51 protein-coding genes and 1 other annotated feature (1 of these 52 running past the window's edge) are annotated in these 57,671 nt (G+C 48.0%); of the genes, 16 read left to right on the plus strand and 35 right to left on the minus strand.

Going from position 1 to position 57,671, the window contains the following annotated elements:
• Nucleotides 1-224 precede the first annotated feature (224 nt).
• Together GC097_RS18560 and GC097_RS18565 are read right to left on the minus strand one after the other, a co-directional pair.
• Nucleotides 225-1,031, minus strand: a complete 807-nt coding sequence (locus tag GC097_RS18560) for a pyruvate, water dikinase regulatory protein (protein WP_171684801.1) — start codon at nucleotides 1,029-1,031, stop codon at nucleotides 225-227.
• Between the two features lie 95 nt (nucleotides 1,032-1,126).
• Nucleotides 1,127-3,154, minus strand: coding sequence for a beta-galactosidase (locus GC097_RS18565; protein WP_171684802.1), 2,028 nt, complete (start codon nucleotides 3,152-3,154; stop codon nucleotides 1,127-1,129).
• Between the two features lie 125 nt (nucleotides 3,155-3,279).
• On the opposite strand from GC097_RS18565, the gene GC097_RS18570 reads away from it, so the two are divergent.
• The 3 genes from GC097_RS18570 to GC097_RS18580 all read left to right on the plus strand — a co-directional run bounded on the left by GC097_RS18570 (nucleotide 3,280) and on the right by GC097_RS18580 (nucleotide 6,727).
• A complete protein-coding gene (locus GC097_RS18570; RefSeq protein WP_171684803.1) occupies nucleotides 3,280-4,101 on the plus strand; it encodes an AraC family transcriptional regulator in 822 nt (273 codons plus the stop codon).
• Nucleotides 4,102-4,184: 83 nt separating this feature from the next.
• On the plus strand, nucleotides 4,185-6,284 hold the full coding sequence (locus GC097_RS18575; RefSeq protein ID WP_171684804.1) for an LTA synthase family protein: 2,100 nt from the start codon (nucleotides 4,185-4,187) through the stop codon (nucleotides 6,282-6,284).
• Between the two features lie 59 nt (nucleotides 6,285-6,343).
• Complete coding sequence (locus GC097_RS18580) at nucleotides 6,344-6,727, plus strand: YmaF family protein (RefSeq protein ID WP_171684805.1); 384 nt, start codon at nucleotides 6,344-6,346, stop codon at nucleotides 6,725-6,727.
• Between the two features lie 68 nt (nucleotides 6,728-6,795).
• On the opposite strand, the gene GC097_RS18585 is transcribed toward GC097_RS18580, so the two are convergent.
• Nucleotides 6,796-7,653, minus strand: a complete 858-nt coding sequence (locus tag GC097_RS18585; protein ID WP_312875701.1) for an aldose 1-epimerase — start codon at nucleotides 7,651-7,653, stop codon at nucleotides 6,796-6,798.
• A gap of 150 nt (nucleotides 7,654-7,803) precedes the next feature.
• Nucleotides 7,804-8,676 carry a CPBP family intramembrane glutamic endopeptidase gene (locus GC097_RS18590; RefSeq protein WP_171684807.1) on the minus strand — a complete coding sequence of 291 codons (873 nt, stop codon included), beginning with the start codon at nucleotides 8,674-8,676 and terminating at the stop codon, nucleotides 7,804-7,806.
• Between the two features lie 189 nt (nucleotides 8,677-8,865).
• On the opposite strand from GC097_RS18590, the gene GC097_RS18595 reads away from it, so the two are divergent.
• Nucleotides 8,866-10,224 carry a sensor histidine kinase gene (locus GC097_RS18595; RefSeq protein ID WP_171684808.1) on the plus strand — a complete coding sequence of 453 codons (1,359 nt, stop codon included), beginning with the start codon at nucleotides 8,866-8,868 and terminating at the stop codon, nucleotides 10,222-10,224.
• Nucleotides 10,225-10,236: 12 nt separating this feature from the next.
• Nucleotides 10,237-10,914, plus strand: coding sequence for a response regulator transcription factor (locus GC097_RS18600; protein WP_171684809.1), 678 nt, complete (start codon nucleotides 10,237-10,239; stop codon nucleotides 10,912-10,914).
• On the opposite strand, the gene GC097_RS18605 is transcribed toward GC097_RS18600, so the two are convergent.
• Nucleotides 10,908-11,753, minus strand: a complete 846-nt coding sequence (locus tag GC097_RS18605) for a YitT family protein (RefSeq protein ID WP_246294337.1) — start codon at nucleotides 11,751-11,753, stop codon at nucleotides 10,908-10,910. The two genes, GC097_RS18600 and GC097_RS18605, sit on opposite strands and share 7 nt — an antisense overlap.
• A 254-nt stretch (nucleotides 11,754-12,007) precedes the next feature.
• Between GC097_RS18605 and GC097_RS18610 the strand changes: the two genes are divergently transcribed.
• Complete coding sequence (locus tag GC097_RS18610) at nucleotides 12,008-14,110, plus strand: LTA synthase family protein (protein ID WP_171684811.1); 2,103 nt, start codon at nucleotides 12,008-12,010, stop codon at nucleotides 14,108-14,110.
• A gap of 79 nt (nucleotides 14,111-14,189) precedes the next feature.
• Here GC097_RS18610 and GC097_RS18615 read toward each other — a convergent pair whose 3' ends face one another.
• Nucleotides 14,190-15,209: a Gfo/Idh/MocA family protein gene (locus GC097_RS18615; RefSeq protein ID WP_171684812.1), complete on the minus strand. Its 1,020-nt coding sequence runs from the start codon at nucleotides 15,207-15,209 to the stop codon at nucleotides 14,190-14,192.
• A gap of 32 nt (nucleotides 15,210-15,241) precedes the next feature.
• Entirely contained in the window at nucleotides 15,242-16,012 is a 771-nt protein-coding gene (locus GC097_RS18620) for a sugar phosphate isomerase/epimerase family protein (protein ID WP_171684813.1), read from the minus strand.
• Nucleotides 16,013-16,147: 135 nt separating this feature from the next.
• On the opposite strand from GC097_RS18620, the gene GC097_RS18625 reads away from it, so the two are divergent.
• Both GC097_RS18625 and GC097_RS18630 read left to right on the plus strand, forming a co-directional pair.
• Nucleotides 16,148-16,948, plus strand: coding sequence for a helix-turn-helix domain-containing protein (locus GC097_RS18625; RefSeq protein ID WP_171684918.1), 801 nt, complete (start codon nucleotides 16,148-16,150; stop codon nucleotides 16,946-16,948).
• A gap of 250 nt (nucleotides 16,949-17,198) precedes the next feature.
• The gene (locus GC097_RS18630) at nucleotides 17,199-17,426 is read left to right on the plus strand and encodes a 3-dehydroquinate dehydratase (protein ID WP_090822679.1); all 228 of its coding nucleotides are present in this window, start codon (nucleotides 17,199-17,201) and stop codon (nucleotides 17,424-17,426) included.
• A 40-nt stretch (nucleotides 17,427-17,466) separates the two neighbouring features.
• Here the strand turns inward: GC097_RS18630 and GC097_RS18635 are convergent, their stop codons facing one another.
• The 8 genes from GC097_RS18635 to GC097_RS18670 form a co-directional block, all read right to left on the minus strand.
• On the minus strand, nucleotides 17,467-17,979 hold the full coding sequence (locus GC097_RS18635; RefSeq protein WP_171684814.1) for a DinB family protein: 513 nt from the start codon (nucleotides 17,977-17,979) through the stop codon (nucleotides 17,467-17,469).
• A gap of 104 nt (nucleotides 17,980-18,083) precedes the next feature.
• A complete protein-coding gene (locus GC097_RS18640) occupies nucleotides 18,084-18,371 on the minus strand; it encodes a ferredoxin family protein (RefSeq protein ID WP_205300901.1) in 288 nt (95 codons plus the stop codon).
• Entirely contained in the window at nucleotides 18,368-19,678 is a 1,311-nt protein-coding gene (locus GC097_RS18645) for an FAD-dependent oxidoreductase (protein ID WP_171684815.1), read from the minus strand. Before GC097_RS18645 ends, GC097_RS18640 begins: the two co-directional genes overlap by 4 nt.
• Nucleotides 19,675-20,787, minus strand: a complete 1,113-nt coding sequence (locus GC097_RS18650) for an electron transfer flavoprotein subunit alpha/FixB family protein (RefSeq protein WP_171684816.1) — start codon at nucleotides 20,785-20,787, stop codon at nucleotides 19,675-19,677. Before GC097_RS18650 ends, GC097_RS18645 begins: the two co-directional genes overlap by 4 nt.
• 82 nt (nucleotides 20,788-20,869) lie before the next feature.
• Nucleotides 20,870-21,703, minus strand: coding sequence for an electron transfer flavoprotein subunit beta/FixA family protein (locus GC097_RS18655; protein ID WP_171684817.1), 834 nt, complete (start codon nucleotides 21,701-21,703; stop codon nucleotides 20,870-20,872).
• Between the two features lie 719 nt (nucleotides 21,704-22,422).
• Nucleotides 22,423-23,535 (minus strand): PAS domain-containing sensor histidine kinase, encoded by a 1,113-nt coding sequence (locus tag GC097_RS18660; protein ID WP_171684818.1) that lies wholly within the window; start codon nucleotides 23,533-23,535, stop codon nucleotides 22,423-22,425.
• Nucleotides 23,528-24,178: a response regulator gene (locus GC097_RS18665; RefSeq protein ID WP_216625817.1), complete on the minus strand. Its 651-nt coding sequence runs from the start codon at nucleotides 24,176-24,178 to the stop codon at nucleotides 23,528-23,530. The genes GC097_RS18660 and GC097_RS18665 overlap by 8 nt, the downstream gene beginning before the upstream one ends.
• An 89-nt stretch (nucleotides 24,179-24,267) precedes the next feature.
• On the minus strand, nucleotides 24,268-24,720 hold the full coding sequence (locus GC097_RS18670) for a GAF domain-containing protein (protein WP_171684819.1): 453 nt from the start codon (nucleotides 24,718-24,720) through the stop codon (nucleotides 24,268-24,270).
• Between the two features lie 308 nt (nucleotides 24,721-25,028).
• On the opposite strand from GC097_RS18670, the gene GC097_RS18675 reads away from it, so the two are divergent.
• Nucleotides 25,029-25,733, plus strand: a complete 705-nt coding sequence (locus GC097_RS18675) for a Crp/Fnr family transcriptional regulator (protein ID WP_246294339.1) — start codon at nucleotides 25,029-25,031, stop codon at nucleotides 25,731-25,733.
• A 170-nt stretch (nucleotides 25,734-25,903) separates the two neighbouring features.
• On the plus strand, nucleotides 25,904-26,686 hold the full coding sequence (locus GC097_RS18680; protein ID WP_171684820.1) for an SDR family NAD(P)-dependent oxidoreductase: 783 nt from the start codon (nucleotides 25,904-25,906) through the stop codon (nucleotides 26,684-26,686).
• 456 nt (nucleotides 26,687-27,142) lie between these two features.
• Here GC097_RS18680 and GC097_RS18685 read toward each other — a convergent pair whose 3' ends face one another.
• The 13 genes from GC097_RS18685 to GC097_RS18745 form a co-directional block, all read right to left on the minus strand.
• Nucleotides 27,143-27,784 (minus strand): ThuA domain-containing protein, encoded by a 642-nt coding sequence (locus tag GC097_RS18685; RefSeq protein WP_171684821.1) that lies wholly within the window; start codon nucleotides 27,782-27,784, stop codon nucleotides 27,143-27,145.
• Between the two features lie 26 nt (nucleotides 27,785-27,810).
• Complete coding sequence (locus GC097_RS18690) at nucleotides 27,811-28,536, minus strand: SDR family NAD(P)-dependent oxidoreductase (protein WP_171684822.1); 726 nt, start codon at nucleotides 28,534-28,536, stop codon at nucleotides 27,811-27,813.
• A 26-nt stretch (nucleotides 28,537-28,562) separates the two neighbouring features.
• Nucleotides 28,563-30,191 carry a response regulator transcription factor gene (locus GC097_RS18695; protein WP_171684823.1) on the minus strand — a complete coding sequence of 543 codons (1,629 nt, stop codon included), beginning with the start codon at nucleotides 30,189-30,191 and terminating at the stop codon, nucleotides 28,563-28,565.
• Nucleotides 30,184-32,007 (minus strand): cache domain-containing sensor histidine kinase, encoded by a 1,824-nt coding sequence (locus tag GC097_RS18700; RefSeq protein WP_171684824.1) that lies wholly within the window; start codon nucleotides 32,005-32,007, stop codon nucleotides 30,184-30,186. The genes GC097_RS18695 and GC097_RS18700 overlap by 8 nt, the downstream gene beginning before the upstream one ends.
• 71 nt (nucleotides 32,008-32,078) lie before the next feature.
• Complete coding sequence (locus tag GC097_RS18705; RefSeq protein WP_171684825.1) at nucleotides 32,079-33,461, minus strand: ABC transporter substrate-binding protein; 1,383 nt, start codon at nucleotides 33,459-33,461, stop codon at nucleotides 32,079-32,081.
• Between the two features lie 146 nt (nucleotides 33,462-33,607).
• Nucleotides 33,608-34,396, minus strand: a complete 789-nt coding sequence (locus tag GC097_RS18710; protein WP_171684921.1) for a carbohydrate ABC transporter permease — start codon at nucleotides 34,394-34,396, stop codon at nucleotides 33,608-33,610.
• 60 nt (nucleotides 34,397-34,456) lie between these two features.
• Complete coding sequence (locus GC097_RS18715) at nucleotides 34,457-35,413, minus strand: carbohydrate ABC transporter permease (RefSeq protein ID WP_171684826.1); 957 nt, start codon at nucleotides 35,411-35,413, stop codon at nucleotides 34,457-34,459.
• A 5-nt stretch (nucleotides 35,414-35,418) separates the two neighbouring features.
• Nucleotides 35,419-36,642, minus strand: coding sequence for an MFS transporter (locus tag GC097_RS18720; protein ID WP_171684827.1), 1,224 nt, complete (start codon nucleotides 36,640-36,642; stop codon nucleotides 35,419-35,421).
• Between the two features lie 198 nt (nucleotides 36,643-36,840).
• Nucleotides 36,841-37,383, minus strand: a complete 543-nt coding sequence (locus GC097_RS18725; protein WP_171684828.1) for a hemerythrin domain-containing protein — start codon at nucleotides 37,381-37,383, stop codon at nucleotides 36,841-36,843.
• A gap of 21 nt (nucleotides 37,384-37,404) precedes the next feature.
• Complete coding sequence (pflA, locus tag GC097_RS18730) at nucleotides 37,405-38,124, minus strand: pyruvate formate-lyase-activating protein (RefSeq protein WP_171684829.1); 720 nt, start codon at nucleotides 38,122-38,124, stop codon at nucleotides 37,405-37,407.
• 20 nt (nucleotides 38,125-38,144) lie between these two features.
• Nucleotides 38,145-40,403 (minus strand): formate C-acetyltransferase, encoded by a 2,259-nt coding sequence (pflB, locus tag GC097_RS18735; RefSeq protein ID WP_171684830.1) that lies wholly within the window; start codon nucleotides 40,401-40,403, stop codon nucleotides 38,145-38,147.
• Nucleotides 40,404-40,429: 26 nt separating this feature from the next.
• Nucleotides 40,430-43,036, minus strand: coding sequence for a bifunctional acetaldehyde-CoA/alcohol dehydrogenase (gene adhE, locus GC097_RS18740; protein WP_171684831.1), 2,607 nt, complete (start codon nucleotides 43,034-43,036; stop codon nucleotides 40,430-40,432).
• Nucleotides 43,037-43,076: 40 nt separating this feature from the next.
• A complete protein-coding gene (locus GC097_RS18745; RefSeq protein WP_246294333.1) occupies nucleotides 43,077-43,601 on the minus strand; it encodes a DoxX family protein in 525 nt (174 codons plus the stop codon).
• A 140-nt stretch (nucleotides 43,602-43,741) separates the two neighbouring features.
• On the opposite strand from GC097_RS18745, the gene GC097_RS18750 reads away from it, so the two are divergent.
• Complete coding sequence (locus tag GC097_RS18750) at nucleotides 43,742-44,029, plus strand: hypothetical protein (RefSeq protein WP_171684832.1); 288 nt, start codon at nucleotides 43,742-43,744, stop codon at nucleotides 44,027-44,029.
• 464 nt (nucleotides 44,030-44,493) lie between these two features.
• Here GC097_RS18750 and GC097_RS18755 read toward each other — a convergent pair whose 3' ends face one another.
• Nucleotides 44,494-44,925 carry a GNAT family N-acetyltransferase gene (locus GC097_RS18755; protein WP_171684833.1) on the minus strand — a complete coding sequence of 144 codons (432 nt, stop codon included), beginning with the start codon at nucleotides 44,923-44,925 and terminating at the stop codon, nucleotides 44,494-44,496.
• Between the two features lie 34 nt (nucleotides 44,926-44,959).
• Nucleotides 44,960-45,655, minus strand: a complete 696-nt coding sequence (locus tag GC097_RS18760) for an HAD family hydrolase (RefSeq protein WP_171684834.1) — start codon at nucleotides 45,653-45,655, stop codon at nucleotides 44,960-44,962.
• Nucleotides 45,656-45,764: 109 nt separating this feature from the next.
• Between GC097_RS18760 and GC097_RS18765 the strand changes: the two genes are divergently transcribed.
• A complete protein-coding gene (locus GC097_RS18765) occupies nucleotides 45,765-46,880 on the plus strand; it encodes an MHYT domain-containing protein (protein WP_171684835.1) in 1,116 nt (371 codons plus the stop codon).
• Nucleotides 46,881-46,989: 109 nt separating this feature from the next.
• Here GC097_RS18765 and GC097_RS18770 read toward each other — a convergent pair whose 3' ends face one another.
• A complete protein-coding gene (locus GC097_RS18770; RefSeq protein WP_171684836.1) occupies nucleotides 46,990-48,321 on the minus strand; it encodes an MFS transporter in 1,332 nt (443 codons plus the stop codon).
• 201 nt (nucleotides 48,322-48,522) lie between these two features.
• On the opposite strand from GC097_RS18770, the gene GC097_RS18775 reads away from it, so the two are divergent.
• From GC097_RS18775 to GC097_RS18790, 4 genes are all read left to right on the plus strand, one after another.
• The gene (locus GC097_RS18775) at nucleotides 48,523-49,287 is read left to right on the plus strand and encodes a sulfite exporter TauE/SafE family protein (protein WP_171684837.1); all 765 of its coding nucleotides are present in this window, start codon (nucleotides 48,523-48,525) and stop codon (nucleotides 49,285-49,287) included.
• A 189-nt stretch (nucleotides 49,288-49,476) separates the two neighbouring features.
• Nucleotides 49,477-49,878 carry an aspartate 1-decarboxylase gene (panD, locus tag GC097_RS18780; RefSeq protein WP_171684838.1) on the plus strand — a complete coding sequence of 134 codons (402 nt, stop codon included), beginning with the start codon at nucleotides 49,477-49,479 and terminating at the stop codon, nucleotides 49,876-49,878.
• Nucleotides 49,871-50,608 (plus strand): YheC/YheD family protein, encoded by a 738-nt coding sequence (locus GC097_RS18785; RefSeq protein WP_171684839.1) that lies wholly within the window; start codon nucleotides 49,871-49,873, stop codon nucleotides 50,606-50,608. Before panD ends, GC097_RS18785 begins: the two co-directional genes overlap by 8 nt.
• A gap of 33 nt (nucleotides 50,609-50,641) precedes the next feature.
• Nucleotides 50,642-51,862: a threonine synthase gene (locus GC097_RS18790; protein WP_171684840.1), complete on the plus strand. Its 1,221-nt coding sequence runs from the start codon at nucleotides 50,642-50,644 to the stop codon at nucleotides 51,860-51,862.
• A gap of 70 nt (nucleotides 51,863-51,932) precedes the next feature.
• Here GC097_RS18790 and GC097_RS18795 read toward each other — a convergent pair whose 3' ends face one another.
• The 4 genes from GC097_RS18795 to GC097_RS18810 form a co-directional block, all read right to left on the minus strand.
• Nucleotides 51,933-52,565, minus strand: coding sequence for a hypothetical protein (locus tag GC097_RS18795; protein ID WP_171684841.1), 633 nt, complete (start codon nucleotides 52,563-52,565; stop codon nucleotides 51,933-51,935).
• A 97-nt stretch (nucleotides 52,566-52,662) separates the two neighbouring features.
• Nucleotides 52,663-54,549: an arginine--tRNA ligase gene (locus tag GC097_RS18800; RefSeq protein WP_171684842.1), complete on the minus strand. Its 1,887-nt coding sequence runs from the start codon at nucleotides 54,547-54,549 to the stop codon at nucleotides 52,663-52,665.
• A gap of 54 nt (nucleotides 54,550-54,603) precedes the next feature.
• Nucleotides 54,604-54,825: a binding site (T-box leader), on the minus strand.
• A gap of 48 nt (nucleotides 54,826-54,873) precedes the next feature.
• A complete protein-coding gene (locus tag GC097_RS18805) occupies nucleotides 54,874-55,740 on the minus strand; it encodes an EamA family transporter (protein WP_171684843.1) in 867 nt (288 codons plus the stop codon).
• A 59-nt stretch (nucleotides 55,741-55,799) separates the two neighbouring features.
• On the minus strand, nucleotides 55,800-57,671 hold the 3' portion of the coding sequence (locus GC097_RS18810) for a GDYXXLXY domain-containing protein (protein ID WP_171684844.1). Its footprint extends 360 nt past the window's final position; only the last 1,872 of its 2,232 coding nucleotides appear in the window; its start codon lies beyond the right edge, outside the window; it ends in the stop codon at nucleotides 55,800-55,802.

The following is a 57,671-nucleotide window of genomic DNA, read 5'->3' on the forward strand; positions in this document are numbered from 1 at the left end:
CGGGCGTCAGAAGTTAGGCGTCGAGGTGCGCGGCGAGGATTCGAGGGCTCGATACGGAATTGGAATATGGCAGCTGAGATCAGAGAAGAGTTTGTGATGATTAGGGGCGGATGGGAAATGTGTATATTGAGGGTCGTTAGATGGATAGGCGAGCAAAAAAAAACGTTGCCATGAACTTTTGCGTTCTGGGCAGCGTTTTTTTGATGGTAGTCATTCATTCTATTTTATCTAATAGCGATGAGATCAAGGATTAGTCCGGCTGTTTCTTCAATAGCTTTGTTGGTGACATTGATGATTGGACAGTCGAGCTGTTTCATGATGGAATTGGCGTAATCGAGTTCTTCCTGGATGCGGCGGAAGGTGGCATATTGGGAGCCATTCGGAAGGCCGGCGGCTTTGAGACGTTCAAGTCGTATTTGTAGGATTTGGTTGGCATCCATGGTAAGGCCGATAATGCGTTTGCTTGGGATTTTGAAAAGTTCATGTGGCAGTTGGATTTCTGGGATGATGGGAAGATTTGCGGATTTAATACCTTTGTGTGCAAGGTAAATGCTTAGTGGTGTCTTGGATGTGCGGGATACTCCGATGAGGACTACTTCAGCTTGAAGCATGCCGCGGTTGTCTTTGCCATCGTCATATTTGACGGCGAATTCAATTGCGTCTACTCTTCGGAAATAATCGGCGTCCATTTCGTGCAGCAAGCCCGGTTTGCGCTTCGGTATGTGTCCATATGTTTCCGAAAAAGCTTCCAGCATCGGACCCATGATATCGACGGTTCGCACGCCCAGGCGGTGGGCTTCTTTTTTCATTGTTTCACGCAGCTCGGGCTGCACTAGTGTATAGGCGACAAAACCGCCGGCTGCGGCCGCTTCCTGCAGCATTTGGACGATTTCATTTTGTTGGCTGATATGACCGTAACGCTTAATTTTCAACTGTTCGGAGTTGAATTGACGAATGGTTGCTCTGGCAACGGCATCCGCCGTTTCGCCAATTGAATCAGAGCAAAGAAACAATTGCTGTTGTTCGGTCACACTGCACCCTCCCTATGAACCTGCTATTCGTTAAATTATACCAAATATGCAAAGAAACCTCTATCCTTCATATGACAGAGGTTTTTGCTTGAGTATTAATTTATATGAAGAATAGTGACGCCTTTTGCTTGGAGTGTGACGGTATTTTCTATATTTTGCTCTGTGATTAAGTTTGCTGCCTTGAAATCACCTAATTCAACGGTGGCCTCCACCTCATTGTGATTTAGTAGGAATAAATAGTTCTCCGTATTTTTGCTTCTGACGGATATTTCAACACCTGGAACAGCGGCTATCGGAGCATGGATTCCTTTGTTTTGACACAAATCGCGGAGCAATTTTTGCAAGAATGATGGCTCCGGGCTAGTGGCTACATACCAGGCTTGGCCTGAACCATATGTGTTTACGGTAAGAGCAGGCATCCCTGAGTAGAAGTCACTGCCATAGACAGCTTTGATCTCTGCACCCTCCGAGTGGATTAAATCACACAGGATTTCGCATCGATATTCTCCCTCCAGCTCTCCCCAAGATTCCTTCATCACGATTTGATTGCTCTGATCAGGGAATAAGGCGTCGATTTCTTCAGCCCAGATTCCGAGCACTTTTCGTAATTCACCTGGATAACCGCCTAGGGTGACGATGTCGTTCTCATTAACGATGCCGCTGAAGAATGTGGCAAGGAATGTGCCGCCAGCATGTACAAAGTCTTCAACACGCTTTGCGTAGCCTTCTTTAATCATGTAAAGGACAGGCGCAATGACAATGTCATAGGAGGATAGATCGGCATCGACGCCAATCATATCTGCTTGGATGTTTTGTTGAAAGAGAGCGTCATAGTACTTGTGAACCTCATCTACATATTTGAGGGCGACGGTTGGCCCGCTCGATAGTTCGACAGCCCACCGGTTTTCCCAGTCAAATACGATGGCGACTTTTGCTAAGACTCTAGAGTCTAACAATTTATCTGACAGTTTATGCAGTTCAGCTCCTAATTCCGCGCACTCGCGAAATACACGCGTATGTTCATGGCCGACGTGTTCAATGACTGCGCCGTGGTATTTTTCGCAGGCTCCGACGGATCTTCGAAGTTGAAAGAACATGACGGTATCTGCGCCCCGAGCAACGGCTTGATAACTCCAAAGCTTCATAACCCCAGGACGCTTGAGTGAATTGTAGGGCTGCCAATTTTGCTGGCTTGGCGTTTGTTCCATCAGCATAAAAGGTTGACCCTGTTTTAAGCCGCGCATGAGGTCATGTGTCATGGCCGTCAGACTGACCGGCGTATCCAAGGAAGGATAGTTGTCCCACGAGATGACATCCAAATATTTTGCCCACTTGAAATAGTCTAATTCTTTGTATAATCCCATTAAATTTGTGGTGACTGGGAGATCAGGCGTATGTTTTTTGAGCGCGTTATATTCTAATTGGTAGCATTCAAGCATGCTGTCTGACATAAATCTGCGATAATCCAGCGAGATGCCTTGAAAATTGGTATTATCCACATCCCATTCTTCCGAAAGCGCACTCGGAGATACTATTTCTTCCCATTTATAGAAGGTATGCCCCCAGAAGCTTGTATTCCACGCTTTATTCAATTTTTCAAGTGTTGTATACCGTTCTTGAAGCCATTTGCGGAAGCTGTTCTCACATTGATCGCAATAACAATAGCCTCCATATTCATTTGAAACATGCCAGATTAGCACGGCCGGATGATCTTTGTAACGCTCCGCAAGCTTATCTGCGAGAAGAGCGGCATATTTACGATAGGTAGGGCTGTTTGGACAGGAATTGTGTCTTCCGCCAAATTTACGTTTCCGCCCTTGGAAGTCTACCCGCAGCACATCCGGATATTTACGTGCCATCCACGCGGGATGCGCACCTGTGCTCGTCGCCAGGCAAACGTAAGTGCCGTTCTCATAAAGCTTGTCGATGATTTCATCCAGCCAAGTAAAATCATATGTATCTTCACTAAGTTGAAGTCGAGCCCACGAAAAAACGTTTACGGTAGCCACATCAATTCCTGCAAGTTTAAACATCCGCAGGTCTTCCGTCATGACTTCTTTGTCCCATTGTTCAGGGTTGTAGTCCCCGCCGTACCAAATTTTGGGGAGCTTCTCATTGATCATGCAGTCACCTCATCAAAGGTTATTGTTAATATAAGAATAAGTCCATTGTATTGGAATATTTTTTATCTTAAAATATAATATTTTTACACGATAGTATAATAAAATGGAACAGGTGAACATCGTTGATGCATAAAAGGTATGAATTAACTCCGTCAACAGCGCAACCGCTTCCAATATTCATCGAGAGTATTGGACATCATGAAGATCAGGAAAAGCTTGTACGACCCGAAGGCTTCCCTTGTTATCATTGGCTTCAAACGTACGCCGGTGAAGGAGAGTTCATTCTGGATGGAAAAAAATATGGATTGCCAGAAGGATCGGGTGTTTTACTGCTTCCGGGGGTGCCCCACACTTACTACGCGATAACGGAAAAATGGTGTACGCAATATGTCACTTTTGGCGGGGCATGTGTAGAAGTTATCCTTAGTACGCTGGATTTATTGGATTCTGCCGTTTACAAATGGGATATTCATGGCCCGATGCAAACCGAATTAGGACATATTATTGAAAATATGGATGTTGGGGCTGATTACTCCAGTTATGATGCCTCCGCCGATCTATACCATTTCTTCATCCAGCTCAAAAAGTACGGTCAGCTCAATAATCGCACCTCGATTCGCAATCAAATTGCGCATTTGCAGCCTTTATTGGAGTGGCTCGAGACTAGCTTTCATAACCCCGATACAAGTCTTGGAGAAATGGCCGACGTCCTAGCTATAACGCCAAGGCATATGAACACGTTGTTTCAGCATGCGTTCGGCCTGTCGCCATATTCTTATCTGATTCGCATGCGGCTGCGTAAATCGAAAGAAATGCTGCTTCATACCCCGGCTAAAACCGTTAAGGAAGTGGCCGAACGTGTTGGCTTCCGTGATGTCAGCCATTTTGTTGCCAGCTTTCGCAAGCATGTCGGACTTACGCCAGATCGGTTCAGACAGATGAATTAATTTCAAGGAATATCTTCCTTCTTTTTCCCGGATATAAGATAATGGACGAATGGACTTGTACAAAACGAACAGGAGTTACACAAATGACCACACTTCTTCAATGGCTTAAACATCTGCCTTCCCGTTTTATGATTCTTGTTTTGCCTTTTTTCCTGATGGTCATGGTCGAATATTTGGAACGAGGGTCTTATGAAGAGCTTCATAAATGGGTGATGAACCACCCGCTCTCTATGGTTCTTGCCTACTTTGTTGTAGGAACCTTGTATGTATTTCTAATCGCATTAACCGGAAAAAGCCGATTGTCCTTTTGGCTGCTATGCGTGATGCTATTACCGCTCGGAGCGATTAGCGGCAGTAAATTAAAAGCAATCGGAGCCCCCTACTATCCATGGGATCTTTATTTTAACAATCAAATTGTGGAGTACAGGACGTTCTTGAAAGGGTATTTAAACCTTCGGATACTTGGGATTGTCATGCTATTTCTCGTATTGATCGCCCTATTGTTTCATCTGGCGCTTCGTCGCAAGCGCATTCAATTTACTTGGATGGAGCGGTGTATTTATGCAGTTATCACCATCGTAATGGCCACGAGCCTTTATATGGACAAGCCTATTCCATTTATGAATCTTTACGGCATTTACACAGTGCCCTGGGATCAAACGATTACCTATGACGAAAACGGCTATCTCTATTCCTCCGTGCAGATGCTCGGGTTTCTGAATGTAGCTAAACCTGACGGTTACAGTAAAAAAGCGGTGGCTTCCATTTTAGCTAAAATTCCGGATAAACCGGCGGCAAGCGATAAAAAACCAAATATCATCGTCATGCTCGGAGAATCTTTTTGGGATCCTACGCTTATGAAAAATATTACGTTCAGCCAAGATCCGATCCCCAATCTGCACCGGCTTCAAAAGTCTTACACGAGCGGTTGGATGCTGTCTCCCCAATTCGGGGGCAGTACTGCAAATGTAGAGTTTGAAGTTTTGTCGGGAAATTCCATGCGTTTCTTCGGTAAATCACCCGATAAAATACTGCCATATATCGAATATATGAACCATGGCGTCGACTCGTTGGCCAGCATTATGACCCGACAAGGTTACACAGCAACTTCGATTAACCCTTTTTTCAGCTATTTTTTCGACAGCCGGAAAGTATATAAACATTTTGGGTTCTCGCGATTTATTTCCAGCGAGTATTTCCCGAATGATTTTGAAGGGCCGAATTATGCGGATCGTGCCGTTGTAAAGAAGATTATCGAGGAAACGGAAAAAAGCCCTGGACCTGATTTTATTTTCGCAAATACGATGGAAAACCATCATCCTTTTAAACCCGGGAAGTTCAGTAAAAACACGATTGAAGTGACAGGGGATATTACTTCTGAATCCAAGGGAATTCTGGAGACGTACGCTCAGGGCATTTCGGGAACCGATAAAGCTCTTCAAGCTTTGGTGGACTATTACTCCAAAAAGTCTGAGCCAACGATTCTATTGTTTTTTGGCGATCATTTTCCGTTTTTTGAGGATGATTACAAAGTATATCGCGACGCCAAGTACGTACTTCCTAACGATCCTGATTTATATACAAAAACCCATTATACGCCCTTCCTGATATGGAACAATTTTCTGCCGGCCGATCAAGAACAGTTGAACCTCAAGATGAGTCCATCGTTCTTAGGTCCTAAGCTCCTGCACATGGCAGGCGTTAAAGGCAGTTACTACACGGACTATCTCTACGATCTGTCGCAAAAAATTCCGGTTATTCCGCCTAATGACATGTGGGAGAAGTATAACATCCACGCAAGCGATCTTTCGGACTATATGATGCTTCAGTACGATAATTTATTCGGAGGCCGATACGGATACGAAGCCAAAGGCTTTAAGGATACGATTGTGCAGCCTGGTTATATCTTAGGTTATGGAGATCCGGTCATTAGCAAGGTAATTCGAAATGATAATAAGATTCAAGTCGTGGGCAAGCCTTTTTATTCGTCCTGCAACGTCTACATTGACGACAAGCTGTTTAAATCTAACTTTGACGGCGAAGACACGCTGTATGTCGATTTGTCGGATAAGGAGAATCCCGCATTAGAAAGCGGCAAGTCTCATGAGGTTGAAGTCCGCGTGTATGACGATAAGAAGATGAAGATCGGTCAATCCGCTCTCTACCCGCTTCCACAGTCATGACACCGGCCCTCTTGGAATAGGATGAACCATATCCTGCAGCCAAGGGGGGTTTTTGGACTATGCTTTATCGGGTTCCTCCTGCTCACGTGCACTTTTTCAAAGCGATGTCGTCCAAAGAACTAGAGCATAATCACTTACTGCGTCTGTATACGTATAGCGTGAACGGTACTGCCTACGATTGCCACGTTCATCAGTACGCAGGTATCACTGGCATAAAATACGGGCATTATCACAATTATTTTGGGACGACGGGCCCGGCCATAGCGCTTCAGAATGGACGTCATATTCATTTTCTGGAAGGCACCGTCGAACAAAATGCCTTTAACACGTCAAGAGGCAAGGCGCTTGTGATTTCCGCAGAAAAGGAAGGGCTGATTGAAGAGCTGCATCAGCATACGTATTCCGGGTATTCTACGGTTGGTTTTGGATATGAACCTTGGTGAAATAATAACTTGGTGAAATAAAAAAAGAGTCAAGCGGCTTTCTCAGCCTTCACTTGACTCTTTTTCCGTTATTTATCTAATGGCGCAATATGAATCGACCATTCAAACGCGAATGTCTCCCCTGCCGCTAAGCCGCGGGCACCGGATATTTCAGGCGCAAAGGGCTCGTTGAACACGTTCATGATGCTCGTGTACGGCTCAAGAGACACGGCATGCGTCCACGGCGCCGTGAACAGAACATGAATGGGAAACTTGTCTCCCATATCGTACACGAGCTTCGTTCCGCGAGCCTCATAGTGCAGCTCGCAAGTTTGCGGGCCGGGCTCGACGCTGAGCAGCTGTGAGCCGCCAGGGTAGTGCGGCAGCGCCGAGACCACAACGCCCTGCTGAAGCGCAGCGGTCAGCGACGTTGGCGCAGGCTCGCCTGCGGCGTAGCCGTCTGCGGTCAGCGGCCACTCCGCCGCCGCTGGAATCAACACCTTAACGCGGCTGGCTTCGCCGTCCGCGTAAGCGAAGTACGGGTGAAAGCCAAGGGATAGCGGCATCGTTTGGCCGCTATGGATGGCGATTTCACCGCGGAGAGACAGCGTACCGTCCTTCAGGCGGTACGTGAAGCGAAAGCATGCGGCGTGCGGAAAGTACGCCAGCATGTCAGGATGCTCCGCGAGATTAAACTCCGCGGAGACATGCGCCCCGCCAGCGGCATCCGCGCCGCTGGCGACGACCTTCCACGGCCGCTCGCGCAGCTCGCCGTGGGCGTGATCCGGCTCCCGGTTCGCGGGGAGCCGGTATTCGCGGCCTTCGAAGGTGAAGGCCGCTTGCTTGACGCGCCCCGGCGGGAACAGAATGGGCACGCCGTAGCGCGAAGACTTGGCGCGAAGCTCAGCTGCGCTGTCTGGCTTCGCGATGTAGGCATGGTTCCGCACGTCGAAGCGGAACAAGTGCAGACCGACGGCCGGAATGATTTCGGCCGTCGCTTGGGCGTCATGGTCGACGAGGCGAAGCGTCGACTCCCCGTCCCATTCGCTTTGGATGAGTTCATAGCGTGACAATGGTGAATCCTCCTTGTGTGTTGCTCAAGCAAATCTTGCTTGGCGAGCATTTTTTCTTGATAGCCGACCATAATAGGCCATAATTAGAAGTATTCCTGCCACTAGAACGATTGTGGTAACGAAGCTGCCCTCAGCGCCAAACGATCCGCCGGAAAGGAGCGGTTTTCCCTGCGTGTAGGCTTGGAAAATCGAAGGCATCGGCGTGCCGGAGACTTGAAAGCCGAAGATGCAGCCCTGAATGAAATTCCACGACAAATGCATGCCGACCGGCATCCACAAGCCTCTTGAAAGCTCACGGGACAAGCCGAACAGCAGTCCGGCCAGAAGCAAGTTCAAAAGCGGCATAGGCGAGCTCCACATCCCCGGATTGAACGTATGTAGAAATGCGAAAACGAGGGTCGAGATGCTTACGGCAGCTCCGCTGCCAAACCGTGCTTTCACCAGTCCCTGCAAATAGCCGCGTGCGAATAATTCTTCATTCACGGCTACGCCGATGAAGAGCAGGAACCCGCTAAGCAAATCGATCCACATAGCAGCGGTCCAAGGATTTGACTGAATGGCAATGCCCCCTAACAGCCAAATGCCTAAACAAGAGGCCGATATGAGAAGCGCCCCCGCGGCGAAACCTTCGCCAAACCGCCGTCCGAACCGTCGAATATCCAGTCCCAAAGCCCATCCTTTGCGGCGTTCGAAGATGCCGTAAGCCAGCATCACGCCGCTTATAAAACCAATAATTTGCGCCCACAAAGCTGCCTTGATAAAAAAAGGATCGGCAGCAACTGCGGCCATGCTGAGCTCCAGCTCCGGCTGTATCAAAATCGCGACAACCGCCGCTGCAATCGATAGTATGACCGTGATGACAACAATGAAAACAAGGGACAACATTACTTTGCCCAAAATGGTTAAAATGGATAGAACGGCTAAGGTTATTCGCTTCTTTACGTCAATGAGGCTTCACTCCCTTCTCCCCACTTATTCGAGAAGAAGGTCCTATCTCCTGCCGCTTCACCCGCAAAGGAACTCTTGTGCAATTGTTGGCTCCATGCCACAATAGAGGAAATATCGGATTCATTCGACGGAGGACTTATGCTTTTTGTGTTATTTGCCCTTTGGATTATTGCGATCGGGCTTGTCATGATTGATCCCCGGTCAAGCACGATGCGCTGGATGAGCGCGATTGCTTTCACGGGAGGCTTCGGCGCCCTTGCTGCCGTATTATCGGAGACGTTCATCCCCTATATCCAGCAAACCGTGCCTAACCCTGCGATCTCCCTCTTGCTTTATCGTTTTATGGGGATATGTTCCCTTATTTCTTATTACGGCTTGCCCTATTCTTTCGCCATGCTTTCTTTGAAATATAACGCAGCTTGGCAAAAACAGGCCATTCGAACATGGCTGCCCATCGGAATGCTGATTCCGCCGATTGCATGCCTCCTGTTTACACCCGAATATACCGAGGAAATGCCGATCGCCTTTCCGATTGTCGCCTTGTGGGCCGTGCCTTACATTTTCATTGGCGCCGTGCTGATTGTCATGAAAACGGATCGGCTGCCCGCCATGAGACGAACGCACTTGTTTACATGTCTCGCGCTGCTGCCGCCTATCCTCTGCGTCGGCGTGCTGAATTATGTCATGCCTAGCTTCGGCTTTTACCGGATGTGGGTGTATCATGTGTGGATTCTCGCGTTTGTCGTGCCTTTTTTCGTGTTTACCTTTTTCAAATACGGCTTCCTTGGCATGAGGCTTCTGATCGAGCGCCGCAAACTTGACTCCACGCTCAGAGCCATCACTTCAGGAACAGCGATATTAAACCATGCGATCAAAAATGATGTCGGCAAAATGCGATTGTTTCTCGAAAAAATGAAGCAGCATGCCGAGGAGACGAATCAGGTCGAGCTCATGAAGGACATTGAAGTTGTCATGGGGGCGTCTTCGCACATCCGGGACATGATAACTCGCGTTCATGAGCAAACGCAGGAACTTCCCCTGCGGGTTTCCTCTGTTCATCTGGGAGATCTGCTGGAGGAAGTGCTCCTTACGCTCGACCCTTATTTATCCAAAGTCGTTGTCCAGTCGAACATAACGGAGAACCTGACGCTCCAGATAGACCGCATTCAAATGGCAGAAACTTTGACGAATATATTGATGAACGCGATCGAAGCGATGCCGCAAGGCGGTGAGATTACCATCCGAACTTTGCAGACAAAGAAACAGATTGTTCTGGAAATAAAAGATAGCGGTTCAGGCATGGAGAAGGAAGTTCTGAAGCAAGTGCTGGAACCGTTTTATACGACGAAAAGCGGCAGTCACAACAATTTCGGCCTGGGTCTCGCCTATTGCTACAGCGTTATGAAGAAGCATGGAGGAACGTTGGAGCTTGGCAGCTCACCGGGGAAAGGCACCAGCGTATTCCTTACGTTTCCCGGCAGCCGATTACTAACTTAAGGGGGGTCCGTATTGGAACCTATTCGTATTTTAATTGTTGAAGATGACCTTGACTGGCTGCGCGGCCTGCAAGCCTATTTGAACCGCCAGCCTGATCTATCGGTCATTCATACGGTCTCTACCGCGGAAGAGGCTAGAGAGCTTTTTATGGCGCCTGAACCGGGCGTTGACGTTGTACTGATGGATATCATGATTCAAGATGAACCGGCAGGGATTGGACTTGCCGAACAAGCGCTTTTAGCTTGGGGAGTGAAAGTCATTATGCTGACTTCGATGGAAGAGAAGGACTTTATTTTCCGTTCGTTTCAAGCCGGGGCCATCGACTATCAAATCAAATCCCGCTTCGAAGAGCTGCCGGCCATTATTCGGGCCGTTCATGCCCGCAAAGCATCCATCAACGCGGCTGTAGCCGAACAGATGAGAGAAGAATTTCGCAGGCTTAAGCGGCTGGAGCACCAATTCAAGGTCAAGGAAGTTCGTGATTTGATTACGCCGACAGAGCTTCAGGTGCTGGAAATGATCGATCAGGGCCACACGCAAACGGAAATTGCGAACCGCTTTTTCATTTCACTGCGAACGGTCAAAATCCATGTAGGCCATATTTTGAAAAAACTCGGGAGCCCAAGCAGCAAGGATGCTGCCCAAAAAATCAGAAACTTGGGGCTGTTCGAGCGAGAAAAAGATCAGTGAATATTTTTCTTTTTAAATCTTCCGCCTTTAACGTCGTGAATATTGCCGACTGCGAGGAATGCCCCTGGATCCAATTCGTCAACGATAGATTTCAGTTTGGCTTCCTCCAGCCGCGTGATCACACAGAAGATGACCTTCTTGTTATCTCCGGAGAAACCGCCTTCCCCTTCCAAATACGTTGCGCCGCGCCCCAGCCGGTCTAGAATCGCCTCTCCGATCTGTCGGAACTGGTCGCTAATGATCCAGACGGATTTGGACTCATCAAAGCCCTCAATCGTCACATCAATCATTTTATAAGCAATAAAATAAGCAATTAACGAGTACATCGCACGATCCCAGCTATATACAAAGCCAGCGCTGCCGAGAATAAAGAGGTTGAAAAACATGACGACTTCCCCAACGGAGAACGGAATTTTTTTGGAAACCAGTATGGCAATAATCTCGGTTCCGTCCAGCGATCCCCCGAATCGGATGACCATCCCTACGCCAACGCCGAGGATAATGCCCCCGAACACAGCCGCTAGCAAAGGATCGTTGGTAAGTTCATGAACCGGGTGAAGCAGCGCCGTACCTGCCGACATCACAAGAATGGCGAATAAAGTCGATAACGCAAACGTTTTTCCGATCATTTTATAACCGATAAACAGAAATGGCATATTTAATAAGGTCAAAAATATCCCCACAGGGATGTGGGTCAAATACGAAAAAATGATGGAGATACCGGTGATTCCCCCGTCAATAATTTTGTTGGGGACTAAGAAAATATCAAGTCCGACAGCCATTAAGGCGGCTCCGATAAATAAAAATACGCCGCGCCGCAGCAAGCTGCTCTTGGTCATTCTCCGATGCTGCGCTCTGATCGACGCTCTCTTCTGTAATTGAATCTGTTCTCTTGTCATTGCTCATCCCCTCCGCCGTTTTTTCTATTCATCATTTTCTCGATAAAGGCAGCTTTTTCCTGCTTGAAACACGCTAAATCTGCTCGTCAAAATGCCATAAAATAATTAGATAAACCCCCATCGAATATTGTCGTTTCCCATGGTATAATGTCAGATGTCATTTACAATTCATCTACAATTCCATAGGAGAAAATATGAAACTACACACCGACCGTTTATTGCGGCTGTCCCGGCAGTGGCTGCCATTCGTTTTACTTGCTTTAATTCCTGTGGTGATTATGGAGATACTAAGCCGCGGGCACTATGTTGAAATGATTACGTGGAGTTTCAAACATGTGGTCGAACTGCTTTTTAACGAATGGATCGTGCTGAGCCTGCTTCTGCTGTTCATCGCCATCATTGGCCGTACTCGAGCGGCTTATTGGATTCTTTCCGGGATGCTTCTGGTCATGGGGCTTATCAGCGGGATAAAACTCAAAATATTAGGCGTCCCTTTAACGCCATGGGATATCGTGATCGCCGGCGAAGCGTCCGATATGGTGCAATATATCAAGAACATTTTTTCATTCAAAATTTTATTTGCGATCGTACTGTTCCTGGCTTCCAGCTATTACTTGCTATACCGCACACGCTTATTTGCGAAAAAAGTTGCCTTTAAAGAGCGAGGAATCATTGGCGTTATTGCGCTTGTGATGCTGACAGCGGTTTACACAGATCTGCCGCTGCCCGTGCAAAAGTGGTTCGGCATTCAAGCTTCGGTCTGGAATCAGGTTGAAAATACACAAAAGAACGGCTACGCGCTTGCTACCTTTCTGAATACGAAGTCCATGTTCAACGACAAGCGTGAAGGGTACGACGATAAAGCTGTCGAAGCGATCGTCAGTCAAACCCCTAAGCCAGTAAAAGCCGGCGATAAAATAAAACCGAATGTGATTGTCGTTTTGAGTGAAGCTTTCTGGGACCCAACCATCATTAAGGGCGTAGAATTCAGTAAAGATCCGATTCCGTTCTTTCATAAATTGCAGCAAACCGGGAGCAGCGGGACGATGCTTTCGCCGCAGTACGGCGGAGGAACGGCCAACGTGGAGTTCGAGGTTCTGACAGGGAATTCAATGCGGTTTCTGCCGCAAGGATCGATTGCGTACAATCAATTCATTTCACATGAAGTGGATTCGCTAGCCAGTATTTATGCCAGACAAGGCTATACATCAACCGCCATCAGCCCTTTTTATAATTGGTATTTTAACAGTAATAAAGTATATAAAGACTTCGGTTTCTCTAAGTATATTCCGATTGAATATTTTAAGCCTAACTATTCTGGCCCGTACATCGCGGATAGCGAGGTTGCTGCCAACATTATTCATGCGACGGATCTCAGCGACGGACCCGATTTTGTTTTCGCGAATACGATGGAAAATCACTTCCATTTTTACCCGGGCAAGTTCCCGAAAAATAATTTCGATGTCAAAGGCGATATGTCCGCCTCTTCTCAAGGTATGCTAGAAACGCTTGCCCAAGGCATCAATGCTTCCGATAATATGTTGAAAACGCTCGTGGAACACTTTGAGAAAAAAGGCGAGCCTACCATTATCGCTTTCTGGGGAGATCACTTACCGGCCCTTGGCGATGACTACGCCACCTATATCGACACCAAATATATCAGCGGCAAAGATGACCCTGATTTCTTGAAAAAAATGTACAGCGTCCCGCTTGTCGTCTGGAACAATTTCGATACGGAACGCAAGGATAAATTAAATATCAGTCCCTCTTTCTTAGGTCCTTATCTTATTGAATTATCGAGACAGCAAGGCAGCTATTATACGGATTATTTGACACAGCTTGCGAAAAAGGTTCCTGTCATTCCGCCGAAAGACTATTTTGAGTCCATGAACATAAGCGAGCAGGATCTGAAGGATTATGAAACATTGCAGTACGATATCCTTTTTGGCGACCGGCATGCTTATAAAGATTACACAACACCCATTATCAATACGAAGTATATGCTCGGTTTTGGCCCCATTCTCCTTACGCAAATCGAGACGGATTCGCAAGATATTTCCGGACGAACCAGTGTGACGCTAACCGTACGTGGCAACAATTTACCGCCGCTGGGCTGTGTTACGCTGAACGGTAAAGCCGTTCCTACGACATGGCAGGATGAGCATACGGTAACAGCTAAAGTCGAAGGCAATTTGCTGAAAGCTGGCATTTGGGACATTCAAGTGAACGTGAGGGATTCGAAGGAAACGATCGTGGGCAGATCGAACACGCTGCCGATTGAGATCGGCGGAAGATAATAGATTAGACAAAGAGGGCAGCTCCATCAGTAGATGAATCTACTTTTGGAACTGCCCTCTTTTTTATAGTTATAGACGATTAGAGCGTAATGATTTTACCAGTTGCTTCGGACTCGAACGCAGCCAGGATCACTTCCAGGGAGCGCTTGCCTTCTTCGCCGGAAATACGCGGCTTCGTACCGTTCACAATGCTAGACACGAACTCATCGATAACGCCGCTGACCGTTTGTTTCTCGTTTGTCGCGACTTGGCCGACTTTATAACGCTCGACCGTGCCGTTGCGAAGCTCTACGATGACTTGATCGTTCGGGTCAGTATCGATTTTGATTACGCCGTTCTCACACCAGAGAACAGTGGAGTTGTCTTGGCCTTTGTAATATGTCCAGCTGGCAACCAGCGAGCCTGTAGCTCCGCTTTTCATGCGCAGCAAGCAAGTCGAGTTATCATCCACATCAGTGCCTTCTTTATGCAGGGTACCTACGAAAGCTGCCACTTGCGCAACCTCATCATCCAGCAGATAGCGGATCAAATCCGATTTGTGTACGCCGAGGTCGCCCATCGCGCCCATAATCGCTTCTTCCTTGCGGAAGAACCAGCTCTCGCGGCCGTCCACGCTCCAACCTTCAGGTCCTGGATGACCGAAGGAAGTACGGAACGTCAGAACTTTCCCCAATTTGCCGGACTCCAAAATTTCTTTCGCTTTCACATGCGGCGGCATGAGGCGTTGGTTGTGACCAACCATCAGGAATACGCCGTTTTTCTGAGCAGCCTCGATCATCGCATCGGCTTCTTCCGCTGAAGCAGCCATTGGCTTCTCAACTAGGACATGCGTGCCAGCGTTTGCTGCAGCAATGGACACCTCTGCATGAAGATAGTTAGGCGTACATACGCTCACTGCGTCTACTTTTTCTTCTTTCAACATTTCCTCGTAGCTGCTGTACGCTTTGCCGCCATGAAGCTGCGCATAGTGTTCCGCTCGCTCGATAACCGGATCTACGAACGCAACAAGCTCAACATTTGGATTCAATGCGTATTCCGGGATATGTCTATGTTTGGAAATGGAGCCGCAGCCAACGACGGCCACTTTAATTTTACTCATGATAGATGTTCACTCCTCTGAATGGTTAGGTATTAGTTATGAATGTTTAAATAATGCTCTTTAACCCAGTTTAAGCTGTTTTCGATGCTTGTTAGCGGCGGTTTTTGGCAGTGATCCTGCTCAACAACAAGCCATTCTACGCCAGCTTGCTCCGCAGCTTTGATGACTTGCTCAAGCGGAACTTCGCCTAATCCAAGCTCCAACGTAACCAGTTTGCCTTCCTCATCTTTCGAGAAATCCTTGAAGTGAAGCAGCGGCAGACGGCCTGCATATTTCGCAATGTAAGCAAGCGGATCTTGTCCGGCATATTTCACCCAGCATACGTCCATCTCCACTTGGATCGCGTCATTCCCTGCATACATGGCATCAAAGACGAACTCGCCGTCCACATTATGATGAAATTCGAAATCATGATTATGGTATAAAAATTGCAAACCTTGTTTGCCGACTTCAATCGCAATTTGATTGCATTCAGCAATCAGCGTTTTCCATTGGTCAGCGTTTTCACGCTCTTCGGCACCTACATACGGACAGATGGCGTATTTCGCACCGAGTGTGTGCAGGTAGTCAATTTCTCCTTGCAAGTTATTGCGGAATCTATCCAGGCTGATATGGCTTCCGATTGCTTTCAAGCCAAGTTCGTCGAGCAGTTGTTTCATTTCTGCGGCAGGCTTGTCAAAATAACCCGCGAACTCAACGCCTTCATATCCCAGCTTGGCAACATGACGCAATGTGCCTTCCACGTCTTTTGCCATATCATCACGAAGTGTATACAGTTGAAGAGCAATTCCTAAACGTCCCATATAATTCCCTCTTTTCTTGGATTCCAAATTATGCATGATTAGAGCCTATGTAAACAGTATAGCGGAACTTGGCTTATGATGACCATTCACGATATAATCAAAACATCTCTTATTTGGCTACGAAAGGTGAGTTCGATGGACACTGAGCTGTTAACCTGCGGCTATTCTTTTCATATGGAACCGTTTAATGTGAGTACGAAATCCGGGCTGAATTCTTATCTTTTCCGTTTGCAGACTGAGGGTACTTGCGAAATTCTTGCGGATGGCCAAATGATACGAATCGAAGCCGGCCATTTGCTTCTCTATAAACCGGGAGATCCCTACGAGCTCCGGATTGAACATGACAAAGAGCACCCCGGGAGTAAAATTGCCAGCGGAGATTATTATTTATTTTGCAAAGGCGCATGGATCGATGCTTGGTGGAAACGCAGCCTGAAACAATCGTGCACGCGGATTGATCTCGACGCACGGCTCATTTCGCTGTGGCGCCAGCTTATTCTCGAGAAACGTAGAATGGAGGAGGAAAACCGCGAGCTTAGCGGCTACTTGCTGCAAGCACTTTGCCTCTATGTGGAGCGGGCAGCAACCGAAACGGTCTCTTTGCAAGGCCGGCCTTTTACAGGGACCCGCATGAAACGATTCATCGAAGCCCACGCGACGGCAACTTTCAAAGTCGATGATGTGGCTGACCATGTTGGGCTCAGCGTATCCCGCGCCGTTCATTTGTTCAAGGAATGCTTTGGCAAAACGATGATTCAATACGCCCTGGAAGTCCGGTTATCGAGCGCGGTAGAACGCATGCATGACAGCTCCATGTCTTTGGAGCAGATTGCTTTAAGCTGCGGATTCGGCAGCTATCCTTATTTCCATCGTGCCTTCAAACATAGATTCGGGATCTCACCAAAGCTGTATCGCCAGAAAGATTCTCAAAACTAACGGAAATTCACAAATTTTTCATGGCGATCTCCTCGGAGTATGGAACTTTTTTGCCTGCTGATCCGTATATTTATAGACAACAAAAAAGCCAGCAGTTTAATAGGACCGAAAACGAGGATTTAGTTTAAATAGTTGAAAACAAATTCATGAAATGCCTGTTTGTTTCAAAATTGTAAAACTATTTTAAGGTTAAATTAATAATCCTCATATATGCTTAAAATATATCCAATTCCTAGGATGGTGAAAAACTATGAAAATGTTTATTACGATTCATAACAAACCCGTGCCTGTTTACTCCGATGAGAAAAATAAAAAGAAATTCAACTTATTGAAATCCGCTCTTGAAGCGAAAGTTATTAAAGGAAGAGCTACGATCAAGAAATGCTTGGACTCTATCATCAGTATCGAAATTGTTGGATGCGAAGCGATTCTGCACTCTTTCAATGAACGTGATTCACTGGCGTTGTCGCTTTATTAAAAAAAAGTACGGCTGGGACTATTGTCCCGCCGTACTTTTTTTATACATACCGTTCTTGCACTACAGCCAGATGATGCTGAGCATGGCCCGCGATCACATACGCAAGCGCTCGTGCGGTTATGTCATAAGTGCTTGCATTGCCCAGACGCGTCCAAGCGGAGTCTGCAATTGTTTTCAGCAGTGTGAACGTGGACTGCCGAACCGCTTGGAAATCTTGCAGCAAATCCGCAATCGGCACTTCGTCAAACGACGTATTCGCAATAAATACATCCTGATCAAACCCAGGCAACTTCGTTGTATCTCCGCGAGCGATCCGCAGCATCCGGTAGCTCATCACACGCTCCGTATCGGTGATATGGCCCAATACTTCCTTCAGGCTCCATTTCCCCGGCGCATAGCGATATAAGCTTTTTTCATCATCGAACTTGGCAAATAACGCCGTAATTTCCTCTAGTTGACTTTGCAGAAATGCCGCGTAATCCCCGTCAGGCACTTTGCTCACATAAGCTTCATAATAATGCGCATATTCCTCTTTTTCTGGTCGCTTCAGCATATCGCAGCAATCTCCCTTCCATCATCAGTCTATCTATGTAATAGACTTATCATAGCGGAAACTCGGAGAAATGAGAAGATGCTTTACGCAGCCATAATCGGGATTTAGCCGAACTTATACGTCATGCCATAGCCACCTTTGGGATACACCCAATCGATGTTGTGGGACGGGCAGGCAATCCGGCAGGTGCCGCATTCGATGCAGTTCTCATAAGCAACCGTCGTAATTTTAAGCTTTTTTTCCCACTCATACACATCGGAAGGACAAAAGAAGTTGCAATCCTTGGTCACGCAATTCAAACAAGTCTGTTTGTCTTTGATCACGAGGTGCGACTTATCATCGCATTTGTAACGAATGGTAAATAGCTTATCGGAAATATCACTTTGGCTCATCCGTTCATCGCCCTCCATCCCTTATAGCCCAGCTTCATCAAGTTTACAGTGCCGCCTGCGGCGTTTTTGATCAGCTTCATCGCCATCTTTTGCTTATCCCCTTTGGCAATGCCATCCACGAGGAACATATTATAGGCAGCTTCATTTAGCGCTCTGGGCAGCTTATCAAACAACAGTTCAGGATCTTGCTCCTTCAGGAATTGGTGCATGCCCTTATACTTCTGCAAATCTTTGTGCACAAAGGATTCGCGTATTTTTTGGTCGTAGGCTTGCAGCGAAGCCGCCGAGTAATCCCCTCGTCCCTTGGCCTCCACAATCGCTTCCCCAGCCAAGCGGCCGGAGGTCATCGCCAAATTGGTGCCTTCCCGATGGACGAAATTGATGAGCTGCGCGGCATCCCCGCAGACGCACCAGCCATTTCCCGACAAGGGCGGAATGGAGTGAAAGCCGCCTTCGGGAATCAAATGCCCGGAGTACTCCTTCGTTTCTCCGCCCTGAATCAATTTGCGGATCATGGGATGCTGCTTCACCGCGTCCAACACCGCATAGGGCTTCACCTTTTTATCGCGCAAATGGTTCACCATCACGCCGACGCCTAATGAAATGGTCTCTTTATTCGTATACAAAAAGCCCATCCCCGCCATGCCAAGCGACGTTTCGCCCATGAACTCGATCGTTACGCCTTCGTCGCCCTCAAGCCCGAAGCGGTCCTCGATCTTCTCCTTCGGCAGCGCAATCACTTCTTTCACGGCCAGCGACACTTGATCCGGCGTCCATTCTTTATGAATGCCCATGGCCTTCCCGAGCAAAGAGTTTACGCCGTCGGCTATGACGATAACGTCCGCATATAAATTGCCGTCATCCCGGTCGGTCTTAACGCCAACCACTTTATCGCCTTCCCGGATAACGTCCAGTGCGACGGTTTCGTACACAGGGATAGCTCCGGCAGCAACCGCTTTATCGGCAAACCATTGATCAAATTTGACTCGCAAGCCTGTGAAACAGTTGTAAGGCTCCTTGTACGCCTCGTTGCGGTGGCCGAACGTCACCATGGACTCTTTGCCCATCATCCAGATGCGCTGCTCCACAATGTACCTTTCCATCGGAAAGTTTTTCTCTTTCCAGAACTCGGGTACGAGCTCTTCAATTTGTTTCCGGTAGAGAACGCCGCCGAAAATGTTTTTGGCGCCGGGGAATTCCCCCCGTTCCAGGAGCACAACGGATAACCCGGCTTGCGCCATCGTTAAAGCCGCTGCTGCGCCGGCCGGACCTCCGCCAACGACGATCGCATCAAATTTTTCATTCATTTGGCCTCACTCCTTTCCAGCGTTGGCACAGAAGCGGGGATCTCCGCTGCTTGCTTGCCAAACAAGGTTCGGCGTTTTTTCACCTCTTGGGTAATCGCCGGAACCAGCTTAAACAAATCGCCTACCATGCCGTAGTGGGCAAATTGGAAAATAGGCGCTTTCTCGTCTTTGTTAATCGCGACGACAACGTCCGCATTGCTCATCCCGACGGTATGCTGCACGGCCCCAGAGATGCCGATAGCAAAGTACAGCTTCGGCCGTACGGTTGCACCGGTTTGACCGACCTGGTGCTCATGCCCGATCCAGCCCGCGTCAACCGCCGCGCGGGATGCGCCGACGACGCCGCCAAGCGCCTCTGCCAGCTCGGCGAGCAGCGCGAAAGGCTCTGGGCCGCCGAGTCCGCGGCCCCCGGCCACGATAATCTCGGCATCCTCGAGATTGAGCTTGCCTGTTTCGTGCAGGAAGTCCAGCACCTGCGCGGCGATCTCTTCCTCCCGCATCGCAGCTTCGATGAGCACGATTTCACCTTGGCGCGCCGTGTCCTTCGTCAGCGCCTGAAACACGCCGGCGCGCGCTGTCGCCATCTGCGGCCGGTACTGTTTGCAGAGGATGGTGGCCATCATCTTCTCGGAAAAAGCCGGCCGGCTGGCCAGCAGCAGCCGCGACGGGGGTGGCTCCACGTCGAGCTGCGTCGTGTCGGCCGTCAGCCCTGTCGGCAGGTGCGTCGCGATGGCGCCTGCCAGGTCGCGGCCCGTCGCTGTCGCGCCGAACAGCACGATCTCGGGCTTTGCTTCCTCGATCAGCTTCAAGCAGACCCGGCTGTAGGGCCGGGTTCGATAGGTGCGAAGCTCCGGCGCTTCGCAGAGAAACACCCGGTCCGCGCCGTAATGCACGGCTTCCTCGGCGAGGTGCGCGACATCCTCGCCGATTACGAGCGCCATGAGCGGCGCGTCCAGCTTCGCCGCCAGCTTCTTGCCTTCGCCCAGCAGCTGCCAGGATACCTTCTTCGCAGCGCCGTCCCGCTGCTCGACGACGATTAATACGCCCCGATATGCGGACCAATCGGGCATTGACGCTTCGGTTTGGTCCGCAGTTTGTTCACTAGCCATAGTAACTTCCTCCATTCGTTACGTGATCCTACTCTGCTCCGTTTGCCGCTTGCGCACTTCGTAAGTGCCTCCAAAATCCTTGCTAGGACCAGTCAAGCAGCGTCTGCATTTCCTTCGTCATGAACTTGTCAGCCAGTTGAGCCGCGGCGGCTTCCGGAGAATCATACGCAATCATCTGGGTTTTGACCGCTTTCACTTCAGGCACCCATGTTTTGGCAACGATTGTCGGCGAGCCTTTGAGTCCGATTTTCGCTCGCTCCAAGTCCGGGAAATCCGCCGTTGTCCACACTGTCGGCTTGTAGCGAGCCGCTCGAATCATGCCCGGTAGTGACGCCCGTCTGACCTTGTTCAGTTCCTTAAGCGCCGTGATCAGCACAGGCATGCTTGTCTCCACCACTTCAATGCCGTCCTCCAAAAGCCGGTGCACGCGCACTTTGCGATTCTCCTCATCGACTTGAACCACTTTGTTTACATAAGTAAGCTGCTCCAAATCCAATCGGCAAGCAACCCCGGGACCGACTTGTCCTGTGTCGCCGTCCAGCGTCTGTTTACCGCAAAAAACAATATCGACCGTCCCCCACGTCTCCGCTATTTTACGGATCGTCCGGGCAACCACGTACGAGGTGGCCAGCGTGTCCGCTCCGGCAAAACCGCGGTCCGTTACGAGCACCGCATCGTCAGCTCCGAGGGATATGCATTCCTTCAGTCCCTTCTCTGCGGGTGGCGGACCCATTGTGACGACTGTCACCCTAGCCCCGGTTTCATCCTTAATTCGCAGCGCCTCTTCCAGCCCGTGCATATCGTAAAAATTCACAATGCTGGGAACGCCTTGACGAATTAACGTGTTATTTTTCGGGTCAATGCGAATTTCTCTCGAGTCAGGTACCTGCTTGATACACACTACGATATGCAGCATCTCTGCACCCTCCTGTTTCTTCGGGGAACTTTTTGTTGCATCGTTTGACAAAACGGTGGCAATACTTGTCATCATTGTGAATTTTGTCACTTAAATGACGTGTAGAAATCGCTTTCAACGTTAGTTGCATAAAATTACTAGCCTACAACAATATATGCAAAAGACTTTCTAATATGACGCTCACTTTTGGCTTGGACGTTCTGCGGGCACGTTTGAGGAATAATGGCAGAGGGGATGATTCCCCGGAGGGGGCTCAGAAGATCAGGAATGGTCTGATGGGCGGGTTTCGCGTTTGGGGGTTGGGGTTGGGGGTTGGGGGTTGGGGGTTGGGGGTTGGGGGTTGGATGAATTACTTGGACGGCGCGAGTAAGTGGGAACTATGATCCGCTATTTTTCAAAAAGCCGATATTCCTGCAAGTTAGTGGGAACTACGATCCCCTATTTGGCGTTTTCTGGCAAAAAGGGAGGTTTTCATTGGCAATAAGACCCTGTAGTTCCGTCTGCAGCCAACAAAATGCCCATTTAGCTCAAATAGCGCCCTGTAGTTCCCACAACTTTGCCGATCGATGGACCTAGGGGAAGTTATTCCTCCGATCGCGGGAACAAGTTGCGGCAAACGCAAGAACGAGGCTGTCCGTGCCAAAAACAAAAGAGCTAAGCGCATACAAGCCGCTTAGCTCCTTTGACAGTCTATTTTCCACCGCTTAGAATCCTTCCCTTCACTTCATCGGCATCCTCAAAACCACTATCGTACCTTCTCCCAATTCCGTATCAATAGTTAGCAGGCCGCCTGCGCTCTTTGCTCTCTCTTCCATACTAAACAGGCCTACCCCTTTAGCCATGCTGTTTCTTATAAAACCTTTGCCCTTGTCAACTATTCGCACCTCAACGCAAGATTCAATCTCATGCAGGGAAACGCTAGCCTCTGAGACGTCCGCATACTTAGCAATATTGGTAAGCGCTTCTTGTATGACGCGGTAGATCGTTGTTTCCTCCAGCGGACCGAGTCGTTTTCGCAAGCTGCTTTCCAGCTTTACTTTTATCCCATAGTGGTCTACATAGTTATCAATATAGGTGCGTATGGCAGGCACAACACCTAGATCATCCAGAACCGAAGGCCGGATCTGCCAAGCTAAGCTTCGCACTTCTTCAATAATTCCGGAAACATTTTGCCGGAGAATCGTTATCTCCGGGTTTGCCGTTTCCCCTTCCCCAATGAATCGATCCATCTGGATGAGCAAAGAAAAAAGGCTTTGACCGATGCCGTCATGCAGTTCGCGGGAAAACTTTCTGCGTTCTTCCTCTTGAATTTGCATCACCTGCGACATCATCACCTTGAGCTCTTCTTCCACTCGTTTAAGTTCCGTAACCTCATTGCGGATGGCGAGATACTGATAAGGTTTGCCCTTTTCATCCACGAATGGGACGATCGTTGTATCTACCCAGTAATAGCTTCCGTCTTTTGCTTTATTTTTGATCTCGCCATGCCATACCCGCCCCGAGGAAATCGTTTGCCAGAGATGGATCATGAATTCCTTCGGGTGATAGCCGGAGTTAATAATCCGATGATCGTGCCCCATCAGTTCAATGCGGGGATACTTTGAAATTTCGCAAAACTTGTCATTGACATAGAGAATGATTCCTTTGGGATCAGTCACCGCGACAATGGATGATTCGTCGAGCGCAAATTTCACATTGGACAATTGTTGCAGCGACTGTCGTAAGTCCTGTTGAAATTCGGCATCAGCAATATGTTCATCAAGGCGATCCAATAATTCGCCGACATGCTCGCCGATGACATCCGGAAACTCTTTATCCAAAGTCTCACTCAAAGTTCAGCAGTCCTTTCTTCACAGCGAATTTCACTAATTCCGGTCTCGTCTTGAGGCCAAGCTTCTCCATCACGTTGCTTTTATGTGACTCCACGGTTTTGACACTGATGATTAATTGTTCGCCAATTTCTTTGTTGGAGAAGCCTTTGGCAATCAGGCTCAACACTTCTTTTTCTCGCTCTGAGAGAGATTCGAATGTGTCTTTATTTTCACCTTGTTTTAATCGTTCAATGTATTCATTCATGAGCCTCTTGGTCGCCGTTGGATATAGATAGGCATTGCCCGCTGCAACAGAACGGATAGCCGTCAATAGCTCCTCGTGCGGGGCGCTTTTCAATATGTATCCGGATGCGCCGACATGAATGGCTCTGAATAAGTATTCATCGTCATCATGCATGGTCAAAATCAGAATGGCTGCATCCGGCATTAATCGTTTCAGTTCCGTTGTCGCGGTAAGCCCGTCCATGCCTGACGGCATATTCAGATCCATTAAAACGACATCCGGTTTCAACCGCAGGGCTGCCTGAATCCCTTCTGCACCGTCCGCAGCTTCTCCGACGACTTCGATATTGTGCTTGCCATGGAGCAGCATCATTAATCCCGACCTCACCACGGCATGATCATCCACGACTAGAATCTTCAACGTCCCATCCTCCTTGTAACCGGCTAATATGATCAGCCCTTCTTCTTTCCTTTAATCATAACAAAAATGATGAACTCCCGTAAGAACATTCACGTCGCCTTTTCCTCTATGAACGAAGTTAAGGTGTGTATTCTATCTTGAACGGCCTCTATTTCACTGGCTTCAAATCTGGTTTGTTCCCGTTTCCCGATATATAGCAAACCCAATATCCGATGGCTTGAACCTGTCACTAGCGGAAAAGCAGCAGCAGACTGCAAACGTTCAGCGAGCATAACGGGACAATGAAGTCTTTCCTGGTTAATCCGGGGATTCGTTTCATCCAGTTTAACCCATCGGCCAAGGCGCAGAACAGCTCCGGCTAGTCCAAGGCTCACTTTTTTGATGACCATTTGTCGATATTTGTCGTTTCCATTGCCTAATACATATTTCCAGTAGCTGCGCCCTCTGTCATCAGGAGGAGGCGCCAGCGCAATGAAATCGCTTGAGGTCAAGCTTCGCAAAAGCTCCAGTTCTACTAGTATGTTTACCTCTCTACTTGCCACACAGGGCACCTCCGTTTCGACGAAGCCAAACTGAAATTTTCTTCACCAATCATTGTAAACGTTTTGAGACTTCTTGTAAGTCAGGGAATACCCTGATTCCCGCATCAGGAATTTACGCAAATATAAGAGCTGGCTGTGATTTTCCTCACAATTAAAATAAGGGGTTTCCCCCTGAAAGATCAGTAGAACTCCCGATAACAAAATACTTAGAAATTCGATACGATGAAGATAACCAAAGATACGATGAGGAGTTGGTCCCCATGGCCATGATGACTGCACGAAAAGATGAAATGACTGCTTGCAATGGAATGGTACCGAAAGATCCAAAAGGGAATATGAATGGTTTCTCTCCGGAAAATTTCGCAAGACTGCAGAGCATTATGCATATAAAACGTGCTGCTAAAGGGGATTTCTTGTTCTGGGAAGGCGACACGGCAGACAAATTATATTATATCGTCCAGGGCGGAGTCCGCGTGACCAAACAGTCTGAAACGGGTAAAAGCTTCATTCTTTACCTGCATCAAGCCGGTGATTTATTCGGCCAAATCGATCCCTTTCAGAACTCGCTGCATAGTTTTGGTGCGGAAGTGACGGAGGATGGTGAAATTGGCGTCATACAACGCAAAGACCTCGAGGTCCTGCTTCGGCAGCACGGCGACCTGGCTATTGAATTTATGAAATGGATAGGACTCATTCACCGCATGACCGAAACGAAGTTTCGCGATTTAATGATGTATGGCAAGTCGGGCGCGCTCTGTTCTTTGTTAATTCGATTAAGCAATTCGTACGGCGTTCCCCAAGGCGGCAATATTCACATTCATTACAAAATAAACAATTCCGAAATGGCGGACATGATTGGAGCAACCCGCGAAAGCGTCAATCGCATGCTAAATGATATGAAGAAGGACAACACTCTCGACTTCAACAATGGCTGCATTGTCATTAAGAACTTGTCTTACCTTCGCAATATATGCCGCTGCGAGAACTGCCCGTTGGAAATATGCCGCATGTAGGCTTACCTATATTGTATGCCTTTCCTCCAACATTCTCTGTGAGGTGCATCACAGCTGGAATGAAGTAAAAATAATGCTACGAATAATCAAAATACAGATAAAGAAAGCTAGCCATTTTCACTATACTTAGGAAAGGTTCATCAGGACTAGGAATGACAGGAGGATACAACATGAATTTGGGATTGACAGGAAAAGTAACTCTGATTACCGGCGGAAGCAAGGGGATCGGATTGGTGACAGCGATCACGCTAGCGTCTGAAGGCGCTCATATCGCCATTTGCGCTCGCAATGAAGACGACCTTCGGGGCGCAGCAGCGAGGATTGTAGAGAAAACCGGCGCGAAGGTTCATTATATTCAAGCCGACGTTTCTTCCGAGAAAGATTGCCAAAGAGCTGTTGCGGAAACGGTGGAGCGCTTTGGGCGATTGGATATTTTGATCAACAATGCCGGAACCTTCGCCGCCGGCCCTTTCGAGCATGCGACGCACGAGGCGTGGACACAGGATCTCGATTTGAAATTGTTTGGTGCTATTCATTGTTCCAAAGCAGCCCTGCCTTACTTAAAAGAGTCAGGTAGAGGAGCGATTGTGAACATGTCTACATCCTCCGCCAAAACCCCTGGCGCATCAACGCTGCCCACTTCGGTCAGCCGTGCCGCAGGCTTGGCGTTAACGAAGGCGATGAGCCAGGATTTGGCCGCCAGCCATATTCGCGTGAATGCCGTCTGCGTAGGATTAATTCAAAGCGATCAAATCGAGCGAAGCTGGAAAAACCAGCATCCCGAGCTGACCTGGGAGCAATTCTCACAGCTTCCCCACCATCAAATTCCTTTGGGACGCGTCGGCTATACGCAAGAGGCTGCCAACGTCATCGCGTTTCTCGTATCCGATGCGGCCTCTTATGTGACAGGCACATCGGTAAATGTCGACGGCGGAAAAGGCGCAACGCTGTAAGGCGCTGCATGTGAAGAGGGTGTCCCAAAAGAAAGAATTAATGACTTTTAGGACAGGGCTGCCTTTCAGAAAAAAAAGAGCAAAGGAGTTAAGCGGCTTTCATGCGCTTAACTCCTTTGCTTCTTGCGTCAACGGCTGCTTTCTTAGCAAAAAATGAGAGGGTGTCCTCACTCATTTCTATGACTAATGGGAAAACCTCTTCGTTATAGTTATGCTTTGTGCTCAAAATAAGGGAAAAATCCCATTTATATTCACTGCAGAAGCTTGTCTGATCCATTTATCTGGAAAAACTCCCCCTATTTGGGCCGGATTCGTAGGGATCTACGAAATCCGATCAAATTAAAGGGATTTTTCCTTTTATTTTCCTGCGAGGTCATCTTTCGAGCAAATTAGAGGGAGATCTTCCCGTTAACTTGCTTCACCGTCTTCAGAAAACTTACGGGACAGCTTCTTTTATTAAACCTGCTTTCTCAAAGCCCATTGACCGGCCTGAAGGATCAACTTCCTGTACATCGGGTGCTTAAATGATTCCACATGGTGCCCTGGCATGAGGTAAACAACTCTGCCCAGTCCGTACTCATGTGCCCAAGCAGCAGGCCACTTCTCGCCTTCATGCGTATATTCGAGCAGCACCGTTTTCTCTGACAACGGATCCATGTCGTAGCGGTAAGGCTCCTCATCCATGGAGAACGGCTCGATCCCTTGCGTGATCTCATGTTCGGCAGAGGTAAGATGGAAATCCAACGATGTATAAGGAGGATGTCCCGTAAATTTGGCGCCTATCAATTGGCTCAGCTCGTATCTCGCTTGCAGCGATACCCCGTTATGTATAACAAGCAGCCCACCGCCACCGCTTACATAGGCTAGTACGCCTGCTACTTGCTCTGGCGTCACCTGGATCTTCCAACTATCCGTATAGGAAATGAATAAATCAAACGCTTGCAACTGTTCAAACGTTAGTTTCTCCCTGTCTTCCGATATCTCCACACCGATATGATCCCGGAATACCTCCGTTATGTCATCAACTACCGCTTGAAGCGGATGATATTTGGCGTTTGTGATGTCTCCCAGCAATAAAGCTTTTTTGTCGTTGTTCATATGCATACAAGCCCCTTTCGATTTGTTTACCAGCTCATTACCTCTGCCTTGTAATCAAGGAAAGCCGGGTGCGTTAATACTTCTTTGTTTTCTCGATACTGACATAGCGTTTCCACGATCTGTGAGGCCGCTTCTTCCGCTGCGACATCAGCTGAATCGTTTCGTTTCCCGCTCATATACGTCTTCATCCAGCCTGGGTGAATGACAAGAACGCGTCCGCCTTTATTTTTCAATTGATTATGAACGATGTTGGATTGAATGTTTAATGCCGCCTTCGACATGCAGTAACCGTACCAACTCTCCCGCCACGTTTGATTGATCTGACCGGCTTCGGAAGAAATGTTGACGATCAGCTTGTCTTCGCCGTTCATCAGCAGCGATATGATCGCATTCGTCACGCGCAGCGGACCCAATGCGTTCACGTTATACAACCCCATGATCGCGTTGAAATCGATCTCGCCAAAAATCTCATCATCCTTGCCGCTGGCGATACCCGCATTATTAATAACAAGATCCAATTTGCTCGTATACCCGGCGATCTTGATCGCAGCTTGCCTAACACTCTCGTCATCCGATACGTCCAAATCAATCGTGATTAGCCTTCCGTCATAGGCATAGACCGCTTTGTCGAGCTGATTCCAATCCCGCATAAATCGTCCAGCGAACACGGTGTATCCTCGTTCGAGCAGCTGAACCGCCAACTCATACCCTAACCCCCGGTCCGCTCCGGTAACCAATGCATACTTTGTCATGGCTATCCCACCCCCACATTTCTGATCTACACTTTGACACTAGCAAATGATTTTAGCTTTCTGTATTCGACAGGCGTCAGCCCGTTATAAGACTTGAATATTTTGATAAAATAACTCTGGCTGTCATATCCCAGCAGCTCGCAAATTTTACACATCGGCTCATTGGTCATATCCAGCAGTTCCTTCGCTCTTTCCATTTTCATTCGGGTTACGTATTCAATAAAGGTTTCCCCGGTCTCCTTCTTGAACAAACGGCTGAAGTAGCTGGAATTCAAAAACAGATGCTCGGCCACTTCCTCCAGAGAGATGCGCTTATCCAAATTCATGGACACATATTGCAAGGCATTCAACACAGACAGACGCTTGCTTTGGTCCATAATTTCCCCCGTCACCGAGATGGCGGAATGGAAGTAATCGATAAGCCAATGCTCCAACTCCGTCATGGTATCGATCTCCAGAATATCCTTGTGCATCACATCGACGGAATACGTGGATCGGAAATGCTGCAAGGATTCCAATTTCAGCTTCAAATCCAGCAGCAGCTTCAATACCCAATCCTTCACCATCTCCGGTGGATACGTCTGTTCCTTGAATACGTTCATCCAACGCTTAACGGTTGGCAGCAAGGCCGCTTCTTGTTTATCGACGAGTATGTCCCTGAACTCTTCATTGGCTTTATCGTAATTAGCGAATACGCAGGCTGGAACAAGCTCCCGCTCCTGTTGTCTGGCAATCTCCCCTTCGCCTAAATAGAAGCGCTGTGCAGTGCTGCCCAGCAGCCCATTAAGGCCCAGCTTCAGTTCCTCGGGGTTGGTGCTTATGCTTCCGATCAAATACGTCATCGTTATTTTCAAGAATCGGTGCAGTGCCCCTTGTATCAACGCAATCGTCCGCTTGGTTTGCTCAAACGGATTGATCTTAAGACCCGGAGGATATAGAAACAGCATAAAGGATTCTTTGGCATCATAGCTGGCATGAATCGCCCCAGAACGCTCTTTGTCCAAGACTTCCAGAATCACATTGTTGACAGCAAAGCGCAAAATATCGTTGGATACGAATCGTTGCGCAACGCTACGGTAATTGCTGATAAAGCCCATAACCGGCAGGCAGACCTGCCCTTGAAAGCTTAAGCCAAAGGCTCCGGCCTCCGCCTCCCACTTGGCTGCATCCAAAATAGGCTCTTGAATGGTGCTGCGAATAAACTTCTCCTTCATCATCTCTTTGCTGCGATCAACCAGATTAAGCAGATGGGTATGAAGCTGATCCTGCCGCTGTTCTTGGTCCAGTTTCACCTTGAATTGCAGCAGCAGCTGCTCCAGATCTGACGGATTCAGCGTGTCCTTCAATAGGTATTCCTGAACATTCAGCTTCATAGCCTGCTGCGCATAATGAAATTCACTATGGCATGACAGAATTGCGACTCGAATGTCCGGTTTCCGCTGCTGCAGCTCACGAATGAGGTCCAAACCGTTCATCTTGGGCATGCCAATATCCGTAATGACAATATCCGGCATGTCCTTCTCGCACGCTTCCAGAGCGCTTATTCCATTTTCATGAACGCCGGTCAACTGCAAATCGAGGCTTTCCCAGGCAATGGCTTCCGATAATAACTCAAGAACGGGATAGTCATCGTCTACCAATATCACTTTATACATGGCTGCGCCCCTCCAATTCCCTGGGAAAAAGCATCGTTACCCAGCTTCCTTTTCCGCGTTCACTGTCGATCTTCATTTCAAAAGCATCCCCAAAGGTCAGCTTCATCCGTTCCCATACATTAGGCAAACCAACGCTGGAGAAGCGGTATGCATCCTCTCCCTCCGCCGTGTCCAAGCCCTTGCCTAACAGCACAGTATGACGTAGTTTGGCTAATACGTGGGGTTCCATGCCTTGCCCGTTATCCTCAACAATCACGACGAATTGGCGTTCGTTGACAATTGCCCTCAGCGTTATCGTTCCAGCGCATTGGTTCAACCCGTGAATAAGCGCATTTTCGATAATCGGCTGTAAAAAGAATCTCGGCACCTTCTCAAAAAGCACATCCGGTGACACATCAACTTCAAGATTTACCTTTTCCTTTTGCCGCATATCCATTAACTGCACATACTGCTTGACGGTCTCCACTTCCTCGTGAAAGCAGATCAAATCTTGATCCTGAGAGATCGTCATTCTGAGAAGCTTGGAAAGTGAGCTCATCATCTGCGCGCTTTCCACATCTCCTTTCCGCAGCACCTTCATTCGAATCGAATTCAGGACATTAAACAAGAAATGCGGATTAATCTGCACCTGCAGCATGGCCAGTTCTGCCTTGCGCTTGCGCGTCTGGGTCTCTGTAATTTCAGCAATCATAACCTTGATGTGATCCAACATGTGATCGATGGACATACCGAGAATTCCGATTTCATCCTTGCCCCGGATAAAGGAGCGAACCTCCAAATTGCCCCGCCGTACGGTTGCCGCCACTCTGCCAAGATGTGCAAGCGGTTTGGTGAAAGCTTGCAGGAGATACAGCAGCAGCAATAAAAATACAAGAAATGAAATGACTTGATAAATAAATACCTTTTTAAAAATGGAATCGATTTTGAAAATCGCTTTTTTGTAAGGAATTAGTGACACAAGCTTCCAATCCGTAACGCTTAGCGGGAGCGTCGTCAGCAAGTAATCTTCATCCTCAATGCGAATGATATCCGAAGCGTGTCCTGCTGCTTGCTTCACATAGGGAAATTTCAATCCGACATGTTCGCTGTTCCTTTGTGAAAGAATGGTATCCGACTCATCCAGCAGCAAAGTTCCTTGATCGGAAGCAATCCGGTTAAAAATTTGGTTCACTTGATTTTCCATGATGGTGACAATGACATAGCCGTAAATATCGAGCCCCTCGCCTCGCAGTGTGCGGGCTACAGAGATTTGATGTAAATTTTTCAATGACTTTTCAGTTGAAAACACGGTCGGTGCCGTTCCCACCCAGTAGGATTGAATCCCGCTCAAATCTTTCAACTTGCCGAACCAAGGCTCTTCGAAGATTTGCATCGGATCATACTCATACAGCGGGTAGTTGGTATAATACGTTCCGTTCTTCAATAAAATCGTTACATAACTTTTCTCGCCTGTGAAAGTAATATTCGTGATTTTGCTCGTTATCTTATATCTGTCTGCAAATCTCCGATATTCAATATCCGCTCCCTGGTATCCGGTGCCTGAAACCTCTCTCAGAATCGTATTAATTTCAGAATCCATTTGAATATAATTCGTAATATTCAGCATGTATTTCAGTAAATTCGTGACGTAGCCGTCTACCAACTTTAGCGATTCCGCCGCATTGGATACCGCTTGTTCCTTAACCGCATCCCGCGTCAAATAATTGTAGACCGAGATGGTAATACAAGCCGGAATCAAGATGCAGACAACGGATGCAATCATTAATTTAAATCGAAGCGTTCGGGGTGGCATCATTCTAGCCAGCATCTTCCACATCTGCGATCCTCCCTTATTGAAACCAGGAAGGGCTACCTGTGCCCCCTCCTACTTGCTTCTATTATAGCTATTTATTTTTTATTGGCATCAATCAATTTTTGAACGCGGTCATTGGATTTTTTGATCATCGTGTCTATATCCTGCTTACCGAAAATCAACAATTCAAATTCCTCATTAATCGCTTTATTGATTTCCGCTTGATACGTCACAGGTGGAATCGATTTGGCTGATTTGTAACCGGTCATCACGTTCGTAATCGAGGCTTTATCAACCTTTTCCGGGTTTTTCGTTTTGCTCAGAATGACATCGACAATTTTCCCCATTTCCTCCGGCTTGACTTTGCTCCATGCTGGAATCTGTTTGCCTTGTACGATTTGTCCTTCTGTCGTATACCAACGAATGAACTTATACGCTTCTTCCTTATGTTTGGAATTGGCCGCTATCGCCATGTAATCTGTGATATACGGCGCGTAGCCGCTTGGATCGCCAGGCGCGTTTTTCGGATATGGCGCTACGGCAACATTGAAATTCAGCGGAAATTGGTCTGTACCGCCAAGCTCGCTCGTAAACCAACTGCCCATCAGAACCATGCTTGTCGTTTGGTTAAAGAAGGCTGGACGATAGTGCAGCTTTTGCGATATTCTTTCGTCGTACGGAGTTAAAGATTTGTCCTCCTTCTCCATTTTGAGGTAAAGCTCAATCGTTTTTCTAAATAAAGGGCTATCAAGATTGGAGGTGCCGTCCGCTTTCAGGAATTCCATATTTTCCGGTTGGTTGCCTAACTCCAGCTTCATAAACTCCATAAATCCGCCGTCAGTCGGACCGTGGAAGAATGCCCCGTAACGCTTCGTTGCGCCATCGACTTTCGTCAATTTCTTGGCATAGTCCCTGAACTCATCCCAAGTCCAATCCGTAGGCACTTTCAGTCCCGCTTGATCCAAATGGTCTTTGTTCAAAACAACATACCAAGGTGTAAGCTTCGTCGGCAGAGCATAATATTTGCCGTTGAGCTGCGTATCGACCTTATATTCTTCACTAACCTTAAAGCCTTCTTTGGCAATGAATTCATCCATCGGCGCAGCAATCCCCAAGGCAACCCGCTTCGCAAAGCTGGCTGGGTCCGTCAGCATCAAGACATCCATCGTTTCCCCGGAGGAAGCGGCCAAATCGAGTTTTTTATTCGCCTCTGCCGTATCCCCCTTATCGCTAAGTTGAACCAGATCAATCTTAATATCGGGAAATTTCTTCTCAAAAGCGGGAATTGTTTCCTTCCAGTTGTAGTTCGAGTCCATGCCGTGCGTCAAAAATCGAATCGTAACCGCTTCCTTCGACTTCCCGCCGGACGGCGTGCTGCTTCCCTCTTTGGATTGTGTTTTATTTTCGGCGGAACAACCGACAAGTAAACTTAATCCCACAGTTCCTACTAGCAAAGCCTTGAACGCATTCTTTTTCAAATGAACCCCTCCATATTTTGTGATAGCGTTTCCATTGCATGCTCGATTATTGTAACAAGAACTTTGGTTCCTTCTATAAAAGAGAATTGACTTTTTTACCGACTATTTTGACTTTATAACGCCAGCTCGCCCTGTCTTTACGCCAATTATCCTTTCACGCCTCCCATTGAGATGCCTTCAATAACGCTTTTCTGCCCGACCAAGAAAACGATGAGCAGCGGGAAGATCGCGGAAACGGCAGCGGCCATAATGAGGGAATAGAACTCGCCATTAATGCTTGAAAATTTCTGCATAGCCAACTGGATCGTATACAGCTTATCTGTTCTTAAGAAAATTAACGGATTTTGATAATCGTTCCATGTCCAAATGAATCGCAGGATGGCATAGGTGGCTATAGCCGGACGCACCAACGGAAGTGCAATGCTTAAATAAATTTTGAAATGTCCTGCGCCTTCCATTTTGGCCGATTCGATGTACTCGTTGTGGATGCCTATAAAAAACTGTCTCAGCATAAACGTACCAAGTACACTAAAGCTATTGAGAATAATCAACCCCATATGGGTATCAAAAAAACCGGCGGAGCGGTATAAAATGAACTGCGGAATAAGAATGGCCTGTCCCGGAATCATATAGGTGGCGAGTACGATTAGAAACAGCCACTTGCCGGCTGGAAATTGAACTTTGGAAAAGCCATAGGCTGCCAAGCTCGAAACCGTACAGGAGATCAGCGTCGTTAGTACACTAATTTTAATGGAATTCCAATAATACGTATAGAAGGGATAATGGCCAAACCATACCTCCTTGTAGTTTCCCCAAGCATTCCAATGGACTGGAATCCATTCAATGGGGAAGTTGAAGACATCCGCTTCAATCTTGAACGATGCCGAAATCATCCAGAAGAAGGGCATTAGAAAAAGCAAGCTGAACAGAAACATGATGCCGGTAAGCGTTACTTTACGCAAATTGATTGCTGATTGCACAAGGCTTCCTCCTTCCTAATAATTGACCCATTTCTTTTGACCGAACCATTGCAGGATCGTAATAAGTAGAACGCAGAAGAACAACACGGATGCCATCGAGGAGGCATAACCTATTTTCAAATTAACAAAAGCCATTTCATACATGTCCCACACCATCATCGAGGTGGCTCTCATCGGACCTCCTCTTGTGAGGACGGCAATCAAATCGAATACTTTAAAAGTTGCAATGATGCCGGAGACGAGTAGAAAGAAAGAGGTAGGCGACAAGAGCGGCAGAGTAATTCTCTGAAATTTCACCCAACCGTTGGCCCCGTCAATGTCTGCCGCTTCATACAGGTCCTTCGGAATGTCCTGCAATCCGGCAATATAAATGATCATATTAAAGCCGATTGATATCCATACAGATACCATCATCAGCGAAGGCAGCGCGTAGGACGGATCTGCAATCCATTTTGGCGGATTATTAATCCCGATAGAGACCAGAAATTGATTAACAGGTCCTGTAGACGGATTGAACAGCACCATCCACACCGTCGCAACAGCGACCACGCTGGAAATATAGGGCATGAAAAAAGCGACCTTAAAAAAACTTTTGAAATAAATATGCTTTTCGATCAGAATCGCAAGCAGCAGCGCAATCCCCATATAGATCGGGACCGTCAGTAAGAACATGGCATTATTTTTCATCGACTTCAAAAAAGAGACATCGCCTATCAGGGTTTGAAAATTGCTAAAGCCAACCCATTTAAAACCGCTAAGCCCCATGATAAAGTTCCAGTCCGAGAACGCGATCAGGAACGTAGCTATAATTGGAATGAGCGTTAGAAACGTAACACCCAGGATCATCGGACTAACGAATAATAAACCTGCTAAGGATTCTTTGCGCTGCAACGATCCTAACCGTTGCTTAGAAATCGGTCTATCATTGGAAATCGGTCTATCAATGGAAACTACCGAGGAATTTCGGTTCATCGCATTCACCTCTCTAATGAAATTTGTTGTGCGGACCAATCGCGAATCTTCTTGTCGGATGGAAGCAGGAAGCCCATGCCGCCCAATAACGGCATAAATGAGCACGCTGTAATTACCAGGGTCAAGCTCGTAGCATCAATCAAACCTCCCAAAGCTACGGCGCCTATCGCCCCCATGCCAAAGGAGAGACCCGTAATCAAGCCCGAAACGGTTCCCACCTTGCCAGGAACCAACTCCTGCACATAGACGACCGTGACAGAAAAACTGCTATGATTGAGAACACCAATTAAAAATAACAGCGGATAAGTCCACAGCGCATTGGCATGCGGGAGCAGCATCGCGAACGGTGCCGAGCCCAGCAAAGAAAGCAAAATCACATTTTTCCGGCCGATTCGGTCTGACAGCGGGCCTCCCACAAATGTTCCGAGAATGCCTGCGCCCAAATAAATGAATATATAAAGCTGCGCTGTAGGTACGGATATTTGAAAATGCTCCATCAAGTAAAATACAAAATACGTCGAAATACTGGATCCAAACCAAGACCTGGCAAAAGCAATGAAAATAATCAGAATGATGGCATAGCGGATCGCTTTTTTATGCTTTTCATCCACCGGCTTGGCGTTGGCGCTGTTTTTTTTCAGGGGAATGAGCGATAGATGCGCTCTATACCAGCGCGCAACCCGCAGCTGAATGGCTATGCCTATAGCTGCAAGCAACGTGAACCATATGGCTCCGAATTGACCATATGGAAAAAAGATCAATGCCGTCATCAACGGCGCAAGCGCATTGCCCGTGTTGCCTCCAACTTGGAAGATGGATTGCGCCAAGCCTCTGCGCTGCCCGGCAGCCAAGTAGGAAATCCGCGACCCCTCCGGATGGAACATCGCCGAAGCCACGCCTACGCAGGCAACAGCGGCGAGCACCATCGCATACCCGGGGGCAAAAGCCAGCCCCAGCATGCCCAGAAGCGCGATCGCCATGCCTACGGGCAGTAGGTTCGGCGTAGGTCGCGCATCCGCATACATGCCGACAAAAGGCTGCATCACCGATGAAGAAAAATACAAGATGAACGTAATCATTCCTATTTGCGTAAAAGATAGATGCAGCGAATCCCTCAAGATCGGGTAAGAAGCCGGAATAACGGCTTGCAGCGCATCGTTGATCAAGTGCGCCAAGCCTATCGCAAATAAGACAGGATAAATCGTGGGTTTTGCCTGCTGTTCGCTCATGTCTGTCTGATATCTCCTTCTACTAAATTCATCCTCAGCTGAACCTCCCTCTCTTTCTTTATAGCTTTCATTATAGGGGAAGGGGCTGCGGCAACTTTGCCACTATTTTGATTTTCTTTTGTAGAATTATGACTTTTGTCGTTCGGGATAAAAGAAAAAAACCGTCAGTTCACCCTGACGGTTCCTTTAAGATCTATATCAACAAAAAAATAACTCCAAATCAGTCATCACTTGCTCCGTTATTGGAAAAACAACCTGTTCCTCCATCGTAAAGTGGTCGTTTAATATCAAGCATGCCTGAACAAGATGCGCTGTGATCTCTGCTAATTGCTTCTTTGGTACAAGAGGTGTTACCTTGCCAACAGCTTCTTGAAAAGATTCGATAAACGACAGGCCGAGTTGATGATCTTTTTCCAATACCCAGAAAGATGGCAGGATAGAAGGCGCCGAGTGCCGATCGAAATACGTCAGCAGAAACGGAAACAATTCCCGCTCTTCCCATTCCGAATGCCGTTCCAGCATTTCAACGAATTGCTGAGTCTGATCTCTGAGTTCTTGGACAAGCTGTTTGCTCTTCACCAAATCATCCGATACAATCACTTCCTTGGCGCCCGTTTCGAGCTCCCTTAGCTTTTCTCTCAATTCCTCATGCTCTGCCCTTAATCGATCGGTCGCATAAGCAAGCTCGTCTGGGTTTGAAGAAGCAATCCCTGAAGTATAGCCAGCCGCATGTATTGCCATACAGCGTCCCTCCCCATGTCATCATTTCCTACCCTGTTCAATCAGATCTCTCGCCCGGGCAACCTCGTGATCTGTCGGTACAGGGCAATGTTCGAGCGGATACTCTTTCCCCATTTGCTGCCACTTATGAACGCCCATTCTGTGATAGGGCAGTAATTCCAATTTACTTACGTTTCGCAAAGAGCCGATAAACTTGCCTAGCTCAAGCAGATCTTTGGCATCGTCCGTCCAGCCGGGTACAAGCACATGGCGAATCCAGACCGGTTTGCCAATCTCGCTCAAGTATTGGCCAAAACGCTTGATGGGATCATTAGGCTGAGCCGTCAGCGCGATGTGCGTCTCTGGATTGATCTGTTTCAGATCAAGCAGCACTAGATCCGTGACGTTCAGAAGCTCCTGCGCATGACTCGGCTCACAAAACCCGTTGGTGTCCAAGGCGGTATGCAAGCCCCAGCGCTTGCGGCATTCGGCAAACAATCGGGCCAGGAAGGGAGCCTGCAAAGTCGGCTCCCCGCCTGTTGCCGTAATGCCGCCTCCCGAGCGCTGGTAGTACTCGACGTAGGGTTCGATCTCCCGGAGAATCTCCTCGATCTTCATCTGTCTGCCCGCATGCATTTCCCATGTATCCGGGTTATGGCAGTACTTACACTGCAGCGCACAGCCCTGCATGAAAAGCACAAAACGGATGCCCGGACCGTCAACGGTGCCGAAGGTGTCGAAGGAATGTATGCGTCCTTTCACTGGTCTGCCCCCTCTCTATCTTACATGGTACCGTGGAAAGTACGATGTATCACATCAAGCTGCTGCTCCTTGGTCAGCTTGATGAAGTTCACCGCATAACCGGAGACACGAATCGTCAACTGCGGATACAGCTCCGGATGCTCCATAGCATCTAACAGCTTCGCCCGATCAAACACATTAATATTCAAATGATGACCCTGGTTAGCCATATAGCCATCCAGCATGGCAACCAGATTCGAGAAGCGCGTTTCCTCTTCCCGGCCAAGCGCCTTGGGCACGATAGAAAACGTGTTGGATATGCCATCGAGGCAATGTTCATAAGGTAGCTTGGCTACTGAGGCGAGTGAAGCTAACGCTCCCTTCCGGTCGCGTCCATGCATAGGGTTGGCGCCTGGCGCAAAAGGCTCTCCGTCTTTGCGGCCATCCGGCGTACTACCTGTCTTTTTGCCATAGACGACATTCGAGGTGATGGTCAGAACGGACATCGTTGGCACCGCACCCCGATAGGTGGTATGCTTCCTAATCTTATTCATGAACGTTTCTGTCAATTGCACGGCAATCGCATCTACCCGCTCATCATTATTGCCGAACTGCGGGTACTCGCCTTCAATGTCAAAATCCACGGCAATGCCTTGTTCATTGCGAATCGGGCGTACCTGCGCATACTTAATCGCGCTGAGCGAGTCGGCTACTACCGATAAGCCGGCAATGCCTGTAGCCATGGTGCGTACAATTTCGCGATCGTGCAGAGCCATCTCCAAGCGCTCATAGCAGTATTTGTCATGCATATAGTGAATAACATTAAGAGTGTTCACGTACAGTTTCGCCAGCCACTCCATGATCGTATCGAAGTTCTCCATGACTTGCTCGTAGTTCAACACGTCCGTGGCTATAGGAGCTATTCGGGGGCCAACCTGGATCCCAAGCTTCTCATCTGCCCCGCCATTTATAGCATACAGTAAAGCTTTGGCTAAATTGGCGCGAGCGCCGAAGAATTGCATCTGCTTGCCGATGCGCATAGCGGAGACACAGCAAGCAATGCCGTAATCATCCCCGTAATATGGTCGCATGAGGTCATCATTCTCGTATTGAATCGAGCTGGTCTCGGCAGATACTTTGGCGCAGTACGCCTTGAAGCCATCCGGCAGCTGCGTGGACCAGAGCACGGTTAAATTCGGTTCAGGCGCCGGCCCCAGATTGTATAAGGTATGAAGAAAGCGGAAGGAGTTTTTGGTCACTCGCGGTCGGCCGTCCAGTCCCATGCCGCCAATGGATTCGGTCACCCACGTGGGGTCTCCGCTGAATAATTCGTTATAATCAGGAGTACGTAGAAACTTCACAATCCGCAGTTTCATTACAAAATGGTCAACGAGCTCCTGCGCCTCATCTTCCGTCAGCGTCCCGCCGTTCAGATCCCGCTCGATATAAATATCAAGGAAGCTGGATACGCGCCCAAGGCTCATCGCCGCACCGTTCTGCTCTTTAATCGCTGCCAAATAGGCAAAATACAGCCATTGCACGGCTTCCTTGGCATCCGCTGCCGGCTTCGCAATATCGAAACCGTACGTTTGGGCCATCTTCTTTAATTCGCCCAAACTGCGGATCTGCTCGGAGAGCTCCTCGCGCAGCCGGATCACATCCTCCGTGATGGCGTCAACTTCCAAGAGCAGAAGATCTCTTTTCTTCTCTGCGATTAACCGGTCTACGCCATACAGCGCAACCCGCCGGTAATCGCCGATGATCCGGCCGCGTCCGTAAGCATCCGGCAGCCCTGTAATAATGGCCGCCTTGCGCGCAGTTTTCATCTCAGTGGTGTAGGCATCGAACACGCCTTGGTTATGCGTTTTGCGAATATCTGTAAACACATGAATCATTTCTTCCGGCAGCTTGAATCCGTAGGCCTCGCAAGCATCGATCACCATGCGGATACCGCCGAAAGGCTGCACGGCGCGCTTCAGAGGAGCGTCGGTTTGCAGACCGACGATTTTCTCCTCGTTCTTGGCGATATAACCGGGCGCATGGGAGGTAATCGTGGACACCGTGCGGACATCCACATCCAAAACGCCCCCGTTCTCCCGCTCTTGGCGGGTCAGCGCGCTGACCGCCTGCCACAGCTTGTTCGTTGCTTCCGTAGGACCGGTCAGGAATGTGTGATCACCTGAATAAACCGTCATGTTTTTATCGATAAAATCTTTCACATCAATCGCCGTTTGCCATTTCCCCTGCACAAATCCATGCCAGTGGCGGCCTGCCGCCAACTCTTCTTCTCGGATTGCCATGAGTGGTGCCTCCTTCGAAATCGCGATTAAAGCTTGCCGTAAAAAGCGTTGCGGTAAACGTCAGCCAACTCTGTCACCAGCGGCATCCGTGGATTGGCGGTTGTACATTGGTCTTCAAAAGCCCGGTCCGCCAAATAATCTACCTTCGACTCGAATTGTTCCGCCTGGAATCCCAAATCCTGAAATTTCTCAGGAATGCCAAGCGTTCTGTTCAGCTTACGGATGGCTTCGATCAGGCTGTTCACGCCTTCTTCCGTTGTTTGGGCTGGAAGTCCCAGCATACGGGCAATTTCGGCATAGCGCTGATCCGCGATGAAATGATCATATTTCGGGAATGAAGTGAACTTGGTCGGTTTTTGCGCATTATAGCGAATGACATGCGGCATCAAAATCGCATTGGTACGGCCATGCGCGGTGTGATATTCGCCGCCCCACTTATGCGCCAAGCTGTGATTAATACCGAGGAAGGCATTTGCAAAGGCCATGCCTGCGATCGTTGAAGCGTTATGCATTTTCTCCCGGGCAATCGGATCTCCCGTCGCAAACGACTTCTCCAAGTTTTGGAACACGAGTTGAATAGCTTTCATGGCCAATCCATCTGAATAGTCGTTCGCCATCACTGACACATAGGCTTCAATGGCATGGGTCAGGACATCCATTCCCGTATCGGCTACTGCCGTCTTAGGCAAGCTGTACACATAATCAGGGTCAATGATGGCAACGTCCGGCGTAAGCTCATAATCGGCCAACGGATACTTCGTATTGCCTTTTTCTTTGTCGGTAATAACGGCGAATGAGGTCACTTCCGAGCCTGTGCCCGAAGTTGTGGGAATCGCGACGAATTTAGCTTTGCGCCCCAGACGCGGGTATTTGTAGACCCGTTTGCGAATATCCATGAACTTTTGCTTCAAGGCGTCAAAGCTCGTATCCGGGTACTCATAGAACAACCACATCGCCTTGGCCGCATCCATCGGCGATCCGCCTCCTAATGCAATGATGCAATCCGGCTGGAAACTAGCCATTTGTGCCCGGCCGCGTTCCACGGTTTCGACGGACGGATCTGGTTCCACATCCGAGAACACTTCGATGTAAACAGGTAGCTGCCTTTTGCGAAGATAATACTCCACCCGCTCTACGTACCCAAGCTTCACCATCATAGGATCGGTGACAATCATAACCCGCGATATATCAGGCATTTTTTCCAAATACTGCGTAGCGCCTTTTTCAAAATAGATCTTCGGCGGTATCTTAAACCACTGCATATTGACCGTGCGGTAGGCTACCCGCTTCACGTTGATTAGATTTACAGCGCTAACGTTGGAAGTTGTGGAGTTATGTCCATAGGAACCGCAGCCAAGCGTCAAAGAAGGCAAGTTTGTATTATAAATGTCTCCAATAGCCCCATGTGTGGATGGTGAGTTGACGATGACGCGCCCCGTTTGCAGGTTGCTGGAGAAGGCCTGAATCACCTCTTCGTTCTGCGAATGAATGACAGAGGAGTGACCCATTCCGCCAAATCTGACCACTTCTACCGCACGGGCAATGCCTTGCTCCGCATTCTTTACTTTGTAACAAGCGAGTACAGGACTTAATTTCTCAGCGGATAATGGGAAAGCCTCCCCGACCCCGGCTAGCTCCGCCACCAGTATTCTCGTAGCCGCAGGCACCTTAATGCCGGCCATCTCAGCAATTTTCACGGCAGGTTGACCTACGATAACGGCGTTAACCGCACACTTCTCCGCATTAATGACTAATTTGGAAACAGCTTCGGTCTCTTCTTTATTCAAAAAGTAGCAGCCCTGATCCGCCATTAACTTTCTTGTTTCCGCGTACACGGCTTCCTCGATGATAACAGCCTGCTCCGAAGCGCAAATCATGCCGTTGTCAAACGTTTTGGATAAAATCAAGTCGTTCACAGCCTGCTGCAGATTCGCTGTCTTCTCAATAAAGCAAGGGACATTTCCCGGCCCGACGCCCAAAGCCGGCTTCCCTGTGCTGTAGGCTGCCTTCACCATAGAAGACCCTCCGGTTGCCAGCACAAGCGCTACTTCCGGGTGATTCATTAGCAGTTGCGTTGCTTCCACCGAGGGATGTTTCACCCATTGAATACAATGCTCGGGAGCTCCTGCTTTCACCGCTGCTTCCAATAAAGCCGCTGCCGCAGCAGTACTTGACTGCTGGGCGGACGGGTGGAATGCGAAGATGATCGGGTTGCGGGTTTTGGTCGCAATCAAGGCCTTGAACATCGTTGTCGAAGTCGGATTGGTAACTGGTGTCACCCCGGCAATGATGCCGACGGGTTCCGCTACCACGCGGTAGTTCTCATACGTGTTTTCCTCGATTACACCCACCGTTTTGATATTTTTGATGCTATGGTAAATGTACTCTGTCGCAAATAAATTTTTTGTGATTTTGTCTTCATACACACCTCGGCCGGTTTCCTCCACAGCAAATTTGGCAAGAACCATGTGCCTGTCGATGCCCGCTAATGCCATTTGCTGAATGATATGGTCAACCTGCGCTTGATCCAACTCCAGAAATTGCTGCTGCGCTTCCTTCGCTCTGGCCACCAGTTGGTTAACTTCATCTTGCGCTGAAATCCGTTCGTTCGTTTTCGCTTCCTTGGTTGTCATGATTCCTTCACTCCTTTATTTGCTGATTAAACATGAGCACTTATCTCAATTTTGTTTTTAGATGGAATCGTTCCAAGAGCTTATCGAACCATTTGTGCAGGTAGGGGAGAATCAAGTGATCCACACCAAATTTCCCTGCGTTTGCTCCAGCAGCTATAATGAAGAAGCCTAAAAGCACTAGCCATGGATTCGTGCTAACCGTACCCGCGAACATATACATGAAATTCATCAATAAGCCAAAGAACACGGCTGTTGTAGTCAGCGCTCCAATCAGTAAGCCGATCCCAACCAAAAGCTCTCCCCACGGAACTAAGACATTAAACCAGCCGATATGGGGCAGTGCGAAGTTTTTCAAAAACGCCACATAATTCGCATACACCAAATCATTCGTTCCACTTTCAAGAACAGGTTTGGCAATGGCCCCTTTCAGATATCCTGTGGCGTCAAAAGCTTTGTCGCCTGTAATTTTGTGCCATCCGGCCACTGCCCATTCCCAACCTACATATAATCGAATCATCGTCAACAAGATTGCCGCGTAATTATTTCCTCTTAACCAATTCATCATGTGAACCATCTCCTCCGTATCTGATGACTTTATTATAGATCGGAGAAAAAGAGCTGTATGTGAATTAAATCACAGCCCACAGGTTTCTTCTTGTTTACAATGAATGCTATATCCATTAAAGAACCAAGGAGATGATTCCTATGAAAAAAGAAATTACCGTTCATTTTAAAGTCATCCATCATGACCGAAGCTCCCTGCTAAGAGGAATTCTTTTCTTAGAGGAAAATCAAGAGCCAACCTTATCAGATTACGAACAATGTCTAAGGGATTGCGGTCATAACGTCATGCTAGAAGATAAAGAGCACATCATTTTTCGAGCTTCTACGCCGGATGAAACCTACATCATTCATATTTTAGAGGAAGAGAAAGCGACGATTAGAGATGTCATTGTTGAAAGTTTAGTTAGCAATCTTATTCATTTAAATTAGGTTTTTATATAAGAAGAACCCAGCCTGCGGCTAGGTCCTTGTCTAAACTCGTACGTTGGTGCATGGGCGGGAATCGGGTATAGGTGAATTCGCTTTTTCACCCCATATCCATTCTCTTTCTCTTACCCCGATCCGGTTGAAGGACTCCATCGTGGCACTTCGGACACAGCGGCCGTTATTTTCGCGAAAAGCATCGTGTCTATCTGCTGGCGGACACCAGCAGCCTTATTTGCCAATTTCGGGGATAAATCCGTCCCCAAGCGAGCAAGTAACAGCGCTGGTGTCCACTACATGTTTGAAGGGGTACTTTTCCGTCGAATAAGTGCCTCTCAGTCCGTTAGCGAGGACAAAACTGCAAAAAGCAGTTCACACTGAAATTCCGATAAATTGGGAGTAAGCTTCGCTTCCCCCCCAAAAAATAAGAAGGCTGCCTCAACAGGCAGCCTTCTTTCGCGCTTATTCAACTATTCGTCTTCCGGGTCCACCTCATAGGTACATAGAAACCTCTCGACGCCTGGATATTTTTCGCCAAGACTGCGAATCACGAAGCCGATGCTCCGGTAAAATTGCACCGCATCCTCATCTGTCTCTGTCACGACTCTCACGGGGTGCATCTCCTCAATTATTTCGAGAATAATGCCCCGCCCGAACCCAGCCCCTCTGCTGTGAGGTTCGACCGCCAGATGTTGAATCGTCATTTCCTGTTCGTCATCGATGCGAAAACCGATAATTCCGACGAGAATTCCTTCAGATTCATATCCATAGAGCCACATGTTCGAATCATTCTCGTAAACCTTAATCGCCTTTTCCAATTCATCGGGATCGGGGAAAACGCTGTAGCTGAGCAGTTCTTGAATAGGAGCCTCCTGAAGGCTGGATTTAACATCAATTAACACTTGCCGTCACTTCTTTCTCTTGATCTTCTGTAATCTATACATGATCTAACAGACTTAACAGCTTGTCAATGTGGGCTGCGGGCGTAACTCCCTTTTCAGCCAACTCAGAAGCCTTAATCTTATAACTTATGAATGGAATCGCCGCTCCCATCGATGCTTTGCCATCCATCCATGAATCTCCGACGGAAATCCACCTCTGCGCTTCAATGTCGGAATAATGCCTCAAAACGGCCAAATACCCTGCGGGTGAAGGCTTCATTGCCTCCATCTGCTCTCTCCCTATAATCAAATCGAATCGATCCTTGATGCCGGTAGTCTCCAACGCTCGAACTGCAGCAGCATAGGAGTTATTAGTCACCACAACTAAAGTATAGGCTCCATGCAGATTTTCTAAAAGCTCTTCCGCTCCTGGCTCCAGACCCGCTCCTTCCATCCCTCGCAGCTCATGTCCTTGTGCGAGTTGTAACGCGGCGGCAATGATTGCCTCGGATGCTCCTCTCTCTTTGACATGAGCAAGAATTGTCGATGTTGTGTGCTTCCCAACCGGGAAATCACGCGGCAGAAGCCCCTCATCACTCAAAAATCGGGCAATCTCCTGCTTCATCGCTTGGAAATCGATATGGGATTGAAGAAGCGTATTATCCATATCAAAAATAATGCCTTTAACCGCACTTTCTTCGTTCTTCAGCACTTCCACCCCACTATATCGAGATTTAGTGTATTTCGACATTATTCGATGTAAATTATCATTAACTGCTATATACACGAAATTGCCTGACAACTATAATAAAAACCACCAACGACTGACACCATGTATCTAATCAAGAGAGGAAATGGACATGCATCTTGCAGATACTCATAACTATCGTTTATACCTCATCCTCCTGGCTTTCGCCATTGTTTTGTTAGCTTCATATACGAGTCTGAATTTATTGAGAAGGGTTGCCGCTGCTAACGCCCGGCATCAAAAGCTTTGGATCGCATGCAGTGCAATCACGTTAGGCGTAGGCATCTGGTCGATGCATTTTATTGCGATGCTAGCCTGCCCTTTGCCTGCGGACATAACTTATGATATTTTCACCGTGTTTACCTCCATGGCCGTCGCGGTTATAGGTTCGCTCATCGGTTTTTTTGTAACGTACTTCGTCAAATTCCAAACGCCTAAATTTCTGCTCGGCGGAACGTTCATGGGACTTACGATTTCCGGGATGCATTACATCGGAGTTGGCGCACTCAATCTAGTTGAGATTCGTTATTTACCCATTCCTTTTATACTTTCTATCCTGCTTGCGATATTGGCATCCATCCTAACCTTATACCTATCGGCTAGTTCTCGTCAAAGTTTGGTCACCAGCTGCCTCGTCATCTCAGTATCCTTTATAGGAATGCACGATATGGGGATGCTTGCAGCTGAAATGACTTTTCCGGCTATTAACACACTAGCAACTCCTCAGGGCGCACACTTAGACGTTTTTGTATTAGCCATCCTGGTCGCTTTCGGCACACTCATCTTTTTATCGATCTGCATGATTTGTTCGCTCAAAATCGATCAGCAGCTCGCTGAACAATCCGCCCTTAAAGCATCCTTGCTCGATACAAGTGTCGACTGCATGATGATGTTTAACAGCCGAGGGTGGATCATTGAATGTAATCCCGCCGCAGCGGCAGCGTTTGGTTATACCCGCAAACAAGCATTATCCCTGACGATGTTCGATTTTCTGTTTCCTTTTGATCAAAACGGCGAGGCTGCCGCTTCCCTGTTTCAGCAATTGAAGCGACAAGATGAGGCCTTGATCGGCAAACGGATCGAAATGACGGCCTATCGCTCAGACCGCTCCGAATTTCCCGCGGAGATTACGATAACCGGGTTTCAATTCGGCGGAAAGCAAGTGTTCGCGGTTATTATCAGGGATTTAACCGAACAGAGAAGAACAATCACAGCCACTGCTTCCTAATAAAAAGAAAAAAGGAGTTACGCGGCTTGCATCCTACAAGCGGCATAACTCCTTTGCTTTTTCGCAGCCTTTTCACTACACTACGAAATCATTTTCGTGCCCGGTATGGTCAATTAGCTGTCTGTTTAGACGTGGATTGGATCGCAAACGGCATAAACATCGCTGCTATACTCATGATGAGGCCGAAAACGAACATCCCGTGAAAACCGCTGTAAAAAACGGTCGCTTTCGTTAAAATCGCCCCCATAATCGTCACGGAGACCGCAGTTCCAATATTTCGGGCGAACAATTGAAGGGAAGTGGAGATCCCTTTCTGATGCGCCTCAACGAGCTGCTGCGAGCCTATCGTTGTAACCGTGAAAATAAGTCCGAAGGCAAGCCCCAGCATCGTCATCGTTGCGAAAGAGTACCAGAAGGACGTGTTCTCGCCCATCATATAAAGCATAATAGCCGTTATCACGTGCAAAACATTCCCCACAATGAGCAGCGGTTTATAACCGTATTGCAGCACCCACTTCCCGCTTGGGACCGCAACAACCATCCATCCGATCGACGTTCCCAACAGCGCTATGCCACTGATAAATAACGAATATCCCTGGTTTTGCAAATAGAGCGGTATAAAACTCGAAGTGCCAAACAAAGCTGCGCAGGAGAGGAACGAGATTGCAATCATGAGTGCAACAGGTCGGTTCCGAAGTAAATTCAAAGGAACGATCGGAGCGCTGTGCCTTTTTTCATAGAAGAAAAAGGCAACCATGAATAATCCTCCTAATCCCCCGTATATGTAATTGTAATGCTCGACCGTTGTCGTTAGGAGCAGCAAAGAAATTCCTAGGGCGAACAGAACGGCGCCGCCGTAATCCACCACAGATTTCTTTGGTTGATACACTTCCTTATATGGCTTCAAAGCCAAAAGCGAGACCAAGCATATCGGAATATTCACAAAGAAAATCCATCGCCAGCTCAAGTACGTTACGAAAAACGTACCCAATAGCGGAGCTAAAACCGCTGCCAGTCCCCACATCGCGGTGAAAAAAGCTTGTACTTTCCCGCGCTGCTCAACCGGATAAATATCCCCTGCGATAATCGCAGGAAAGGGCATCATCACGCCTGCGCCAATCCCCTGTATCGCTCTGAACAGGATCAGCTGCAGCATACTCTGGGACAGACCGCAGAGCACAGAACCGCCAAGGAACAACAGAATGCCTGCCGCATAAATTCTTTTCCGACCGAATAAATCGGATAACCTGCCCGCTAACGGAGCGAGCACAGTAGAAAGAACCATATACGACGTGAACGCCCATGCAAACAGGTCGCTGCCGCCTATCTCTTTCACGATAATCGGCATTGTCGTATTGGCTATGGTTGCATCCATGGATGCAACTAACATTGCCAAGACTATGCTGATCATGACCGTTGTTCGATTACTTCGATTACTCATGTTTGCGTACCTCCTAAGCCATCTTCAAAGTCACATCCATATATTGTAACTGATTCCCTGAATAATGAATAGTTTATTTAGAGATTTGCTAACCTCGCTTCGATCCTATGTATCAAAAAAATTTTTCTTTACATATGGCTTTACCTTATAATAAAATTAATCCAATTGAATTAGTCGGTAATTGATTGGGGACATGACAACATGACTTTAAGTGTTTTATTAATGGGTGTAATCGTTGGTTTCTTAGTCGGATTGACAGGTGTTGGCGGAGCTTCGCTGCTCACCCCCATCTTAATCCTCATCGGTATTCATCCTTCCATTGCCGTCGGAACAGATCTGCTTTACAATTCAATCACGAAGCTCTTTGGCACCATTCAGCATTGGCGGCAGAAAACGATTGATTTTAAACTTGTCAAAATGTTAGCTATGGGCAGTATTCCGGGTGTCATTGTTGCAATTATTTTCCTGAAACTTTTCAATTCGTTTTACAATAATCAAGAGGTCATAATTAAGCACGCGCTAGGCTATGTCTTGATTCTCGTTGCTTTCGCCACGATGTTCAAAGTTTTCTTCGGCCACAAGATCAAAGAAAACCGCTGGCAGCTCAAAAGCCTGGAGGAGAAAAAAGGTCTAATCATTACCGTTGGCGCAGTCCTTGGCTTCGTGGTAGGTCTGACCTCCATCGGTTCCGGCTCCTTGTATGCCATTGCGATGCTCTATTTCTTCCGTATGGCGCCTGCCCAGCTCGTCGGTACAGATATTGCTCACGCCTTCTTTCTGGCAACGACAGCAGGTATTCTGCATGCAAGCATGGGGAATGTCAATTACACGCTAGTAATCAATTTGCTCTTGGGATCAATTCCCGGAGTTCTGATCGGCAGCATGCTCTCTACGAAAGCTCCTACCAACGTCCTGCGAACGATCATTGCAAGCTTGGTTTTAATTAGCGGCCTTAAATTAATATAATGATGAGAAAAGCGTCCGAGCCTGTTCGGACGCTTTTTGCATATCCCTGTCTCCCCCTCCCTTTTCCCGGGAAATAACGGAGGTATTGACCCATTTTTCATCGCAAAGGGCGCTTGCCTGCACAAGAAGACTTGTCTAATTCATACGTTGAGATAAGCACCCAATGTGATGATAAAGGAGCAACTGCACATGCAGCGACTAATGTGTAAGGGTAAGATCCACCGCGCAACGGTAACAGAAGCCGATCTGAATTACGTCGGGAGCATTACAATTGATGCTTTATTAATGCGTAAAGCAAATATTTTGCCTTACGAAATGGTACAGGTTACCAGTCTGCGAAACGCAACAAGGTGGAAAACATATGCAATACCTGCACCGGAAGGCTGTGGCAAAATCGGTCTGAACGGTCCTCCAGCTCACCTTTTTCAACCAGGGGATCTGGTTATCATTCTGAGTATGGGGCTGATGAGTGAGGCTGAAATTAATGCCCTGAAGCCTCAAGTCGTTTTCGTCGATGAGCGGAATCAGGTGCTCCGGGTCGAGGAACATGATGTCGTGATCCAAGAGCAGGAAGTGAAGTCTTATGAGTAAACTCAGCACCAGCAAATGGTCAAAATATAAGGTAATGCGCAAATCGAAGGAGCTGAGGGCGTATCTCCCGGAAACAGCCTGGCTGAAGGAATCCGCTTTCTGGCGCATGATGAATAAATACGACCAAGTTATTATTAAACCTACCGGCAGCTATGGCGGACATGGCGTTATCAGGTTTAAAAAAACGGAGGCATCCGAATATGAGCTTCATGACGGGGCAAAAAAGAAAACATTTCGCAATCAAGCTCAAGTAAACGCTTACCTCAAAAGAAAGACCGGCAAAAGTTTCATCGTCCAGCAGAGAATTCGTCTGGCTACCGTTAAGCGCCGCCCCTTTGATCTTCGCGTGATGGTGCAGCGCCGTCCTTCTTCGCGTTGGCAAGTCACCGGGAAGCTGGCCAAAGTGGCCGGAGCCGGTTTTATCGTTACAAATATTCGTATGAGCGGCGGCAAGGTGATACCGGTCGAGCAAGCAATTCAACGATCTCAGCTTAAAACGATGCGCACAGAAGATCTTCTGGCGCAACTGGACAAAGTCGCCTTGAAAAGCGCCGCGAAGTTAGCTCCTTCCTACCCTTGGGTAAAAACGATGGGGATCGATATGGCCTTCGACAAAGACGGGCATGTTTGGATCATTGAAGTCAATTATGCGCCGATGCTGGAACTGTTTCTGAAGCTGAAGGATAAGTCCATGTTCCGCAAAATCAAGTCATTTCACAAAAACAAGTAAAATTAAGAGAAACAACGGTGAGGAGGCCCGGAGATGAACCAATTGGGGCTCTATTGCTCACGATGTTCGGCAAGGCTCCCTTTTCGCTATCAAGACATGAAATGCACTTGCGGCGGCACGTTATTGGTCAATTACGACTTGGAGCACTTGAGAAAAACATTGAAGAAGGAAGCATTACAGACTCGCTACCCATCCATGTGGAGATACAGAGAATTGCTTCCGGTGAGCAACCCGGATTGTATCATCACATTAGGCGAAGGCTGGACTCCGCTTATACGCCTGCAGAAATGGGAACAGAAGCTCCCGATCAGGCAGCTGTGGATCAAGCGCGAGGAGCAGAACCCGACGGGAAGTTTCAAATCACGAGGATTTTCTGTCGCAGTTTCTCTGCTGAAAGAATCGGGAGCGCTCAAAGCAGCCGTTCCTTCCAACGGCAATGCCGCCGGGGCGCTGGCTGCCTATGCAAGCCGCGCCGGGATTGCCGCCTCGGTGTTCATCCCCTCGGACTGCCCGCCGTTGATCGCGGAGGAATGCCCTCTTTATGGGGCTGAAACCTACTTGGTGGATGGCTTTATTCATGACGCTGCAGCTATTATTGAAGCTGGCAAACAGGAGCAGGGCTGGGTGAATGTCGGCACCTTGAAGGAACCCGGACGCGTAGAAGGCAAAAAAACAATGGGACTTGAGCTCGCCGAGCAGATGGGGTGGACATTCCCAGACGTCATCATCTATCCGACAGGCGGTGGCTCCGGCATTATTGGCATGTGGAAAGCCTACCTGGAGCTTAAAGCCCTTGGCTGGATTGACGGACCTATGCCGAGATTCGTGTGTGTGCAGGAAGCAGGCTGCCAGCCTATTGCCGACGGCCTGTCTCCGGATTCCCTGATATTCCGGGCAGAAGCTGCCGCTCAAGCTAGTCCGACGGGAATGCGCGTACCGCAACCGCCGGATTTGCCGCTCATCCTGTCCATTGTGAAGCAAAGCGGAGGCACGGCGGTGGCTTTAACCGCCGGTCAGATTGCAGAAGCTACGCAAGCCTTAGGCGCTCAAGGCATTTCCTCATCACCGGAAGGCTCTGCGACTTGGGCAGGCATGCTCGCGCTCTGTGACAGCGGCTGGCTGCGTCCAACCGACTCGGTCGTCCTGTTCAATACATCGCATGCCATGAAATATGCAAAATCAGTAAATTTCACTACACTTGCCACAATCAAGAGCTATGCGGATTATAAGTCACTTAAGCTCAAAAGAGAATAAAAAAAGAGCTATCCTGCAAGCCATGAATTGGCTGTAAGATAGCTTTTTTTCGTAGAAAGAAAGGGTTTATTTATGATTGGCCTAATTTATTTTCTTCGTACAAACGATACATGGCTTGAATCAGCGGCTCCGCTGGATCGCGATTCAATAAATATAACGTCATTAAATATTGCAGCGGCAGCGCACAAGTATTGTTGCCTTCTTGTACAGCAACGAAGCCGGCTTCCAGAACCGGTCCATGCTCCTCATGAAGCTCCAGATCGACGTAGATCTTTTGGTCCGGGAACTCTTCACGCACGGCTGACGCGCAGTAAGGGACAATATGTTTATCCAGCAGCTCTTTCGCCTCGTCTTCGGATTGCGGCGGATTAGGCAGCGGATGATTTTCCGGGCTTCTCAGCAAGTCCACAAAGAAGGAAGAAAGCCACAGTCCCGCGTTAGGATTCGTTTGGAAATTTCTCATAATTTCATTCAAGAAAAACCCACAAGAAGTGAACTTCTCTTCTGTTTTAAGTGTAAAAGCAAACATCGGGCCATAGGTCGGGTTATTTCCGATTTGTCCCTCGACTTCATATTCCGGAAATTGCGATTTCATAACTTCGTTCATGTGCTGAAACCAACTCATAATGATTTGGGCCTGCTCTTGTTCCAAGTTTGCAGCATTATTTTCTTCAGTTTGTGTATCGATCTCTTTTTCTGTCATTGTAATGAAAGCCTCCTGAATCATTCATATTGGCACGAATATCCCTATTGTACCGCATTTGATCAAGTTCAGAAAGCTATTGTTGTATTTTAACGGCCTATAGTCGTTTAGGCGTCGGCATGCCAAGCAATTCAAGCGCTTGATGAAGGGTATGCTTCACCGTTTGTGTGATCCATAGGCGATGGGCCGCGTATTCTTCGCTCCCTTTTAAAACCGGGCAAGCGCTATAGAAATGATTGAACAGAGATGCCAATTCAAATGCATAGTTGCAAATCAAGCTGGGCGTCAATTGCGAAGTCGCATTCTCCAAAGTTTCGGGCCAGTAAGCGATATGTCTGAGCAGATGGTACTCCTGAACTTCCAGCAGACTGCCTGTGAACCTGGTTTCCAATGTTTGCAAACGAGCATCTTTCTTCGCTTTGTCCAAAATGCTGTTCGCTCTTGTGTACGCATAGAGCAAATATACCCCTGTATTTCCCGTCACTTCCGTTGCTTGCTCTAGATCGAAAATCACTTCCGTCTGCAGCTGATATTTCAGCAAATAGTACCGGATCGCAGCCGCGGCGATGGATCTGCTGGATATTCCCGCTTTCCTTGAGCGTTTGGCTGCAATGACACTTTCCATGCGATCAAGCAAATCTGCGACCTTAATCCCGACGCCCTGACGGCCTGACATCGCATAAGAGCTTTTGCCTTCAGAGGTATCCATGCCCAAACCTGCCGCCGTGCCGGGACTCAAGGAAACAACGCCATAGCTCACATGCTTGAGCTGGCTCGCTTGCTGATCGTACCCAAGAACCTCCAGCGCCAGCTTCACCATCTCTTGAGGATACTGCTGGCGATAATCAATCACATTAATGACCATATCTGCGTGCCCGATCGCTTTTTTGGTGCCTTGGACAGCCGTAGACCACAGGCGATCCTCCCATTTTTTATAAACAAAATCGTTTTGCAGCAAACCGAATTTCCACAAATGATAGGCAATATCCTTCGCTGTGTAGGTAAGGATGCCATTAGAGCGGACGAGCACTTTATCGCCTTGATATTCCAGATTGTCTGCGGCAGCTTCCCCCGCTTCATCCAGATTTTTCAGCACCCAGCAGCCTGCTAATTTCCCCTCTGTCACCTTATGAAACATCTCCGTTTTGCTCAGCAGTTCAAAGGTTGTATCCCAAAATCCCGCCCGAACAATGCTGCTTTCCCAGACCAGCACATCATAGGAGATCCCGAACTGTTTCATTTCGTCCAACTGCTCGCGAACGATTCGCTCCGCCACCAAAGCGCCCATCCACGCAAGATTCGAAGTCCCGCTCTCGATTGCATGAAGAACCACTGAACGCTGTTCGGCAAGCTCCGGCTGAGCTTTATAGGCTTGATTCACCTTCGCGTAAGTTTCCCAGCAAAAATCCCCGAAGCGCGGAAAACTCCCCTCTGTTTGCGTATGAAGCATACCTACTACCGTATCTGCCAATTGATTCCCAAGGTCATCTATATAATTATGAACCTCCACCTCGTATCCGGCATGGGACAGCATGCGCGACAACGAATCCCCGATACAAGAATTTCTCAAATGGCCAACATGCGCCGCTTTATTGGGATTAATGGATGTGTGCTCCACCAACACTTTGGTTCCCTTTCTGGGATTCGTGCGTTCACCCGAAGTTGGATAAACACCAGAAGCCCAAACTTCCCAATCGATATAAAAATTCAAAAAGCCCGGCGCTACGGCAGCCACTTTGCTGAACAGACCCTGTACACGCGCATTCTGCTCGATGCGGCTTTGCAGCTCCCCGGCGATCTGCATGGGGGCTTTTCGCCATATTTTAGCAAGCTGCATCGCGATATTCGAGCTGTAATCCCCGTGCTCCGGATGTGCCGGATGCTCGGTCAAAATTTTCAAATGAGCCGGACGTTCGTTCCCGGACTCTTGGAACATGGCCTCGACATGCTGCTCGATTTCTGCGGTTAAAAGCTGATGAATCATCGTATTTTCCTCCCTAATGGCATAAATAGCATGCAAAAAAGCCCCCGTCTCTAAATAAGAGACGAGAGCTATTCATTCCCGCGGTACCACTCTAAGTGTTAAATCAGCAGATTTAACCCCTTTAAGCGATAACGGCGTATGCCGGATCTCCCTACACCTCGGTTCGGAAGACCATTTCCCAGGTCCGCTTCGCTCCTGACATTCGTACCGGTTCCCACCAATCCCGGCTCGCTGCGACTGTCCGACAAGAACTACTATCCTGTTCATCAATGTTACTTATCATGTTATGAATTGACTGAATATTACTGCAATACGACTCTATTGTCAAGAGGCAACCAGTTTCATCATCAGAATGCCGATGAACGCCAAAGCCAGTCCGGACTGCTCCATCCTCGAAAATCTATCTTTCAAAACAAACCGCGTGTACAGGAGTACAATCAGCACATTCAGTGCGACAACTGCAGAGACTAAGCCTGCTTTGCCATGATCAAAACCATGAAGAATAAAGATCATGCCGACCACATTCGTAATCCCCACGATCATGCCAAATAGAAAAGTCCGGCGTTCCGTCCAATTTCCCTTGGCAGCCTGTTGATTTCCCTCCTGCTTCTGATCTTTCAACCACCAAAGGCCGAAACAGACGGTTCCTGTAGCAAACATACAAAACAGCGTCGGAAATAACGGGGCTGAAACCAACGTTGTCCATTTACCGGTCAAATCGTTTCCGGCAAATAGAATCATAGCCAGCGCTCCCCATCCCGCGCCTTGCAAGTTTTTCAGCGTAATATCATTGGAATAACGGACGACCAGAATCCCGATAACAATAATGAAAAAGGCTAAGAACTGCATCATATTCAATCGTTCATCCCAAATCAAATATGCGACAAACACCACAATGACAGACGGCAAGCCGGTTAGGATGGCGACCAGCGACGCTTTGCCTACGGCAAAGCCCTTGAACATGCTGGCATTGGCCCCGAAGGAAAACAGCCCCATTTGACAGCCGATCAGCGCAGTCAACGTCCAAGACTGTTGTAAAAGTATAGCGCAGATGCCGCTAATCAACGCCCCCATGAAAAATGTGCCGCACAGCAGCACATTTCGATTTAATGATTGCTGGCTGGTCCAGTGATACAGAATGCCCCGCAGCCCGAAACTGAAAGCCGCAAGTACAGAATACATGAGCCACATTCGTACAGCTACCCCTTTCTTTCGCATGCAAAGATCGGGTAATTTTACCACATTAATGATTATTGGACAACACTTGGTTGCAGCAAAAGCTGTTCAAGAATCGCATCTCCGTTTGCAGAAACCTTCACTTCGGCGAACTTCGCATTTTGTTCGTATTCCCTGCCGGTTCCTTCTGGAATGAAAAACGATTCAATCCCATATTCAATCCTCCCATAACCGATTCGGGTCCCATTCAAACGAACTTCACCGGGAGCAAGCGACTCCCCCTTCGAATAAACGCGGCTGTATTCATATACACCTGTCGAAGCGTTCGGAGCGAGCACGACTGAGATTTTCCGCTTGGACGTCAAGGCTTCATTCTTTTGATTGAAAATAGGAGGCTCAGAGATCTTGTAGCGCAGACGCACATAATCGCCTTGAATGAGCGAACGCGGGTCTAACGGCTCAAGCTGAAGCTTAACTAGCTGACCGTGCGACAGCAGCCACTCACTTTTGCCGATTTGTATGGACATAGCCGCGATTTGCAGCAGTACAAGTACCCCTATCAGGAATCGATTCGCCGTATAACTTGCATGATCCGCCGGTTCCACCGCTTCTGAACGATGTCTCTTTTCATACCATATAGTAAAGCCCAGAATCAAGATTCCGATCATGGCGAACGTAACCGATTTGTGCAGCAGCTTCCAGGCCAGATCATAATATTTGTACACGAGATAGGCCGCCCAAAAGCCCATCGACCAAGCGTAAATCCATCGGACATTCCGCACCTTGCTTACGATTAAGGCAAGCACAACAACTAGAAAGAAAAGCGCATTGATCAAATAATACCAATAGGATTCGGTGATAAAGGTAAGGATAAATAGCGTCATTAGAAACGAAGGATAGCTGCTGTATAAGACCGGCTGCCGAACAGCTCCATTCTTAATAAGCTGCCCGCAGACAAAGATTATGAATAATATACTGGTAATCACGGATAGTACAATGACTCCGCTATTGAGCCAATTGAATAAAATGACTGCGGCAATCAGAACAGCTGCAAGGAAGAAAAAGATACGCTGCACGATCCCGTTGATATAGACAAAAGCCCCTACAGCAAGTACCAAAAAAACCAAAAGAAAAGGCACATTTTCAGAAAATGCTGCCGCTCCCGCCCCAAGCAGCAATCCGCTGATGAGAACCGTGTATCGGACTAAGGCATTTACCTTTTTGGCCAGGACCATGCCTGTGACCACGACAAGCCCAAATCCGATCAACACGTTCACTGGCTCTTGAAAACCCAGCACCAAAGTGACAAAACCGATAACCGTCAAACTGCCTAGCAGTGAGCCGATCATAACGACTGAAACGGTCAGAACGCGTACGACCCATTTGGTGAAGTCACTCTCCGGTTTATCACTTTCGTTTGTTTCATTTCTGCGCTCATCTGTCTCTGACGGCACCGTTGCGGGCTGCCATGCACGAATAAAAGTCATAAATTTCACGTTGCCACCGATGAACAAAATCACAAATAATAAACTGACAATGAAAAATAGCTCGTTATGATAGTGCACGATGAGTTCAATGTATTTAGACATAGTGGTGATAGAAATCCACAGGCCTGAGAATAGCAGGTAAGCCTTGTTTCTCGTTCGGTATGTGTACCAAATAGCGGCTGCAAGCGCTGCAATCAGAGGCAGGTTCATGATAACACCATAGTGTTCAAAAGCTTGCGAATTTGATACCACGAGTAAAATACCTATGCTTGCTTGAAATGAGGTCCACTTTAATAACGGCGAGTTTAGCATTCCACGCTCCGTCAGCACATAGAGGATGCCGTTAACAACGACCATGCCTAACCAAATCGCGATCTGGACAACTTCCGATTCCGTCATCCCTTCCCATCGCGGAAAAAAATAGATCCCATATGCCAAATGGCCAAGGATATAAGAAAG

The organism is Paenibacillus planticolens, assembly GCF_013141725.1.
In the GTDB taxonomy this organism is placed as follows: Bacteria; Bacillota; Bacilli; order Paenibacillales; family NBRC-103111; genus Paenibacillus_E; species Paenibacillus_E planticolens.

Excerpts from the sequence above, each read along its gene's own strand:
- GC097_RS18565 (WP_171684802.1), bottom strand. The coding sequence starts at position 3,154 with ATGATCAATGAGAAGCTCCCCAAAATTTGGTACGGCGGGGACTACAAC.
- GC097_RS18570 (WP_171684803.1), top strand. The coding sequence starts at position 3,280 with ATGCATAAAAGGTATGAATTAACTCCGTCAACAGCGCAACCGCTTCCA.
- GC097_RS18575 (WP_171684804.1), top strand. The coding sequence starts at position 4,185 with ATGACCACACTTCTTCAATGGCTTAAACATCTGCCTTCCCGTTTTATG.
- GC097_RS18580 (WP_171684805.1), top strand. The coding sequence starts at position 6,344 with ATGCTTTATCGGGTTCCTCCTGCTCACGTGCACTTTTTCAAAGCGATG.
- GC097_RS18595 (WP_171684808.1), top strand. The coding sequence starts at position 8,866 with ATGCTTTTTGTGTTATTTGCCCTTTGGATTATTGCGATCGGGCTTGTC.
- GC097_RS18605 (WP_246294337.1), bottom strand. The coding sequence starts at position 11,753 with ATGACCAAGAGCAGCTTGCTGCGGCGCGGCGTATTTTTATTTATCGGA.
- GC097_RS18610 (WP_171684811.1), top strand. The coding sequence starts at position 12,008 with ATGAAACTACACACCGACCGTTTATTGCGGCTGTCCCGGCAGTGGCTG.
- GC097_RS18615 (WP_171684812.1), bottom strand. The coding sequence starts at position 15,209 with ATGAGTAAAATTAAAGTGGCCGTCGTTGGCTGCGGCTCCATTTCCAAA.
- GC097_RS18620 (WP_171684813.1), bottom strand. The coding sequence starts at position 16,012 with ATGGGACGTTTAGGAATTGCTCTTCAACTGTATACACTTCGTGATGAT.
- GC097_RS18625 (WP_171684918.1), top strand. The coding sequence starts at position 16,148 with ATGGACACTGAGCTGTTAACCTGCGGCTATTCTTTTCATATGGAACCG.
- GC097_RS18630 (WP_090822679.1), top strand. The coding sequence starts at position 17,199 with ATGAAAATGTTTATTACGATTCATAACAAACCCGTGCCTGTTTACTCC.
- GC097_RS18635 (WP_171684814.1), bottom strand. The coding sequence starts at position 17,979 with ATGCTGAAGCGACCAGAAAAAGAGGAATATGCGCATTATTATGAAGCT.
- GC097_RS18640 (WP_205300901.1), bottom strand. The coding sequence starts at position 18,371 with ATGAGCCAAAGTGATATTTCCGATAAGCTATTTACCATTCGTTACAAA.
- GC097_RS18645 (WP_171684815.1), bottom strand. The coding sequence starts at position 19,678 with ATGAATGAAAAATTTGATGCGATCGTCGTTGGCGGAGGTCCGGCCGGC.
- GC097_RS18650 (WP_171684816.1), bottom strand. The coding sequence starts at position 20,787 with ATGGCTAGTGAACAAACTGCGGACCAAACCGAAGCGTCAATGCCCGAT.
- GC097_RS18655 (WP_171684817.1), bottom strand. The coding sequence starts at position 21,703 with ATGCTGCATATCGTAGTGTGTATCAAGCAGGTACCTGACTCGAGAGAA.
- GC097_RS18675 (WP_246294339.1), top strand. The coding sequence starts at position 25,029 with ATGGTACCGAAAGATCCAAAAGGGAATATGAATGGTTTCTCTCCGGAA.
- GC097_RS18680 (WP_171684820.1), top strand. The coding sequence starts at position 25,904 with ATGAATTTGGGATTGACAGGAAAAGTAACTCTGATTACCGGCGGAAGC.
- GC097_RS18685 (WP_171684821.1), bottom strand. The coding sequence starts at position 27,784 with ATGAACAACGACAAAAAAGCTTTATTGCTGGGAGACATCACAAACGCC.
- GC097_RS18690 (WP_171684822.1), bottom strand. The coding sequence starts at position 28,536 with ATGACAAAGTATGCATTGGTTACCGGAGCGGACCGGGGGTTAGGGTAT.
- GC097_RS18695 (WP_171684823.1), bottom strand. The coding sequence starts at position 30,191 with ATGTATAAAGTGATATTGGTAGACGATGACTATCCCGTTCTTGAGTTA.
- GC097_RS18700 (WP_171684824.1), bottom strand. The coding sequence starts at position 32,007 with ATGTGGAAGATGCTGGCTAGAATGATGCCACCCCGAACGCTTCGATTT.
- GC097_RS18710 (WP_171684921.1), bottom strand. The coding sequence starts at position 34,396 with ATGTTTCTGTTCAGCTTGCTTTTTCTAATGCCCTTCTTCTGGATGATT.
- GC097_RS18715 (WP_171684826.1), bottom strand. The coding sequence starts at position 35,413 with ATGAACCGAAATTCCTCGGTAGTTTCCATTGATAGACCGATTTCCAAT.
- GC097_RS18720 (WP_171684827.1), bottom strand. The coding sequence starts at position 36,642 with ATGAGCGAACAGCAGGCAAAACCCACGATTTATCCTGTCTTATTTGCG.
- GC097_RS18725 (WP_171684828.1), bottom strand. The coding sequence starts at position 37,383 with ATGGCAATACATGCGGCTGGCTATACTTCAGGGATTGCTTCTTCAAAC.
- pflB (WP_171684830.1), bottom strand. The coding sequence starts at position 40,403 with ATGGCAATCCGAGAAGAAGAGTTGGCGGCAGGCCGCCACTGGCATGGA.
- adhE (WP_171684831.1), bottom strand. The coding sequence starts at position 43,036 with ATGACAACCAAGGAAGCGAAAACGAACGAACGGATTTCAGCGCAAGAT.
- GC097_RS18745 (WP_246294333.1), bottom strand. The coding sequence starts at position 43,601 with ATGATGAATTGGTTAAGAGGAAATAATTACGCGGCAATCTTGTTGACG.
- GC097_RS18750 (WP_171684832.1), top strand. The coding sequence starts at position 43,742 with ATGAAAAAAGAAATTACCGTTCATTTTAAAGTCATCCATCATGACCGA.
- GC097_RS18760 (WP_171684834.1), bottom strand. The coding sequence starts at position 45,655 with ATGTCGAAATACACTAAATCTCGATATAGTGGGGTGGAAGTGCTGAAG.
- GC097_RS18765 (WP_171684835.1), top strand. The coding sequence starts at position 45,765 with ATGCATCTTGCAGATACTCATAACTATCGTTTATACCTCATCCTCCTG.
- GC097_RS18770 (WP_171684836.1), bottom strand. The coding sequence starts at position 48,321 with ATGAGTAATCGAAGTAATCGAACAACGGTCATGATCAGCATAGTCTTG.
- GC097_RS18775 (WP_171684837.1), top strand. The coding sequence starts at position 48,523 with ATGACTTTAAGTGTTTTATTAATGGGTGTAATCGTTGGTTTCTTAGTC.
- panD (WP_171684838.1), top strand. The coding sequence starts at position 49,477 with ATGCAGCGACTAATGTGTAAGGGTAAGATCCACCGCGCAACGGTAACA.
- GC097_RS18785 (WP_171684839.1), top strand. The coding sequence starts at position 49,871 with ATGAGTAAACTCAGCACCAGCAAATGGTCAAAATATAAGGTAATGCGC.
- GC097_RS18790 (WP_171684840.1), top strand. The coding sequence starts at position 50,642 with ATGAACCAATTGGGGCTCTATTGCTCACGATGTTCGGCAAGGCTCCCT.
- GC097_RS18795 (WP_171684841.1), bottom strand. The coding sequence starts at position 52,565 with ATGACAGAAAAAGAGATCGATACACAAACTGAAGAAAATAATGCTGCA.
- GC097_RS18800 (WP_171684842.1), bottom strand. The coding sequence starts at position 54,549 with ATGATTCATCAGCTTTTAACCGCAGAAATCGAGCAGCATGTCGAGGCC.
- GC097_RS18805 (WP_171684843.1), bottom strand. The coding sequence starts at position 55,740 with ATGTGGCTCATGTATTCTGTACTTGCGGCTTTCAGTTTCGGGCTGCGG.